At 69.7% G+C, this 56095-nt stretch carries 56 protein-coding genes and 1 pseudogene (1 of these 57 running past the window's edge); 36 read left to right on the top strand and 21 right to left on the bottom strand.

Features of this window, described 5'->3' with window-relative positions; genetic code table 11:
* The 4 genes from OCU_RS48230 to OCU_RS48215 form a co-directional block, all read left to right on the top strand.
* Window positions 1-259: the 3' portion of a VOC family protein gene (locus OCU_RS48230; protein ID WP_008261724.1), read on the top strand. The gene continues 323 nt to the left of window position 1, outside the view; the window shows 259 of its 582 coding nt (coding positions 324-582); the start codon falls outside the window, past its left edge; the stop codon is at window positions 257-259.
* A 36-nt stretch (window positions 260-295) separates the two neighbouring features.
* Window positions 296-844 (top strand): hypothetical protein, encoded by a 549-nt coding sequence (locus tag OCU_RS48225; RefSeq protein WP_003874010.1) that lies wholly within the window; start codon window positions 296-298, stop codon window positions 842-844.
* A 403-nt stretch (window positions 845-1247) separates the two neighbouring features.
* Window positions 1248-2723 carry a condensation domain-containing protein gene (locus OCU_RS48220; protein WP_009954764.1) on the top strand — a complete coding sequence of 492 codons (1476 nt, stop codon included), beginning with the start codon at window positions 1248-1250 and terminating at the stop codon, window positions 2721-2723.
* A 2-nt stretch (window positions 2724-2725) separates the two neighbouring features.
* Window positions 2726-4081: a hypothetical protein gene (locus tag OCU_RS48215; protein WP_014381376.1), complete on the top strand. Its 1356-nt coding sequence runs from the start codon at window positions 2726-2728 to the stop codon at window positions 4079-4081.
* 4 nt (window positions 4082-4085) lie between these two features.
* On the opposite strand, the gene OCU_RS48210 is transcribed toward OCU_RS48215, so the two are convergent.
* On the bottom strand, window positions 4086-4748 hold the full coding sequence (locus OCU_RS48210; protein WP_009955646.1) for a TetR/AcrR family transcriptional regulator: 663 nt from the start codon (window positions 4746-4748) through the stop codon (window positions 4086-4088).
* Window positions 4749-4829: 81 nt separating this feature from the next.
* Between OCU_RS48210 and OCU_RS48205 the strand changes: the two genes are divergently transcribed.
* The gene (locus tag OCU_RS48205; protein ID WP_014381375.1) at window positions 4830-5738 is read left to right on the top strand and encodes an oxygenase MpaB family protein; all 909 of its coding nucleotides are present in this window, start codon (window positions 4830-4832) and stop codon (window positions 5736-5738) included.
* 97 nt (window positions 5739-5835) lie between these two features.
* The gene (locus OCU_RS48200) at window positions 5836-7413 is read left to right on the top strand and encodes a PPE family protein (protein WP_014381374.1); all 1578 of its coding nucleotides are present in this window, start codon (window positions 5836-5838) and stop codon (window positions 7411-7413) included.
* Window positions 7414-7447: 34 nt separating this feature from the next.
* On the opposite strand, the gene OCU_RS48195 is transcribed toward OCU_RS48200, so the two are convergent.
* From OCU_RS48195 to rpmB, 5 genes are read right to left on the bottom strand one after another with little or no spacing between them, the layout of a single operon-like run.
* Window positions 7448-7837 (bottom strand): hypothetical protein, encoded by a 390-nt coding sequence (locus OCU_RS48195; RefSeq protein WP_041787123.1) that lies wholly within the window; start codon window positions 7835-7837, stop codon window positions 7448-7450.
* Window positions 7834-8097 (bottom strand): 30S ribosomal protein S18, encoded by a 264-nt coding sequence (rpsR, locus tag OCU_RS48190; RefSeq protein ID WP_014381371.1) that lies wholly within the window; start codon window positions 8095-8097, stop codon window positions 7834-7836. The genes OCU_RS48195 and rpsR overlap by 4 nt, the downstream gene beginning before the upstream one ends.
* Window positions 8097-8402 (bottom strand): 30S ribosomal protein S14, encoded by a 306-nt coding sequence (rpsN, locus tag OCU_RS48185; RefSeq protein ID WP_014381370.1) that lies wholly within the window; start codon window positions 8400-8402, stop codon window positions 8097-8099. Before rpsN ends, rpsR begins: the two co-directional genes overlap by 1 nt.
* 2 nt (window positions 8403-8404) lie before the next feature.
* Window positions 8405-8569 carry a 50S ribosomal protein L33 gene (gene rpmG / locus OCU_RS48180; protein WP_041787121.1) on the bottom strand — a complete coding sequence of 55 codons (165 nt, stop codon included), beginning with the start codon at window positions 8567-8569 and terminating at the stop codon, window positions 8405-8407.
* Window positions 8569-8805 carry a 50S ribosomal protein L28 gene (gene rpmB / locus OCU_RS48175; RefSeq protein WP_041787233.1) on the bottom strand — a complete coding sequence of 79 codons (237 nt, stop codon included), beginning with the start codon at window positions 8803-8805 and terminating at the stop codon, window positions 8569-8571. The genes rpmG and rpmB overlap by 1 nt, the downstream gene beginning before the upstream one ends.
* 103 nt (window positions 8806-8908) lie before the next feature.
* Between rpmB and mrf the strand changes: the two genes are divergently transcribed.
* The 14 genes from mrf (at window position 8909) to eccE (ending at window position 26642) form a co-directional block, all read left to right on the top strand.
* The gene (gene mrf / locus OCU_RS48170; protein ID WP_014381367.1) at window positions 8909-10108 is read left to right on the top strand and encodes a ribosome hibernation factor-recruiting GTPase MRF; all 1200 of its coding nucleotides are present in this window, start codon (window positions 8909-8911) and stop codon (window positions 10106-10108) included.
* Window positions 10105-10359, top strand: coding sequence for a type B 50S ribosomal protein L31 (locus OCU_RS48165; RefSeq protein ID WP_009952522.1), 255 nt, complete (start codon window positions 10105-10107; stop codon window positions 10357-10359). Before mrf ends, OCU_RS48165 begins: the two co-directional genes overlap by 4 nt.
* 81 nt (window positions 10360-10440) lie before the next feature.
* Complete coding sequence (locus OCU_RS48160) at window positions 10441-11346, top strand: class I SAM-dependent methyltransferase (protein ID WP_008261692.1); 906 nt, start codon at window positions 10441-10443, stop codon at window positions 11344-11346.
* Between the two features lie 478 nt (window positions 11347-11824).
* Window positions 11825-13678 (top strand): type VII secretion system ESX-3 AAA family ATPase EccA3, encoded by a 1854-nt coding sequence (gene eccA3 / locus OCU_RS48155; RefSeq protein WP_014381365.1) that lies wholly within the window; start codon window positions 11825-11827, stop codon window positions 13676-13678.
* Window positions 13675-15294, top strand: coding sequence for a type VII secretion protein EccB (gene eccB / locus OCU_RS48150; RefSeq protein WP_009952519.1), 1620 nt, complete (start codon window positions 13675-13677; stop codon window positions 15292-15294). The genes eccA3 and eccB overlap by 4 nt, the downstream gene beginning before the upstream one ends.
* Entirely contained in the window at window positions 15291-19280 is a 3990-nt protein-coding gene (locus OCU_RS48145) for a type VII secretion protein EccC (protein ID WP_014381364.1), read from the top strand. Before eccB ends, OCU_RS48145 begins: the two co-directional genes overlap by 4 nt.
* Window positions 19281-19282: 2 nt before the next feature.
* On the top strand, window positions 19283-19591 hold the full coding sequence (locus tag OCU_RS48140) for a PE family protein (RefSeq protein ID WP_009952515.1): 309 nt from the start codon (window positions 19283-19285) through the stop codon (window positions 19589-19591).
* Between the two features lie 2 nt (window positions 19592-19593).
* The gene (locus OCU_RS48135; RefSeq protein WP_036429551.1) at window positions 19594-21084 is read left to right on the top strand and encodes a PPE family protein; all 1491 of its coding nucleotides are present in this window, start codon (window positions 19594-19596) and stop codon (window positions 21082-21084) included.
* A 64-nt stretch (window positions 21085-21148) separates the two neighbouring features.
* On the top strand, window positions 21149-21442 hold the full coding sequence (gene esxG / locus OCU_RS48130) for a type VII secretion system protein EsxG (protein ID WP_008261664.1): 294 nt from the start codon (window positions 21149-21151) through the stop codon (window positions 21440-21442).
* 43 nt (window positions 21443-21485) lie between these two features.
* Window positions 21486-21776: a WXG100 family type VII secretion target gene (locus OCU_RS48125; protein WP_008261663.1), complete on the top strand. Its 291-nt coding sequence runs from the start codon at window positions 21486-21488 to the stop codon at window positions 21774-21776.
* Window positions 21777-21796: 20 nt separating this feature from the next.
* Window positions 21797-22699 (top strand): ESX secretion-associated protein EspG, encoded by a 903-nt coding sequence (locus tag OCU_RS48120; RefSeq protein ID WP_008261661.1) that lies wholly within the window; start codon window positions 21797-21799, stop codon window positions 22697-22699.
* Between the two features lie 78 nt (window positions 22700-22777).
* Window positions 22778-24202 carry a type VII secretion integral membrane protein EccD gene (gene eccD, locus OCU_RS48115; protein WP_085981113.1) on the top strand — a complete coding sequence of 475 codons (1425 nt, stop codon included), beginning with the start codon at window positions 22778-22780 and terminating at the stop codon, window positions 24200-24202.
* A complete protein-coding gene (gene mycP, locus OCU_RS48110; protein WP_014381361.1) occupies window positions 24199-25608 on the top strand; it encodes a type VII secretion-associated serine protease mycosin in 1410 nt (469 codons plus the stop codon). Before eccD ends, mycP begins: the two co-directional genes overlap by 4 nt.
* Window positions 25609-25610: 2 nt before the next feature.
* Window positions 25611-26642, top strand: a complete 1032-nt coding sequence (gene eccE / locus OCU_RS48105) for a type VII secretion protein EccE (protein ID WP_036459850.1) — start codon at window positions 25611-25613, stop codon at window positions 26640-26642.
* Here the strand turns inward: eccE and OCU_RS48100 are convergent.
* Window positions 26632-27819, bottom strand: a complete 1188-nt coding sequence (locus OCU_RS48100; RefSeq protein WP_085981093.1) for an alpha/beta hydrolase family protein — start codon at window positions 27817-27819, stop codon at window positions 26632-26634. The two genes, eccE and OCU_RS48100, sit on opposite strands and share 11 nt — an antisense overlap.
* Before the next feature lie 176 nt (window positions 27820-27995).
* On the opposite strand from OCU_RS48100, the gene OCU_RS48095 reads away from it, so the two are divergent.
* A complete protein-coding gene (locus OCU_RS48095) occupies window positions 27996-28775 on the top strand; it encodes a trans-aconitate 2-methyltransferase (RefSeq protein ID WP_009955670.1) in 780 nt (259 codons plus the stop codon).
* Between the two features lie 28 nt (window positions 28776-28803).
* On the opposite strand, the gene OCU_RS48090 is transcribed toward OCU_RS48095, so the two are convergent.
* Window positions 28804-30201, bottom strand: a complete 1398-nt coding sequence (locus OCU_RS48090; RefSeq protein ID WP_014381358.1) for a sulfatase family protein — start codon at window positions 30199-30201, stop codon at window positions 28804-28806.
* Window positions 30202-30270: 69 nt separating this feature from the next.
* The gene (bluB, locus tag OCU_RS48085; RefSeq protein WP_014381357.1) at window positions 30271-30939 is read right to left on the bottom strand and encodes a 5,6-dimethylbenzimidazole synthase; all 669 of its coding nucleotides are present in this window, start codon (window positions 30937-30939) and stop codon (window positions 30271-30273) included.
* 47 nt (window positions 30940-30986) lie between these two features.
* On the opposite strand from bluB, the gene OCU_RS48080 reads away from it, so the two are divergent.
* On the top strand, window positions 30987-31271 hold the full coding sequence (locus OCU_RS48080) for a hypothetical protein (RefSeq protein ID WP_014381356.1): 285 nt from the start codon (window positions 30987-30989) through the stop codon (window positions 31269-31271).
* Here the strand turns inward: OCU_RS48080 and OCU_RS48075 are convergent.
* Complete coding sequence (locus OCU_RS48075; protein WP_009955665.1) at window positions 31255-31737, bottom strand: hypothetical protein; 483 nt, start codon at window positions 31735-31737, stop codon at window positions 31255-31257. The two genes, OCU_RS48080 and OCU_RS48075, sit on opposite strands and share 17 nt — an antisense overlap.
* Before the next feature lie 80 nt (window positions 31738-31817).
* On the opposite strand from OCU_RS48075, the gene OCU_RS48070 reads away from it, so the two are divergent.
* Window positions 31818-32504: a phosphatase PAP2 family protein gene (locus tag OCU_RS48070; RefSeq protein ID WP_014381355.1), complete on the top strand. Its 687-nt coding sequence runs from the start codon at window positions 31818-31820 to the stop codon at window positions 32502-32504.
* Window positions 32505-32559: 55 nt separating this feature from the next.
* Window positions 32560-33219 (top strand): L,D-transpeptidase family protein, encoded by a 660-nt coding sequence (locus tag OCU_RS48065; protein WP_036459957.1) that lies wholly within the window; start codon window positions 32560-32562, stop codon window positions 33217-33219.
* 4 nt (window positions 33220-33223) lie between these two features.
* Here the strand turns inward: OCU_RS48065 and OCU_RS48060 are convergent, their stop codons facing one another.
* Together OCU_RS48060 and OCU_RS48055 are read right to left on the bottom strand one after the other, a co-directional pair.
* Window positions 33224-33700 (bottom strand): nuclear transport factor 2 family protein, encoded by a 477-nt coding sequence (locus tag OCU_RS48060; RefSeq protein ID WP_014383424.1) that lies wholly within the window; start codon window positions 33698-33700, stop codon window positions 33224-33226.
* Window positions 33701-33758: 58 nt separating this feature from the next.
* Complete coding sequence (locus OCU_RS48055; RefSeq protein WP_014381353.1) at window positions 33759-34391, bottom strand: TetR/AcrR family transcriptional regulator; 633 nt, start codon at window positions 34389-34391, stop codon at window positions 33759-33761.
* A gap of 38 nt (window positions 34392-34429) precedes the next feature.
* On the opposite strand from OCU_RS48055, the gene OCU_RS48050 reads away from it, so the two are divergent.
* The 4 genes and pseudogenes from OCU_RS48050 (at window position 34430) to OCU_RS48035 (ending at window position 39781) form a co-directional block, all read left to right on the top strand.
* Window positions 34430-35659, top strand: a complete 1230-nt coding sequence (locus tag OCU_RS48050; protein WP_014381352.1) for a hypothetical protein — start codon at window positions 34430-34432, stop codon at window positions 35657-35659.
* 154 nt (window positions 35660-35813) lie between these two features.
* Window positions 35814-37805 (top strand): Hsp70 family protein, encoded by a 1992-nt coding sequence (locus OCU_RS48045; protein WP_014381351.1) that lies wholly within the window; start codon window positions 35814-35816, stop codon window positions 37803-37805.
* A 132-nt stretch (window positions 37806-37937) separates the two neighbouring features.
* Entirely contained in the window at window positions 37938-39329 is a 1392-nt protein-coding gene (locus OCU_RS48040) for a DUF7159 family protein (RefSeq protein ID WP_008261628.1), read from the top strand.
* Window positions 39330-39395: 66 nt separating this feature from the next.
* Window positions 39396-39781, top strand: a pseudogene (locus OCU_RS48035) (hypothetical protein).
* Between the two features lie 14 nt (window positions 39782-39795).
* On the opposite strand, the gene OCU_RS48030 reads toward OCU_RS48035, so the two are convergent.
* Window positions 39796-40455: a DUF3060 domain-containing protein gene (locus OCU_RS48030; RefSeq protein ID WP_014381347.1), complete on the bottom strand. Its 660-nt coding sequence runs from the start codon at window positions 40453-40455 to the stop codon at window positions 39796-39798.
* 57 nt (window positions 40456-40512) lie between these two features.
* Between OCU_RS48030 and OCU_RS48025 the strand changes: the two genes are divergently transcribed.
* Together OCU_RS48025 and OCU_RS48020 are read left to right on the top strand one after the other, a co-directional pair.
* Entirely contained in the window at window positions 40513-41532 is a 1020-nt protein-coding gene (locus OCU_RS48025) for an NADP-dependent oxidoreductase (protein ID WP_026071147.1), read from the top strand.
* Between the two features lie 116 nt (window positions 41533-41648).
* Window positions 41649-42476 (top strand): glycoside hydrolase family 16 protein, encoded by an 828-nt coding sequence (locus OCU_RS48020; protein ID WP_009956078.1) that lies wholly within the window; start codon window positions 41649-41651, stop codon window positions 42474-42476.
* Window positions 42477-42479: 3 nt separating this feature from the next.
* Here the strand turns inward: OCU_RS48020 and OCU_RS48015 are convergent, their stop codons facing one another.
* A complete protein-coding gene (locus tag OCU_RS48015; RefSeq protein WP_014381345.1) occupies window positions 42480-44015 on the bottom strand; it encodes a glycosyltransferase family 39 protein in 1536 nt (511 codons plus the stop codon).
* Between the two features lie 71 nt (window positions 44016-44086).
* Between OCU_RS48015 and OCU_RS48010 the strand changes: the two genes are divergently transcribed.
* From OCU_RS48010 to OCU_RS48000, 3 genes are all read left to right on the top strand, one after another.
* Window positions 44087-44392 (top strand): hypothetical protein, encoded by a 306-nt coding sequence (locus tag OCU_RS48010; protein WP_008261617.1) that lies wholly within the window; start codon window positions 44087-44089, stop codon window positions 44390-44392.
* Window positions 44393-44422: 30 nt separating this feature from the next.
* Window positions 44423-45097 carry a GAP family protein gene (locus OCU_RS48005; protein ID WP_009956082.1) on the top strand — a complete coding sequence of 225 codons (675 nt, stop codon included), beginning with the start codon at window positions 44423-44425 and terminating at the stop codon, window positions 45095-45097.
* Between the two features lie 66 nt (window positions 45098-45163).
* The gene (locus tag OCU_RS48000) at window positions 45164-45835 is read left to right on the top strand and encodes a GAP family protein (protein ID WP_014381344.1); all 672 of its coding nucleotides are present in this window, start codon (window positions 45164-45166) and stop codon (window positions 45833-45835) included.
* Here the strand turns inward: OCU_RS48000 and OCU_RS47995 are convergent.
* The gene (locus OCU_RS47995; protein ID WP_014381343.1) at window positions 45823-46596 is read right to left on the bottom strand and encodes a hypothetical protein; all 774 of its coding nucleotides are present in this window, start codon (window positions 46594-46596) and stop codon (window positions 45823-45825) included. The genes OCU_RS48000 and OCU_RS47995 overlap by 13 nt on opposite strands.
* 41 nt (window positions 46597-46637) lie before the next feature.
* On the opposite strand from OCU_RS47995, the gene OCU_RS47990 reads away from it, so the two are divergent.
* Window positions 46638-48146, top strand: coding sequence for a bifunctional phosphatase PAP2/diacylglycerol kinase family protein (locus tag OCU_RS47990; RefSeq protein WP_041787118.1), 1509 nt, complete (start codon window positions 46638-46640; stop codon window positions 48144-48146).
* Here OCU_RS47990 and OCU_RS47985 read toward each other — a convergent pair.
* The 4 genes from OCU_RS47985 to OCU_RS47970 all read right to left on the bottom strand — a co-directional run bounded on the left by OCU_RS47985 (window position 48082) and on the right by OCU_RS47970 (window position 51802).
* The gene (locus OCU_RS47985) at window positions 48082-49521 is read right to left on the bottom strand and encodes an FGGY family carbohydrate kinase (protein WP_041787116.1); all 1440 of its coding nucleotides are present in this window, start codon (window positions 49519-49521) and stop codon (window positions 48082-48084) included. The two genes, OCU_RS47990 and OCU_RS47985, sit on opposite strands and share 65 nt — an antisense overlap.
* Entirely contained in the window at window positions 49518-50921 is a 1404-nt protein-coding gene (locus tag OCU_RS47980) for a mannitol dehydrogenase family protein (RefSeq protein ID WP_014381341.1), read from the bottom strand. Before OCU_RS47980 ends, OCU_RS47985 begins: the two co-directional genes overlap by 4 nt.
* Before the next feature lie 44 nt (window positions 50922-50965).
* Window positions 50966-51310, bottom strand: a complete 345-nt coding sequence (locus tag OCU_RS47975; RefSeq protein WP_008261604.1) for a DUF732 domain-containing protein — start codon at window positions 51308-51310, stop codon at window positions 50966-50968.
* 153 nt (window positions 51311-51463) lie between these two features.
* On the bottom strand, window positions 51464-51802 hold the full coding sequence (locus OCU_RS47970) for a DUF732 domain-containing protein (RefSeq protein ID WP_008261601.1): 339 nt from the start codon (window positions 51800-51802) through the stop codon (window positions 51464-51466).
* Between the two features lie 391 nt (window positions 51803-52193).
* Between OCU_RS47970 and OCU_RS47965 the strand changes: the two genes are divergently transcribed.
* Window positions 52194-52691, top strand: coding sequence for a hypothetical protein (locus OCU_RS47965; protein ID WP_041787231.1), 498 nt, complete (start codon window positions 52194-52196; stop codon window positions 52689-52691).
* Between the two features lie 149 nt (window positions 52692-52840).
* Here the strand turns inward: OCU_RS47965 and OCU_RS47960 are convergent, their stop codons facing one another.
* The gene (locus tag OCU_RS47960; protein WP_014943058.1) at window positions 52841-53647 is read right to left on the bottom strand and encodes a L,D-transpeptidase; all 807 of its coding nucleotides are present in this window, start codon (window positions 53645-53647) and stop codon (window positions 52841-52843) included.
* Between the two features lie 263 nt (window positions 53648-53910).
* Between OCU_RS47960 and OCU_RS47955 the strand changes: the two genes are divergently transcribed.
* Entirely contained in the window at window positions 53911-54690 is a 780-nt protein-coding gene (locus OCU_RS47955) for a hypothetical protein (RefSeq protein ID WP_014381338.1), read from the top strand.
* A gap of 113 nt (window positions 54691-54803) precedes the next feature.
* Here the strand turns inward: OCU_RS47955 and OCU_RS47950 are convergent, their stop codons facing one another.
* Window positions 54804-55940: an LLM class flavin-dependent oxidoreductase gene (locus OCU_RS47950; RefSeq protein WP_009955570.1), complete on the bottom strand. Its 1137-nt coding sequence runs from the start codon at window positions 55938-55940 to the stop codon at window positions 54804-54806.
* Between the last annotated feature and the right edge of the window lie 155 nt (window positions 55941-56095).

Genomic DNA, 56095 nt, shown 5'->3' with positions numbered 1-56095 from the left:
CGAGAAGTTCGACGCCTACCGCCAGCGACTCAAGGACAAAGGGGTGCGGGTCGGGCCGGTGCTCAACCACGACGAGAGCCCCATGCAGGTCTCGGCGACCGTGCATCCCGGCGTCTATGTGCGCTCTTTCTATTTCCAGGACCCCGACGGCATTACCCTTGAGTTCGCCTGTTGGGTGAAGGAATTCGAAAGCGGCGACGCGAAGGCCGTGCCCAAGACCGCCGCGGACCGCCGGCCCCCGGTGGGCGCCGGTCGCTGATCGCGCCGCTGCTCCGCGAGTCGGAGAATGCTAGGTATGACCGACGGCATTTTGACCGACGAACAGATCGCCGCGCTGACCCCCGGGCAGCGCCGCGACCTCATCTCCCGGCTGGAGCGGCCCCTCGGCGAGGTCATCGACCCGGACTTCCTGGACCGGGTGCGCCGCGTCCGGCTGAGTCTGATGATCGGCGGTTCCATCGCGATGGTTCCCTGGCTGGGGTACCTGGCGATGACGCTGCCCGAGAAGTACGTCGCCCACAACTGGCCGGTCACCTGGATCGGCTTCGATGTGCTGCTGGTCGCCTTCATGCTGACGACGGCCGCGCTGGGGTATCTGCGCCGCCAGCTGCTGGTGCTCGCCGCGTTCACCACCGGGGTGCTGCTGATCTGCGACGCGTGGTTCGATCTCATGACCGCGGGCCCCAAGGACGTGTGGCTGTCGGTGATCACCGCGCTGCTGATCGAGGTGCCGCTGGCGATCTTCATGATCTTCAGCGCCATGCGCATCCTGCGGCTCACCATGATGCGTTTGTGGCTGCTGCGTCCCGGCATGCGCCTCTGGGAGCTGCCGCTGTTCCCGTGAGGCGGTGCGGGTTTGGCCCGCGCACCGGCTCGAGGGCCGGACAACTGTATCCCGACTTGCGGGCGTAGCGGGCCGAATCGGCGATAAGTCGTCGCGAATCGACCCCGCCCGGCGTGGCCAGGGCCGTTGAGGGGGAAAAGATTACTGCACCGCCGGCGATCTCGCGGCGGAATTCGAGTCTTGACAAAACCGCGAAATCTTCGCCTGCGTCAGCTAGCGTCCACAGCAGCGACATAGGGGTATGAGCGGCGGGGTAGTTCACCAACACAGGCGAAAGTCCGTCGGACAATTTCAAGCGCGACACACATCGACGATCCTCGAAAAGCCAAGCGCCAACCGCACTTCCAGCACCCCCAGACCGCCCCGCAAACGTCGTCGTCTCACAGCACAAGGACTCGAGGAAATGGTCGCACTCGGAAATATCAACGAATGGCACCCGCCGCACGGCCCGGTCACCATGTGGATGGCCGCACCCGACGCACGCGAAGCGGCCCGCGCCGCACGGCGAAGCGACCTAGCGCCGAGTTACCAACAGAATCAACACCTCTGGGCCTCCTACCAAGGCAAGGCCATGAACCGCCAGCTGCCCCGTCTGATGATCGTCGCGTGGGACATCCCCGGCACCTGCGACATTGCGGCGATGACGGCGACGATCAACGCCCACGTTCGCCGCCAGGACACCTATCACAACTGGTTCGAGTACGACAACGGCACGTTCGTGCGCCGGGTGATCGACGATCCCGAAGCGATCGAGTTCGTCCCCGTGGCGCTGGGGCACAAGACCGCGGACCAAGTCCGCGCCCATGCCTTGACCACCACCCCGGACACCCTCGAGTGGGGCTGCTTCACCTACGGAATCGTCCAGCACGCCGACTATTTCACGTTCTACGCCAGCGTCGACCACCTGCACATCGACGGCTTGTCGGCCGCCCTCATCTTCCTCGACGTCCACCTCACGTATCAGGAACTCGCGCAGACAGGGCACCAGCCCGCAGGCCTACCGGAGATCCGCAGCTACCGCGACTACGTTGCGCGCCAACGCGAGAAGGCGGCGACGTTGACGCTCTCGTCGCCCGAGATCAAGGACTGGATCGAGTTCGCCCGCGACACCGACGGCGACTGGCCCAGTTTCCCGCTGCCCCTTGGTGACACGTGGTCCAGCACCAGAGGCGACCTGTTGACGGTCGAGTTGATGAATGCCGAGGACACGGAGTCTTTCGACGCCGCCTGCGTGGCGGCCGGCGCCCGGTTCATCGGGGGAGTGTTGGCCTGCACGGGCCTGGCCGAGCACGAATTGACCGGCAAGAAGACCTATCACGGGTTCACGGCCAAGGACACCCGGACACCGGGCGTCGACTCGATGACCGTGGGCTGGTTCGCCAGCCTGATTCCGATCACGGTGCCGACCGCCGGCGAGACGTTCGCCCAGGCCGCCCGGACGGCGCAGAAGTCGTTCGACGACGCTCAGCGCCTCGCCGACGTGCCGGTCGAGCGGGTGCTGGAGCTGGCCACCCCGGACGAACTGGGCATCAAGCTGCCCACGCAGCTGCCGATGATGTTGTCGTTCCTCGACTTCCGCAAGATCCCCCTCAACGGGTTGTGGGCGGAGACGAAGTTCGGCACCTACGGCGACAGCCTGTCCCACGGCGGGGTGAACATGTGGATCAACCGCCAGGCCGCGAACACCACGGTGACGATGTCCTTCCCGGACAACGCGATCGCGCGGGAGTCGGTGCTGCGCTACATCGCGACGCTGATCCAGGTGTTCGCGCGTGTCGCCAGGCCCACCGGGGACGAGCCGGTTGTGGTTGCGCCCCAGGTGAACCCGGACGACACATTCGCTCCGGCGCCGGACACGGACGATCACGAAGCGGCGTAGCGATGAGCAACGTGCTGGACCTGGCCGACCAAACACTCTTCCTGGGTGAGCGGGCGACGGGTGCCACCAGCTTGCTGCAGTGCGTCTGGGTGTACGACCGCGCCGTCGACGTCGGTGGGCTGCGTGAGTTCCACAGCCACCTCGGCCGGGGGCGGCTGTCGCGGCGAGTCGAGCGCTCCGCCTTGCCGTTTGGCCGTCATCGCTGGGTGGCGGCCGCCGAGTGCTCCCCCTTGGAGATCGTCGCGCCGCCGCGGGAGCGCGACGACATCGACGCGTGGCTTGACGAGCAGACCCACAAGCGACCGGACGCCGAGCGTGGGCCCGGATGGCACTTGGCGATGCTCCCGCTGTCCGACGGCGGCGCGGTGGTGAGTCTGGTCACCACCCACTGCCTCACCGATGGCGTCGGGCTGTGCGAGGCCCTGGCCGACGCGGCTCGCGGACGCGGCGACCGGACCCGCTGGCCCGCAGCGGGAGGCCGGCGGCGCTGCCAAGCCCTGCGCGAGGACGCGCGCCAAACCGCGCACGACGCGCTCGATGTCGGCCGCGCCGTCGGCGCCGCGGCCCGGATGCTCCGGCAGGGCCGCGACGGCACCGCGGCCGTCGCCCCGCCAAGCGGGAAGCGGCCCGCGCCGCCCGCCGCGCCCGACGACCCCATCGTCCTGCCGATGGAGACGATCTTCGTCAGCGCCGACGACTGGGACGCGCGCGCAACCGCCTTGGGCGGCACCAGCAACGCGCTGCTCGCCGGGTTGGCGGCCCACCTCGCCCAGCGGGTGGGGCGGGTGGCCCCCGACGGCTCGGTCAACATCGGCATGCCCGTCAACGAGCGCGCCCCAAGCGACACGCGCGCCAACGCGGTCACGAACGTCGACGTCACGCTGGGGGCCGCGGCGATCACCACGGACCTGCGCGAGATCCGCGCCGCCATCAAGCGGGCGCTGGTTCGCCATCACGACGAGCCCGACGAGCGGTGGGCGCTGCTGCCCCTCGTCCCGCTGATCCCGAAGCCGGTGTTTCGGCGGTTGCTCAGCGTGGTCACCGGCGGCGCGGCGACCGTGGTGTCGTCCAATCTTGGCGCGCTCGACCCGGCCGCCAACCGGCCGGACGGCACGGACGCCGACTACTTCGCCATGAAGTCGGTGTACCCGGGCGTGACCGCCGCGACGATGCACCGCACCAACGGGGCGCTGGCGTTGCTGTCGGGGCGGGTCCACGGCCGGGTCTTCATCTCGGTCCTCGCCTACGAATTGGGCCGCCACAATTCGAACGAGGGTCTGCGACAAGCGCTTTCCAAGACGCTGAGCGACTTCTCGCTGGCCGCCACAACGGGCTGGCACACGGTCTGCCCGGTGTGAGGCGCTAGGCCTCGGCCCGTGTTTCGGTGAGCCGGTAGAGGTTTGGCTCGGCAAGCTCGTCGAGCAGGGCGGCCAGGTGATCGACGAGCTCACCCGGTTCGAGCCGGACGTCACCGGCCAGCCAGGCGCTGATGGTCTGCCCGACCCCGCCGACCACGAAGTGCGCTGCGGCCTTGATGCGATCGTTTGCCGGCACCTGAAGCGCGTTGCCGACATGCTGGCCGGACAGCATCGCGAACAGGGCGCTGGACTCGGCGCGTTTGCGCACCACCACGGGGTCGGCCAGCTGCGTGCTGAACAACAGGCGGCCGACGCGGGCGTCGTCGGTGATGGTCCGCACGATGTTGGCGATGCCCGCGCGGGTCTGCTCGTCGGCGGGCACCGTGGCGACCGCGGCCTGCGTGGTGGCGGCCAGCTCGGCGACCACCCAGTCGAAGACGCAGGAGACGAATTCGTCCTTGTCGGTGAAGCTCTCGTAGAAGTACCGGGCCGCCAGCCCGGCGCGGCGGCACACTCCGCGGACGGTGACCGCCGAGATGTCCGGCCGCTGATCGCCGAGCAGGTCCAGGCCGGCGGCCAGGAGCCGGTTACGGCGGGTGGCCAGGCGTTCGGCGGCCTCCACCCCGCGATACGGCCGCGCGCTGGACGTGTCGCTCATGCGGACCATCTTGACACTTACGCCGCGGCGCGACAATATCAGGAAACAAGCGTTCGCACATTAGCGGCCGCGCTGCGGGAGGATCTGACGATGGCAATTCACCAGTCGGTGCAGGCACCGATCGGGCACGTCGAGCGCGGGGCCACCGATCCGCCGCGCCCCCAGCGGCGCAGGCGCGGGCGGGCGCTGGGCATCGACGAGGGCCTGATGGGCGTCGCCCTGCTGGCCGGTCCGGCGAACGTGATCATGCAACTCGCGCAGCCCGGCGTGGGCTACGGCGTCATGGAAAGCCGCGTCGAAAGCGGCCGGGTCGACCTGCACCCGTTCAAGCGGGCCCGCACCACGTTCACCTACCTGGCCGTGGCGACCAACGGCAGCGACGCCCAGAAGGCCGCCTTCCGCCGGGCCGTGAACAAGGCCCACGCGCAGGTTTACTCGACGCCGGAAAGCCCGGTGTCCTACAACGCCTTTGATCCCGCGCTGCAGCTCTGGGTGGGGGCCTGCCTGTACAAGGGCGGCCTCGACATCTACCGGATGTTCATCGGTGAGCTCGACGGCGAGGACGCCGAGCGCCACTACCGCGAGGGCATGGCGTTGGCCACGACGTTGCAGGTGCCGCCGAAGATGTGGCCGGCCGACCGGGCGGCGTTCGACCGTTACTGGGAAGAGTCGCTGGCCAAGGTGCACATCGACGACGCGGTGCGGGAATACCTGTACCCGATCGCCGCCAACCGCATCCGGGGCGTGAAGCTGCCCGGCCCCATCCAGCGGCTCTCCGAGGGCTTCGCGCTGATGATCACGACGGGCTTCCTGCCGCAGCGGTTCCGCGACGAGATGCGGCTGCCCTGGGACGCGACCAAGCAGCGGCGCTTCGACAGGCTGATCGCCGTGCTGGCCACGGTGAACCGGTATCTGCCGCGGTTCATCCGGCAGTTCCCGTTCAACGTCTTGCTGCACGACCTGGACCGCCGGATCAAGAAGGGGCGGCCGCTGGTGTAGCGGCCCGCGGCGGGGCGGCGCCCGCCAAGTTGATAACGACAATCATATTCATTAAGCTCTCCTCAGTCTGGTAAGCCCTCCAGCCCGAGGAGTACCTATGACGGCGCCGATCTTCATGGCCTCGCCGCCCGAAGTGCATTCCGCTTTGCTCAGCAGCGGCCCCGGCCCCGGGCCGCTGCTGGCGGCCGCCGGCGCGTGGTCCGAGCTGAGCGCCGAATACGCTTCCGCCGCAGAACAATTGAGCACCTTGCTGGCGGGGGTGCAGGCGGGGGCATGGGAGGGACCCAGCGCGGAGTCCTACGTGGCCGCGCACGCCCCCTACCTGGCGTGGCTGACAAAATCCAGCGCCGACAGCGCCGCCGCCGCCACCCAGCACGAGACCGCCGCGGCCGCCTACACCGCCGCGCTGACCGCCATGCCGACGCTGCCCGAACTCGCCACCAACCACGTCGTCCACGGGGCCCTGGTGGCAACGAATTTCTTCGGCGTCAACACGGTTCCGATCGCGGTCAACGAGGCCGACTACGCACGGATGTGGACCCAGGCGGCGACCACGATGTCGACCTACCAGGCGGTGTCCACCGCCGCCGTCGCCGCGACACCGCAAACCGATCCGGCGCCGCCGATCGTGAAATCCGATGCGTCAAGCGATGATTCGGGTGACGAGGATCACGACCCCAAGATCGACAATCCGTTCAACGACTTCATCGCCAACATCCTGAAGAACTTGGGCATCAACTGGGACCCGTCCGAGGGCACGGTCAACGGCCTGCCCTACGACGCCTACACGAATGCCGGGCAGCCCATCTTCTGGGTGGTGCGCGCCCTGGAACTGCTCGAGGATTTCGAGCAGTTCGGCTATTACCTGGTGCACAATCCGGCGTTGGCCTTTCAGTACCTGGTGCAACTCATCCTGTTCGACTGGCCGACGCACATCCTCGAGATTTTCATCAGCCAGCCGGAGTTGTTGGCGCCCGCGCTCCTCCTCGCGGCGGCGCCCCTCGGCGCCGTCGGCGGATTCGCCGGGCTGGCCGGCCTCGCCGCCATCCCCCAGCCCGCGGCCCTCCCGGTGGTGGCCGCGCCGCCGCCGCCGACGCCCAGCATCCCGCCCGCCATCGCCATGGCCCCCACCGCCCCCGTCGCGCCGGTGGCGGCGCCGGCCTCCGCCCCGGCACCGGCGCCCGCCCCCACGGCGACCACCGTGACCGCCGCTCCCGCCGCACCCGCTGCGGCGCCGGCCGCGGCGGGCTTCTTTCCTCCGTACGTCGTCGGTCCGCCCGGAATGGGAACGGGCTCGGGGATGGGGGCGAGCGCCAGCTCCAGCGCGAAAAGGAAAGCGCCGGAACCGGATAGCGCCGCCGCCGCGGCGGCCGCGGCCGCGCGCACGCGCAAAGCGGCCCGGGCGCGGCGGCGCCGGGGCGCGACGGACCGCGGGTACGGCGACGAGTTCATGGACATGAATGTCGATGTCGACCCCGATTGGGCCGCGTCGCTGGCGTCCGATCGGGGTGCCGGCACGCTGGGATTCGCCGGCACCGCCGAGCGTGAGGCGGTCGGCGCGGCGGCCGGGCTGACCCGGCTGGCCGGGGACGAATTCAACGGTGGCCCAACGGCACCGATGATGCCGGGCACCTGGGGCGACGACGGTGCCGACGAGGCGGGCCGCGACGGCTAGCGCCCCGGCACCCCATCGCCGGGTTCGTCAGGCGTCAGTTGCGTCGATGCGAGTCGCGTGTCCAGCGCTGATGCCGATCGAGTTGCCTTGGGACGGGGATGTTTTCCCATTGACCGAGCACCAGCCAGTCGCGCAGCGCCGCGGCTGAATCGCTGTCGGCGATGGGTCCTATCCACCGCGCCGGGCCGCTGGCCACCCGATCGTTCGTGCAGGGCTGGACCAGGGCCATCATGCCCCCGCCGGTCGGCCGAGAGGCGCAGGTGAGTGGTCCGAGCATGCAGGCGACCGAGACCAACATGGAATGCGGGCAGCGCCGGATGGCGGGGCGCAATTCGTCGATGACCGACAGTCGATCGTCGACGGCGCATGCGGCACAGACGATTACGGTGAACGGGCGATCGGTGCCGCGGCGTGGGGACGTCAAGGCGCCGTGTGCCGTCCGGGGTAGGGCAGGAGCGCCATTTCGCGGGCGTTCTTGATGGCGGTCGCGACCTGTCGTTGTTGTTGGACGGACAGGCCGGTCACCTGGCGGGAACGGATCTTGCCGCGTTCGGAGATGAACACCCGCAGCGTCGCCGTGTCTTTGTAGTCCACCGTGCGCAACCCGAGGCTGTCGAGCAGATTCCTCTTGGGCGAGCGGCCGGCCGGCGCGATGGCCCGGCGACGCGCGACTTTTCTGGCCATCACCAGCTCGCCTTCCGCACGCCGGGGAGCTGGCCGGCGTGGGCCAGTTCGCGGACCCGGACCCTCGACAGCCCGAACTTGCGGAGGTGGCCGCGGGGTCGGCCGTCGACGGCGTCGCGGTTGCGCACCCGCACCGCGCTGGCGTCGCGGGGCTGGCGCGCCAACTCGTCCCGTGCCGCCGCCCGTCGCTTGGGGGTGCTCGCCGGTGAGCGGATGATTTTTTTGAGTTCGGCGCGGCGTTGGGCGTAGCGGGCCACGATCGCGCGGCGGCGCTCGTTCTTGACGATCTTGGATTTCTTGGCCATGGTCAGCGCTCCTCGCGGAAGTCGACGTGGCGGCGGATGACGGGGTCGTATTTGCGCAGGACCAATCGGTCGGGGTCGTTGCGCCGGTTCTTGCGGGTGATGTAGGTGTAGCCGGTGCCCGCGGTGGACCGAAGTTTCACCAGGGGACGGATCTCGTTGCGCGCCATCACATTCGCTGCCCTTCGCGGCGCAACCGCGCGACGACCGCCTCGATGCCGTCGCGGTCGACGACCTTGATGCCCTTGGCGCTGACCCGTAGCCGGATCCGGCGGTCCTCCGAGGGCAGGTAGTACGTCTTGAGTTGGATGTTCGGCGACCAGCGCCGACGGGTCCTGCGATGGGAATGCGACACCGCGTTACCGAAACCCGGCCGCCGGCCGGTCACCTGGCAGTGGGCGGACACCTGCACCTCCACATCTCTTATTGAAAATCATTTTCGACAAGGTCCCCCACGGACGGTACCGTAGGAACGGCTTAGATGAAAATGATTATCAGTAAGGAGGACGATGCGGACGCCCGTCATCCTGGTCGCCGGCCAGCGGGACACCGACGCCGTTGTGGGCGCGATGCTGCGGACGCCGGGAACGCTGGTCGTCGAGCACCGATTCGACGGTCACGTGGTGCGCCGCACGACGGCGTCGCTGTCCGACGGCGTGTTGACCAGCACCGAGAACGGACTGGAACTCGCGCACGGCTGTGTCTCGTGCACCATCCGCAACGACCTGTTGGTGCTGTTGCGCCAGCTGCACCGCCGCGACGACGTGGACCGGATCGTGGTGCACCTGGCGCCCTGGTTGGAACCTGAACCAATCTGCTTGGCCATCAAGCACGTTCGGGTGCGGGTGGCGCCGGGGTACATCGACGGGCCCGCGGCCCTGGACGTGGCGATCGCCGCCGTGGTGACCTGCGTCGATTCGGCGGCCTGGCTGGACCAGGCGTTGGGGGAGGAGGAACTCGACGACGGCCGCACCCACGCCCAGGTGGTGATCGGACAGGCCGAGTTCGCCGACGTCGTCGTGCTCGACCGCGCCAACCCGTTCGTGGCGGCCGTGCTGCGTCGCCTGTCGCCGCGCGCCCGCGTCCGCGTGGGGGCCGGCGGCATCGAGGACGCACTGAACAACCTGTACCGCGACGCGCGCCGCGGCCGAAGCGACGACCCGCACGGCCCGCTGCTGGCTGGGCAGCCGCCGCTGGAGTCCCGCGGTCCGATCAGCCTGGTGGAATTCAACGCCCGTCGCCCCTTTCATCCGCAGCGCCTGCACGCCGCCCTGGATCTGTTGCTCGACGGCGTGATCAGGACCCGGGGACGGCTGTGGCTGGCCAGCAATCCCGACCGCGCGATGTGGCTGGAATCGGCCGGCCCCGGGCTGCGGGTGAGCTCGGCCGGCAAATGGCTGACGGCGATGAGCGGGCCGGAGCGCGACGGCGTCGACGCCGAGCGACGCGCGCTGGCCGCGCTCGGCTGGGACGACCGGCACGGCGATCGGCATACCGCGATGGCCATCCTGGTGTGCGGCGCCCGGACCGACGAGGTCCTCGACGCCCTGCGCGGCGCGCTGCTCACCGAGGAGGAGATGCGGAACCCGCGCGCCTGGATCGCCTACGACGACCCGTTCGGCGATTGGCACGAGGATCCGTGCGCGGAATTGACCGAGGCCGCCGACAACGTGGCCGGCCACACCCAGCAAGGCAAGGACCCTTCATGAAGCCCGGCGTGCATCCCGACTACCACCCCGTCGTCTTCCAGGACGCCACCACCGGCGCCATGTTCTTGACGCGGTCGACCCGCACCAGCCCGCGGATGGTCGAGTGGCAGACGGCGCGGGGAACCCGGACCTATCCGCTCGTCGTCGTCGACGTCACCGCCGACTCCCACCCGTTCTGGACCGGCAGCCGCCGCATCGTCGACAGCGCGGGACAAGTGGAGAAGTTCCACCGCCGCTACGGTCGCCGGTAGCCCGTACCGCGCCGACGCGCTCCACTACCGTTGCGCGCCAGCCGAAAAGGGGCCGAGTCGCGGCGGCGTACTGTGGGCGGGGTGCGAAGCGAAGGCGATACCTGGGACATCACCACGAGCGTGGGCTCGACCGCGTTGTTCGTCGCGACCGCGCGGGCGCTGGAGGCGCAAAAGCCCGACCCGCTGGCCGTGGATCCGTACGCGGAGATCTTCTGCCGCGCCGTCGGCGGTGCCGCCGCCGACGTCCTCGACGGCAAGGACCCCGACCACCAGCTGAAGACCGCCGACTTCGGCGAAAACTTCGTCAACTTCCAGGGCGCCCGCACCAAGTACTTCGACGACTACTTCCGGCGCGCCGCCGACGCGGGCGTGCGACAGGTGGTGGTCTTGGCGGCGGGCCTGGACTCGCGCGCCTACCGCCTGGACTGGCCGGCCGCGACCACGATCTTCGAGCTCGACCAGCCGCAGGTGCTCGACTTCAAGCGGGAGGTGCTCGCCGGCGTCGGCGCCGAGCCGCGCGCCGAGCGCCGCGAGATCGCCATCGATTTGCGCGAGGACTGGCCGCAAGCCCTGCGCGACAGCGGCTTCGACCCGGCCAAACCCTCGGCGTGGATCGCCGAGGGCCTGCTGATCTATCTCCCGGCGAGCGCCCAGGAGCAGCTGTTCACCGGTATCGACGGGCTGGCCGGTCACGGCAGCCACGTCGCCGTCGAGGACGGCGCCCCGATGAACCCCGAGGACTTCGAGACCGCCGTCGCCGAAGAACGCGCGGCCACCGCGCAGGGCGACCAGCGCGTGTTCTTCCAGCTGGTCTACAACGAGCAGTGCGCGCCGGCCACCGAGTGGTTCGGCAACCGCGGCTGGACCGCGGTCGGCACCCCGTTGGCCGACTACCTGCGCGAGGTCGGCCGCCCGGTGCCGGGGCCGGAGACCGAAGCCGGCCCGATGATCGCGCGCAACACGTTGGTGAGCGCCGTCCGCACCTGAGCCCTCGGGCGGATTTCACGGGAGGCCGGGCGAGTTCGCTCGGGCAGCGACCAACGCCGGAACTTTTTCGGTCCGCCAGCCGACTAGTGGCTGCGTGATCGTTCCACCGGCCTGCGGGTCGGGGCGATCGTCGAGCACAACCCGATCGTCGAGGAGTCCTTGCCATGACCGCGCCGGTGCGGACGATGTCGTGCCTGATCCGCTCGGCCGAGCCGGTGGGCGCCGAGGTGGCGTGCCGGGATTGAAAATGAAAATGATTTTCAGTAAGGTGAGGCCTTGCTGTGAGGCCGCACGGCGTGCGGCTGTGAGTATGCCGAAAATGCGGCTAAACCCTCTCCAGAACGTCCTCATCGGCGGTAGAAGAAGGGCAGTGCAGTGGTGAGTCGGACAGGCCCAAACGCCTCGACAGTTAGCTTATGCAATGCTAACTTCAGGCGGGTCAGGTTAGGGGAGACTACATACATGAAAAGACGCGGCCGTGGAACACGGTGACACCGGCATGCTCACAGTTCAGCCGGCCAATTCGCGCGTGGACACGCGCGTTGACGGCGACGTCGTCAGCCGGTTCGCCACCTGCTGTCGCGCGCTGGGCATCGTCGTCTACCAACGCCAGCGGCCGGCCGACCTGGCCGCCGCGCGTTCGGGTTTCGCCGCGCTGACCCGCATCGCCCACGACCAATGCGACGCGTGGACGGGGCTGGCGGCCGCCGGAGACACGTCCCTGCGAGTGCTCGAGGCGGTGTCGCGCACCGCGGCCTCCGCGGGCGTGCTGCAGCGCCAGGTCGACCTGGCACCCAACTCGCTGGGCTTCCGCTACGACACCGGACTGTATCTACAGTTCCGCGCGACCACTCCCGACGACTTCCACCTTGCCTACGCGGCCGCGCTCGCGACGGCGGGACGGTTTGCTGACGCCGACGCGATCGTCGCCGGCCTGACGGCCGAGCGACCGAACTGGCGTGAGGCCCGCTGGGTGTCCGTCGTCATCAACTACCGCGCCGAGCGCTGGTCGGACGTCGTCAAACTGCTGACCCCGATCGTCAACGACACGGACCTGGACGAGGCGTTCTCGCACGCGGCCAAGATCGCGCTCGGCACCGCGCTGGCCCGGCTGGGCATGTTCGCCCCGGCGCTGTCCTACCTGGAGGAGCCCGAGGGGCCGGTCGCGGTGGCGGCCGTCGACGGCGCGCTGGCCAAAGCGCTGGTGCTGCGCGCCCACGTCGACGAGGACGCGGCGAGCGAAGTGCTGCAGGACCTGTACGCGGCCCACCCCGAGAACGAACAGGTCGAACAGGCCCTGACCGACACCAGTTTCGGCATCGTGACCACCACGGCGGCGCGCATCGAAGCCCGCACCGATCCGTGGGATCCCGAAACCGAGCCCAGCGCCGAGGATTTCGTCGACCCCGCCGCCCACGAACGCAAGGCCGTGCTGCTGCACGAGGCCGAACGCCAGCTCGCCGAGTTCATCGGCCTCGAAGAGGTCAAGAACCAGGTGTCGCGGCTGAAGAGCTCGGTCGCCATGGAGCTGGTCCGCAAGCAGCGTGGGCTCGCGGTCGCGCAGCGCGCCCACCACCTGGTCTTCGCCGGCCCGCCCGGAACCGGTAAGACCACCATCGCCCGCGTGGTCGCCAAGATCTATTGCGGCCTGGGGCTTTTGAAGCGGGAGAACATCCGCGAGGTGCACCGCGCCGACCTCATCGGCCAGCACATCGGCGAGACCGAGGCCAAGACCAACGCGATCATCGACAGCGCGCTCGACGGCGTGCTGTTCCTCGACGAGGCCTACGCACTGGTCGCCACCGGCGCCAAGAACGACTTCGGGCTGGTGGCCATCGACACGCTGCTGGCGCGGATGGAGAACGACCGCGACCGCCTGGTGGTCATCATCGCCGGGTACCGGGCCGACCTGGACAAGTTCCTGGACACCAACGAGGGCTTGCGTTCCCGATTCACCCGCAACATCGACTTCCCTTCCTACGCACCGTCGGAACTGGTCGAGATCGCGAACAAGATGGCCGAGCAGCGCGACAGCATCTTCGAAAAGGCCGCGCTCGACCACATGGAGGAGTTGTTCACGAAGTTGGCGACCGAGTCGACACCCGATGCCAACGGAATTTCGCGACGCAACCTGGACATCGCCGGTAACGGTCGATTCGTCCGAAACATCGTCGAACGCTCCGAAGAAGAACGAGAGTTCCGGCTCGACCATTCGGAACACGCCGGAACCGGCGAATTCAGTGACGAGGAGCTGATGACGATCACCGACGACGACGTCGCAAGGTCGGTTGAGCCGCTGCTGCGCGGCCTCGGGCTGTCGGTGCCGGCATGACGTCCAATCAGCAACCCGACGAACGCCGTTCGTTCTCGTCTCGCACCCCGGTCAACGACAATCCCGACCAGGTCGAGTACCGCCGCGGCTTCGTCACCCGGCACCAGGTGAGCGGCTGGCGTTTCGTGATGCGCCGGATCGCCTCCGGTATCGCGTTGCACGACACCAGGATGCTCGTCGACCCGCTGCGCACGCAGTCGCGCGCGGTGGCGATGGGCGCCGTCCTGCTGGTCACCGGTTTAGCCGGCTGCTTCGTGTTCTCGCTGATCCGTCCGAACGGGACGGCCGGCACCAACGCCGTGCTCGCCGACCGGTCCACCGCCGCGCTGTATGTCCGTGTCGGTGAGGATCTGCATCCGGTGCTCAACCTGACCTCGGCCCGACTGATCACGGGTCGGCCGGTGGACCCGACCATGGTGAAAAGCAGTGAGCTGGACCGGTTTCCGCGCGGCAACCTGATCGGCATCCCCGGTGCGCCGGAACGGATGGTGCAAAACCCCTCGACCGATGCGAACTGGACGGTGTGCGACGCGGTCAGCGAGCCCGGGGGGCACGCCGCACACAGCACCGGTGTCACGGTGATCGCCGGCCGGCCGGACAGCAGCGGCGCCCGCGCCGCCACGCTCCCGCCGCGGCAGGCGATGCTCGCCGACCGTGACGGCACCACGTGGCTGTTGTGGGACGGCAAGCGCAGTCAGATCAACCTCACCGACCACGCGATCACGAACGCACTTGGCTTGGGGCAGGGCAACTCCGAGATCCCCGCGCCCCGCCCGATCGCCCTGGGCCTGTTCAACGCGATTCCCGAAGCCCCGCCGCTGACCGCGCCCGGCATCCCGAACGCCGGTGCGCCGGCGCCCTTTACCGTGCCGGCACCGATCGGTGGGGTCGTGGTGTCCTACACCCTGGACCAGAGCTCCTCCGGGGCGCCGCGCTACTACGCGGTGTTGCCGGACGGCCTGCAGCAGATCTCGCCGGTGCTCGCCGCGATCCTGCGGAACACGAATTCCTATGGGCTGGACCAACCGCCGCGGCTGGGCGCCGACGCGGTGGCCAAGCTGCCGGTGTCGCGGATGCTGGACACCGCGCGGTACCCCGACCAGCAGGTCGGGGTGGTGGATGCGGCCAAATCGCCCGTCATGTGCGCCTATTGGAGCAAGCCCGCCAAGGCCGCCAGCAGCTCGGTGAACCTGCTGACGGGCTCGGCCCTGCCGGTCGCCGAATCGATACGCACCGTCGATCTGGTGGGCGGCGGCTCGCCGGCCACCGCCGCCCGCGTCGCCCTGGCGCCGGGCACCGGCTACTTCACCCAGACCGTCGGCGGCGGGCCGAACTCGCCGGGCGCCGGGTCGCTGTTCTGGGTCTCTGACACCGGTGTCCGCTACGGCATCGACAACGAGGCCGAGCACTCGGCCGCCGGGCAGAACAAAACCGTTGAGGCCCTTGGCCTTACCGGGTCGCCGGTCCCGATCCCGTGGTCGGTGCTGTCGCTGTTCGCGAGCGGCCCGACATTATCGCGCGCCGACGCGCTGCTGGCACACGACGGGCTGACGCCCGACCAGAAGCCCGGCCGCGTCACTGCCGCTGCTAGGGAAGCCGAGGGAGCCCCCCGATGAGCCGACTGATCTTCGAAGCGCGCCGCCGGCTGGCGCCGCCGGTGACCCGCAAGGGCACCATCGCCATCGAGGCCCCGCCCGAGCTGCCGCGGGTGATCCCGCCGTCGTTCCTGCGCCGCGCGATGCCGTACGTGCTGGTGATCCTGATCGTCGGCATGATCGTCGCGCTGTTCGCGACCGGAATGCGGTTGATCTCCCCGCAGACGCTGTTCTTCCCGTTCGTGCTGCTGCTCGCCGCGACGGCGATGTACCGCGGCAACGACAACAAGACGCGCACCGAGGAGGTCGACGCCGAACGCGCCGACTACCTGCGCTACCTGTCGGTGGTCCGGGACAACATCCGCACCCAGGCCGCCGCGCAGCGCGCCGCCGCGCAGTGGTCCCACCCGGAGCCCGCGGCGCTGGCCGCCGTGCCCGGATCGCGCCGTCAGTGGGAGCGCGACCCGCACGATCCCGACTTCCTGGTGCTGCGGGCCGGACGCCACCACGTGCCCCTGGCGACCGCGCTGCGGGTCAACGACACCGCGGACGAAATCGACCTGGAACCGGTGTCGCACAGCGCATTACGCAGCCTGCTCGACACCCACCGCACGGTGCGTGACGTGCCGACCGGGATCGACCTGGCCAAGGTCTCGCGAATCACCGTGCTGGGCTCCGAGGACGAGGCGCGCTCGGCGATGCGGGCCTGGGTGGCCCAGGCGGTCACCTGGCACGACCCGACCGTGCTCGGGGTCGCGCTGGTCACCCCCGACCTCGAGAGCCCGGACTGGTCGTGGCTGAAGTGGTTGCCGCACATTGACATTCCCGGTGAGCTCGACGGCGTCGGGCCGGCCCGCTTCATGGCCACCAACGTCGACGAACTGGTCGCCAAGCTGGGGTCCGCGCTAGTCGACCGCCCGGCGTTCACCGGCGAACCCGCCGACGCGCTGCGGCACCTGCTGATTATCGTCGACGACCCGGACTACGACCTGAACGCCTCGACGCTGGCGATGGGCCGCGCGGGCGTCACCGTCGTGCACCGCGGCGCCACCGCCCCGCACCGCGAACAGTATTCGGACCCCGAGAAGCCGATCCTGCGCATCACCGCGGCGGACGGCGCGGGCGCCCGGACCCACTCCATCGAGCGTTGGCAGACCGGCGGCTGGCAGCCGTACATCGACGACGCCGACCAACTGGGCGCCGACGAGGCCGCCCACCTGGCGCGCCAGCTGTCGCGCTGGGACTCCAACCCGACCCACACGGGGTTGCGTTCGGCGGCCACCCGGGGCGCCACGTTCACCACGATGCTGGGCATCCCGGACGCGTCGCAACTGGATGTGCCGACGCTGTGGGCGCCGCGGCGTCGCGAGGACGAGCTGCGCGTTCCGATCGGGGTCACCGCGACCGGTGAGCCGCTGATGTTCGACCTCAAGGACGAGGCCGAGGGCGGGATGGGCCCGCACGGTCTGATGATCGGTATGACGGGATCGGGTAAGTCCCAGACCCTGATGTCGATCCTGTTGTCGCTGTTGACGACTCATTCCGCGGACCGGTTGATCGTCATCTACGCCGACTTCAAGGGTGAGGCGGGGGCCGACAGCTTCCGCCACTTCCCGCAGGTTGTCGCGGTGATCTCCAACATGGCCGAAAAGAAGTCGCTGGCCGACCGATTCGCCGACACGCTGCGCGGCGAGGTGGCCCGCCGGGAGACGCTGCTGCGCGAGGCCGGCCGCCGGGTGCAGGGCAGCGCGTTCAACTCGGTGGTCGAGTACGAGAACGCCATCGCGGCCGGGCACGACCTGGCGCCGATCCCGACGCTGTTCGTGGTGGCCGACGAGTTCACGTTGATGCTGGCCGACCACCCGGAGTACGCGGAGCTGTTCGATTACGTTGCCCGCAAAGGCCGTTCGTTCCGCATCCACATCCTGTTCGCGTCGCAGACGCTGGATGTCGGCAAGATCAAGGACATCGACAAGAACACCTCCTACCGCATCGGGTTGAAGGTGGCCAGTCCCAGCGTGTCCCGCCAGATCATCGGGGTGGAGGACGCCTACCACATCGAATCCGGCAAGGAGCACAAGGGCGTGGGCTTCTTGGTGCCCGCGCCGGGCGCGACCCCGATCAAGTTCCGCAGCACCTATGTCGACGGCATCTACGATCCGCCGCAAAAGGCCAAATCGCTTGTGGTGCCGTCTATCCCGGAGCCCAAGGTGTTCACGGCGGGGCGGGTCGAGCCCGATCAGGACACCGTGATCACCAGCCCCGACGAGGTCGAACTGACCGGGCCGCCGCGCAAGCTCATCGCCACCATCGGCGACCAGCTGGCCGGGTACGGGCCGCGCGCGCCGCAGTTGTGGCTGCCGCCGCTGGACGAGCCGATCCCGGTGAGCGCGATGCTGGCCCGGGCCGGTGTGCCGCCGCGGCAGTGGCAGTGGCCGCTGGGTGAGATCGACAAGCCGTTCGAGATGCGCCGCGACCCGCTGATCTTCGATGCCGCGTCGTCGGCCGGAAACATGGTCATCCACGGTGGCCCCAAGTCGGGGAAGTCGACTGCGCTGCAGACGTTCATGTTGTCGGCGGCCAGCCTGCACTCGCCGCGCGAGGTCACGTTCTACTGCCTGGACTACGGCGGCGGAAAGCTCCGTGCGATGGAGGGCCTGGCGCACGTCGGCAGCGTCGCCTCGGCGCTGGAGCCCGAACGGATCCGTCGCACCTTCGGCGAGCTCGAGCAGCTGCTGTTGTCGCGGCAGCGCCGGGAGGCGTTCCGGGACTCCCGCGGTGGGGTCCCCGACGACGGGTTCGGCGAGGTGTTCCTGCTCATCGACAACCTCTACGCGTTCGGCCGTGACAACACCGACCAGTTCAACACGCGAAACCCGTTGCTGGCCAAGGTCACCGAGTTGGTCAACATCGGGCTGGCGTACGGCATCCACGTCGTGGTCACCACGCCCAGCTGGCTGGAGGTGCCGCTGTCGATGCGGGACGGCCTGGGGTTGAGGCTCGAGCTCAAGCTGCACGATCCGCGGGACAGCAACGTGCGGGTGGTGGGCGCCCTGCGCCGGCCCGCCGAAGCGGTGCCGCACGACCAGCCGGGTCGCGGATTGACCATGGGCGCAGAGCATTTCCTGTTCGCCACCCCGGAGCTGGACCAGATCGCCGCGATCAACGACCGTTACCCGGGCATGGCGGCGCCCCCGGTGCGGCTGCTGCCCACAAACCTCGCCCCGGATGCCGTCGGGTCGCTGTACCGCGGGCCCGAGCAGGTGGTCATCGGCCAGCGCGAGGAGGACCTCGCGCCGGTGGTGGTCGACTTCGCCGACAACCCGCTGCTGATGGTGTTCGGTGACAGCAAGTCGGGGAAGACGACGCTGCTGCGCCACCTCATCCGCACGGTCCGCGAACACTCCACGCCGGACCAGGTGGCCTTCACGGTGCTGGATCGACGGCTGCACCTCGTCGACGAACCGTTGTTCGCCGACAACGAGTACACGGCCAACATCGACCGCATCATCCCCGCGATGCTGGGGCTGGCCAACCTGATCGAGTCGCGCCGGCCGCCGGCCGGCCTGTCGCCGGCCGAGCTGTCGCGCTGGACGTTCGCGGGCCAGACGCACTACCTGATCATCGACGACGTCGACCAGATTCCGGATTCGCCGGCGATGAGCGGGCCTTACGTCGGGCAGCGCCCGTGGTCTCCGCTGATCGGGTTGCTGTCGCAGGCAGCCGATTTGGGGATCCGGGTGATCGTCACCGCGCGGGCCACCGGTTCGGGGCACGCGTTGATGACCAACCCGCTGCTGCGCCGCTTCAACGACCTGCAGGCCACCACGTTGATGCTGGCGGGCAATCCGCAAGACAGCGGCAAGATCCGCGGCCAACGATTCGGCCGCTTGCCGGCCGGGCGGGCGATCCTGTTGGGCGACAGCGATGGTCCGACGTACGTGCAGTTGATCAACCCCTTGATCGGGGAATCCGTAATGGCAAGTGAAGCGCAACGGGAGGAGTAGAGATGACGCTGCGAGTGGTTCCCGAAGGACTGGCCGCCACCAGCGCCGCGGTGGAGGCGCTGACGGCACGGCTGGCCGCCGCACACGCGGCGGCGGCCCCGGCGATCACGGCGGTGGTCCCGCCGGCGGTCGATCCGGTGTCGCTGCAGACGGCCATGGGATTCAGCGCTCAGGGCCAGGAGCACTCGGCCATGGCGGTCCAGGGCGTCGAGGAGCTGGGCCGCGCCGGTCTCGGCGTCGGGGAAGCCGGCGCAAGCTATCTCGCGGGTGACACCGCGGCCGCTGCGACGTTCGGGATCGCGGGCGCCTGACGATGACTGCCCCCCTCGCCCCCATCTGGATGGCGTCGCCACCAGAGGTGCATTCGGCGTTGCTGAGCGCCGGTCCGGGACCGGGGCCGCTGTTGGCGGCCGCCGGTGCGTGGACCTCGCTCAGCGCCCAATACGCCACGGCGGCCGGGGAACTCAGTGCGCTGCTGGGGGAGGCGCAGGCGGGCGCGTGGGAAGGGCCGAGCGCCGAGCAGTATGTGGCGGCCCACCTGCCGTACCTGGCCTGGCTGCAGCAGGCCAGTGCCGACAGCGCGGGCGCCGCGGCGCAACAAGAGGTCGCGGCGACGGCGTACACGGCAGCGTTGGCGGCGATGCCGACACTGGGGGAGCTCGCCACCAACCACGCCGTGCACGCGGTGCTGGTGGGGACGAATTTCTTTGGCATCAACACCATTCCGATCGCGGTCAACGAAGCCGACTACGCGCGGATGTGGGTTCAGGCGGCCACCACCATGGGCACCTACCAGGCCGTCTCGGGTTCGGCGCTGGCCGCGGCGCCCCGCACCATGGCCGCGCCGACCATCGTCAATCCCGGGAGCGAGACCAACAACCTCACGTCCAACGCCGCACAGAACACCGGGGACTGGTGGCAGAACTTCATCCAGCAGTTGTCGAAGTTCCTGCAGGACTTCTTCCAGAACATCCAGCAGATGCTGCAGGACTTCTTCTCGAACCTGCCGGCGTTCCTGGCGGCCAACGGACCGCTGCTGTTCTTCATCGCCTACCAGGTGTTCTTCAACGCCGTCGGCTGGCCGACCTGGGGCGCGATCCTGACCGCACCGTTCCTGATTCCGCTGCTGCTGGGGATCGGCCTCAGCTCCCTGCTCACCACGCCCGCCGAGGCCGCGCCGGAGGCGGCGGCCCCGGCCGCGGTGGCCCCCGTGCTGGCGTCGAACAAGCCGTCCATGCTGCCGGCGGTCGCCATGGCGCCGACGGTGGCGACTCCCGCCGCCGCCCCGGCCACCACGGTCGCGGCCGGCACCGGCGCGCCGGCGGCCCCGGCGCCGGCGGCGGCGGCCGGAAACTTGGCCTACGTGGTCGCCTACGGCGCTGACCCGGACACCGGCGTCGGTCCCACCCTGACCGGGCGCGGCGGGGCCAAGGCGCCGGCGGCGACGATCCCGGCGGCCGGCGCGGCGGCACCGGCCCGCGCCGAGGCGCGGGCTCGGCGCAGGCGGCGAGCCGCGCTGCACGACCACGCCGACGAATTCGCGGACATGGAATCCGATTTCGGTGTGCCCCCGGACTACGGCGACGAGGAAGAGCTGGCGGCCGCGGTGGCTTCGGCCCAGGGGGCCGGACCGCTCGGGTTCGCCGGAACCAAGCAGAGGCAGAAGGCGTTTCAGGCGGCGGGATTGACCAAGCTGGCCGACGACGACTTCGGCGGCGGCCCACGGATGCCGATGGTGCCCGGCACGTGGGAGCAGGACGCCGTCAACGGTAGGGGCCCAGCCGAACCGGGGAAGGGGGGATAAGGCAGTCAGCCACATCCAGGTGAACTACTCCAAACCCCAACGGACGCAATAGAAAGGAATCACCATGAGTATGTTGGACGCTCATATTCCGCAGTTGGTTGCCTCGCAGTCGGCGTTCAGCGCCAAGGCCGCGTTGCTGCGCAGCACGATCAGCCAGGCCGAGCAGGAAGCGATGTCGGCGCAGGCCTTCCACCAGGGCGAGTCCTCGGCGGCGTTCCAGGCCGCGCACGCGCGGTTCGTGGAGGTCGCCGCACGGGTCAACACGCTGCTGGATATCGCCCAGGCCAACCTCGGCGACGCCGCCGGCACCTACGTGGCCGCGGACGCGGCGGCCGCCTCCGGTTACACCGCGTTCTGATCCAGCCACCCTTAGACGCCACCAAACCGCGAAAGGACTTCTGATGTCGCAGATCATGTACAACTACCCGGCGATGTTGAGCCACGCCGCCGACATGTCGGGCTACGCCGGCACGATGCAGGGGCTCGGCGCCGACATCTCCGCCGAACAGGCCACGCTGTCCAACGCCTGGCAGGGTGACACCGGTATGACCTACCAGGTGTGGCAGGCCCAGTGGAACCAGGCCATGGAAAGCCTGGTGCGCGCGTACCAGTCGATGGCCAGCACCCACGAGGCCAACACCATGTCGATGCTGGCCCGCGACCAGGCCGAAGCCGCCAAGTGGGGCGGCTAGTTCGTGGCTGAACGAGCCTGATGGAACCAGCTCCCAACGCCGTCGAGCTGACGGTCGACCACGCGTGGTTCATCGCGGAAACGATTGGGGCGGGAAGCTTCCCGTGGGTATTGGCAATCACCTGCCCCTATCGTGATGCCGCGGAACGCAACGCGTTCCTCGACCGTCAGAAGGCGGAGCTCACCCAGATGGGCCTGGTATCGGAAGGCGGGCTCATCAACCCCGCGGTTGCCGAGTGGATCAAAGTGGTGTGTTTTCCCGAGCGGTGGCTCGACCTGCGTTACGTCGGCCCCGCCAAGGACGCCGGTGCGGCCGGCGGCGCCGGCGAGCTACTGCGCGGCATCGTCGCGCAGCGCGCCGGGGCCGGCGGCCGGCCGTCGAGGACGGTGGTCGCGTTGCGCAGCGCGCAGCTGATCACGTTCACCGCCATGGACATCGACGATCCGCGCGCCCTGGTTCCGGTCCTGTGCGTCGGGCTCGCCCAGCGGCAACCGGCTCGGTTCGACGAGTTCAGCATGCCGACCCGGGTGGGCGCCCGCGCCGACGAGCGGCTGCGTTCCGGTGCTCCACTCGCCGAAGTCCTTGACTATCTTGGTATTCCGCAATCGGCGCGTCCTGTGGTGGAGTCGGTGTTCAACGGGTCGCGAAGCTACGTCGAGATCGTCGCCGGCTGCCACCGCGACGGTCGACACTCCACCACCGAGGTGGGTATGAGCATTGTCGACGCAAGCGAGGGCCGGGTCCTGGTCAGCCCGTCCCGCGCGTTCGACGGCGAGTGGGTTTCGACCTTCGCGCCCGGCACCCCGTTCGCGATCGCCGTCGCGATCGAACAATTGACCGCCCAATTGCCCGACGCCGGATGGTTCGCCGAACACCGGCTAGCACGAGACTTTTCGAATTCAACACTGTCCGTCCAACACTGAAAGAAATAGAGAAGAGAGCACGATGTTCCAGGAACGGCCGCAACATTCTTCGAGGGTCCGGTGACGTCCGGAACCGTCATGCCGATCGTCCGCGTGGCAATTCTCGCGGACAGCAGGTTGACGGAAATGGCCCTGCCCGCCGAGCTGCCGCTGCGCGAAATCCTGCCCGCGGTCCAGCGTTTGGTGGTCCCGGCCACCGCGAACGGCGACGGCGAGGACGCCTCCGGCTCGCGCGGCGCCGCCGAGGTCGGTGGCGCGACCCAACTGAGCCTGGCGCCCATCGGTGGCGCGCCGTTCAGTCTGGACGCGAGCCTGGACACGGTCGGCGTCGTCGACGGTGACCTGCTCGCGCTGCAGCCGGTGCCGGCCGGCCCGGCCGCACCCGGAATCGTCGAGGACATCGCCGACGCCGCGATGATTTTCTCCACCTCTCGGCTCAAGCCTTGGGGCACAACGCATATCCAGCGTGGCGCGCTGGCCGCGGCGATCGCCGTGGCCTTCCTGGCGACCGGCCTGTCGGTCACCTACCGCGTCGCCACCGGCGCGCTGTCCGGGCTGGTTGCGGTCAGCGCGGTGGCGGCGCTGACCGCGATCGTCGGCCTGCTCGTCACGGCGCGCTCGGCGCGCACCGGCACGGCGCTGTCGATCGCCGCGCTGGTGCCCATCGCCGCCGCGCTGGTGCTGGCGGTGCCGGGCAGGTTCGGCCCGGCGCAGGTGATGCTGGCCGCGGCCGGGGTCACCGCGTGGTCGCTGATCGCCTTGATGGTGCCTAGCGCCGAACGGGAACGTATCGCCGGATTCTTCACCGCGACGGCGGTGCTGGGCGCCGCGGTGCTGCTGGCCGCCGGAGCCGAATTGCTCTGGCACGTCAAGCTGGTCGCCATCGGCTGCGGACTGATCGTGGCCGCGCTGCTGGTCACCATCGAGGCGGCGCAAATGTCCGCGCTGTGGGCCCGTTTCCCGCTGCCGGTGATTCCGGCGCCCGGGGATCCCACGCCGTCGGCGCCCTCGCTGCAGGTGCTCGAGGACCTGCCCCGCCGGGTCCGGATCAGCGACGCCCACCAGAGCGGATTCATCGCCGCCGCGGTGTTGCTCAGCGTCCTGGGCTCGGTCACGATCGCGCTGCGCCCGGAGACGCTGAGCGGCGCGGGTTGGTACGTGGTCGGGGCGACCGCCGCGGCATCGGTGCTGCGCGCCCGGGTGTGGGATTCGGCCGCCTGCAAGGCATGGCTGCTCGCCCAGCCCTTCCTGGCCGCCGGCGTGCTGCTGGTGATCTACACGGCGACGGGACGCTACGGCGCCGCCCTCGGTGCGGCCGTGGTGCTCCTGGCGCTCGTGGCGGTGTGGATCGTGCTGGCGTTGAACCCGGGAATCGCTGAGCCGGAGAGCTATTCGCTTCCGGTGCGCCGGCTGGTGGGCTTCGCCGCGGCGGGACTCGACGCCTCGCTGATCCCCGTCATGGCGTTCGTGGTCGGGTTGTTCAGCCTGGTGCTCAATCGATGATTCGATCGGCATCAGCCTGCTTCGCGGCGGTGTTGGCCCTGTTGCCGGCCACCGCGACGTGGACGAGTCCGCCGGCTTTCGCGATCAGCCCGCCGACCGTCGATCCCGGCGTCCCCCCACCGAGCGGGGCGCCGGGGCCGGTGCAGCCGATGGAGCAGCGCGGACCGTGCGTGACGTCCGGGGTCATCCCGGGCAGCGATCCGGGCGCCCCCACGCCCAGCCAGTCGGCGCTGAATCTGCCTGCGGCATGGCAGTTCTCGCGTGGCGACGGTCAGCTGGTCGCCGTCCTCGACACCGGGGTGCGGCCGGGTCCGCGGCTGCCCAATGTCGAGCCGGGCGGCGACTTCGTCGAGGCCACCGACGGCCTGACCGACTGCGACGGACACGGCACGCTGGTCGCCGGGATCATCGCCGGCCAGCCGTCGCCGGACGACGGGTTCTCGGGCGTGGCCCCCGCGGCGCGGGTGGTGTCGATCAGGACGTCGTCGGCCAGGTTCTCCCCCCGCACGCCGGGCGGCGACCCGCTGATGGCGCGGGTGTCGACCGAGGTCACGACCCTCGCCCGGGCCATCGTGCACGCGGCCGACCTCGGCGCCCGGGTCATCGACGTCGGCTCGGCCACCTGCCTGCCCGTCGACCGCCCCGTCGACCAGGCCGCCCTCGGCGCCGCCGTGCGCTACGCGGCGGTGGACAAGGACGCGGTGATCGTGGCCGCCGCGGGCAACAGCGGACCGACCGGATCGTTCGCCGGTGGGACGTCGTGCGAATCCAACCCGCTCACCGACCTGAGCCGTCCGAACGATCCGCGCAACTGGGCCGGCGTCACCTCCGTGTCCATCCCGTCGTTGTGGCAGCCCTACGTGCTTTCGGTGGCGTCGCTGACCCCGGAGGGCCAGCCGTCGAAATTCACCGTGGCGGGCCCGTGGGTGGGTGTCGCGGCGCCGGGCGAGCGCATCGTGTCGGTGGGCAACGGTGACGGCGCGGGCCTGGCGAACGGCCTGCCCGACGACCATCAGCAACTGGTCGCCCTCAAGGGCACCAGCTACGCGGCCGGTTACGTCGCCGGCGTCGCGGCGCTGGTGCGCAGCAAGTATCCCGATCTGTCCGCCACCGCGGTGACGCATCGCATCACCGCGACCGCGCACAACGGCGCCCGCGACCCGTCCAACGTGGTCGGCGCCGGCAGCGTGGACCCGGTGGCCGCGCTGACCTGGCAGTTGCCCGCCGGCGACCAGCCGAGCGGGGCGGCGGCCAAGCAGGTCGCTCTGCCTCCGGCCCCGGCGCCCGAGAACACCACACCGCGGACCGTCGCGGTGGTCGGCACCGCCGTGCTGGCCGTGCTGGTCGCCGTGGCCGGCGCGGTCACCACCATCGCCGCACGCCGTCGAAAGGACCCCACCCCGTGAAGATGTCGATACCTACCCCCGGGAGCGGGCGAATCACGTTGGCGCTCTTGGCCATTGTGCCCGCGGTTATGGCCTACCCATGGCGATCGCCACGAGACTACTGGCTGCTCGGCATCGCGGCGGCCGTCGTGATCGTGCTGTTCGGCTGGTGGGGTGGCCTGTATTTCACCACCTTGGTGCGCCGCCGCCTGGCGATCATCGGGCGCGCCAACGCGTTCACCCCGCAGCCCCCCGCCACGGCGACCACCGCCCTGGTCCGGGTGGGCGCACCGGAGGACGACTCCGATGTGCTGCCGCTGCCGCTGATCGCCGGCTACCTGGACCGCTACGGCATCCGGGCGGACAAGATCCGGATCACCAGCCGGGACAACGCCTCCGACACATCGCGGCGCGAGACCTGGATCGGGCTCACCGTGTCGGCGCCGGAGAACCTGGCCGCGCTGCGGGCCCGCTCGCCGCGGATCCCGCTGCAGGAGACCGCCCAGGTCGCGGCGCGGCGCCTGGCCGACCACCTCCGCGAGATCGGCTGGGAAGCGACCGCCGTCGCACCCGACGACGTTCCCCGGCTGTTGACGTCCAACCCCCGCGAGCGGTGGCGCGGCGTGCAGCGCGGCGCATCGGATTACATTGCGGCATACCAGATCCGGGTGGATGAGGCCTTGCCGGAGACGTTGGACGCCATCCGGTCGCATGCGGCCCGCGAGACCTGCACCGCGCTGGAGATCGCCGGCGACAAGGCCCACCCCACCGTCGCGGTGGCGTGCGCGTTCCAGACCGACACCCCGCCGGAGCGCACGGCGCCGCTGGACGGGCTGACCCCGCAGCGCGGGAACCACCTGCCCGCACTGACGGCGCTGGACCTGTTGTCGACGGCGCGGCTGGACGGACACACGACCGCGCCCGCGGGCCTGCTCGCCCAGCTGCACTGGCCCACCCTGGTCGGCGGGGCCCATCGGGCGTCGTCGGCCGGCGGCCCGGAAACCAACTCGGCAACCACCGAGACCACCGACACCCTCGAGGCCGCTAGAACATGACCTCCTGCAGGAATGCCGTCATCCGGCGCAGGTAGTCCAACTGGCTCACGTGCAACACGTGGCTGCCCGGAAACCAGTGCAGCGCACAGTGATCCCAGTGCCGCCATAGCTTGACGGCGTGGTCCGGCGGCGCCATCCGGTCGCCGAGGCCGGTGATGATCATCCGGCGGTCCCGTCCGACCAGCGGCGGGTAACTGAGCGGGCAGTGGTACGCCATGCCGGCGCTCAACGCCTCGTGGCTGATATCGGAGAGGCGCAGGCCCATCCGCACCAGCTTGTTGGCCGGGAACCATTCGTCGAACAGCGTCGCGGGAGTGACGACCGGGCAGTTGGGGATGACGGCCTCGAGCCGATCGTCGGCGGAGGCCACCAGCGCCGAGGTGTAGCCACCCAGCGAGATGCCGGTGAGCGCGATCCGGTCGACACCGGTGTGGCGCAGGTAGTCGATGACGGAACGAAAGTCGTGCACGGCCTGGGCCATCGCCTCGGCGAAACCGCTGAGACCGCCGGCGAAATAGCCGAAACCGCTGAAGGGCGAGAACTTTTCGGCCCGCTTGCCGTGAAAGGGCAGCGTGTACATCAACACGTCGTAGCCCGCCCGGTAGTACCAGGGCAGCGAGAAGAACCGCCCGTTGGCCAGATACCACGACCCCATGAAGCCGTGGATGACGCACAGCGTGGGCCGCGGCCCGTCGTCGTGGCGCCAGTGCTGCGCGCGCACCATGTTGTTGGATCCCCACGCGCTCCAGCGCGCGCGCATCGCGGGGTTGATCGCGGTGAAGCTGCTGGGGAACGCGATGTTGTCGACCGTGCCGCGCGCGACCCACTCCGCCAGCGGGCTGGCGCGACGCGAGGTCACCCGCGGCAACTCGGTGGGCGCCGGAAAGGACCGCGCGGGATCTCCCGCCGCCCCCAGCTCGGTATAGAAGTCGAGGTTGCTCCGCTCGGTCGAGGCATCGGATTGCCGCAGGGCGCCCGCGACCACGAACGGTGTCACCGTGGTGGTGAGCAGCGAGGCCACCCAGGTGCGCAGGGCCAGATCACCGAGGGCCGATGCCTCGACTACCATTCGCTGACGGGGCGACAACGCCGAGTGGGGGGGTAATCTGCCGGCGCCGGCCGGCACATCGGCGCCGGGAACGTCTGGAACGGGGACCGGCGGGTCGATCGGGTCCATGTCGGGCGCCACGAACGCCGATGGTAGCCGGACGGGCTCGCGCTTCCAGGATGTTCGACCGGTTTCGGTCGCTACGGTCTTATCCCGGGACCACGGCGGTGATGCCGGTGCACCATAGGGGTAATACGGTTTGCTATCAGCCGGCTAGCGACGGCGCGTTGATCAGGAGGACCGACATGTGGGACCCGGACGTCTACCTGGCCTTTGCCGATCACCGCGGCCGGCCCTTCTACGATCTGCTGTCGCGGGTGGGCGCCGAGCGGGCGCGCCGCGTCGTCGATCTCGGTTGCGGGCCCGGACACCTGACGACATACCTGGGCCGGCGCTGGCCGGACGCGGTGATCGAGGCGATGGACAGCTCCCCGGAGATGGTGGCCGCCGCCAAGGAGCGCGGCATCGACGCCGTCACCGGCGACCTGCGCGACTGGAAGCCCCAGCCCGACACCGATGTGGTGGTCAGCAACGCGGCCCTGCACTGGGTGCCCGAGCATGCCGACCTGTTGCTGCGGTGGGCGGGCGAGCTGGCGCCCGGATCGTGGATCGGGGTGCAGATGCCGGGCAACTTCGAGTCCCCGTCCTACGCGGCGGTGCGGGCGCTGGCCCGCCGTGAGCCGTATGCGAAGTTGTTGCGCGACATACCGTTTCGCGTCGGTGCGGTGGTGCAGCCGCCCGCGCACTATGCCAACCTGCTGCTGGATGCGGGATGCCGGGTCGACGTCTGGGAGACCACGTATCTGCATCAGCTGACCGGCGAGCATCCGGTGCTGGAGTGGATCACCGGCACGGCGCTGGTCCCGGTGCGCGAGCGGCTCGACGACGACACCTGGCAGCAGTTCCGCGAGGAGTTGATTCCGCTGCTGTCCGACGCCTATCCGGCGCGCTCAGACGGTTCGACGATCTTCCCGTTCCGGCGGGTCTTCGTCGTCGCCGTGGTGGGCGGCGCGGGCCGCGCGTAGCGGGTCGCCACCATCGGACCAGCCGCGACTATCGCTGCGCGGGCTTGCCTTCTTCGATGCCCCGGTCGGCGGCGATGGCCGACCGCGGGGTCGGCTTGGCGCCGTGATGGATCTGCAGGTATGTCTCGGTGTACCGCGCGGCGATGCGGGTGCCGGCGAACTCCGAGGGGATGACGTCGCCGGTGCGCTGGCGCCAATCATGCAGCAGGACAGCGAGATCGGCCGCGACGTCCTCGACGTCCGCGCCGTCGTCGGCCAGCAGGTTGGTGGTTTCGGTGGGATCGGCGCGCAGATCGTAGAGCTCCCGCTCGGGCCGCGGCGCCGTGACGAGCGGGGCCACGGCCACCCCCGACGGGCTTTCCTCGATGTCCCAGGGCAGATCCAGCAGCGGCCGCGACGCGTAGTTCTCGATGTAGCTGTAGTCCTTGGTGCGGATCGCGCGAATCGGATCGAACGAGTCGTGATAGGTCTTCATCGTGTACACCTCGTCGCGCACCGGCGCGGCGGGCGGGTCCGGCTCCAGCAGGACACCCGCGTGCGACACACCGTCGACGTCGGCGGGGGCGTCGATTCCCAACAGCCCCAACAGCGTTGGCACCAGGTCGACGGCGCTGAACAGCTCGTCGTAGACGCGGGGCGTCACACCCCGGTCGGTGGGTGGCCGGATGATCATGCCGATGCCGGTTCCCGCGTCGTACAGCGTGGATTTCGCGCGGGGGAACGCCGGGCCGTGGTCGGTGAAGAACACCACCCAGGTGGTGGCGTCTAATCCCGTGTCCGCCAGCGTGTCCAGCAACCGTCCGACGGCGGCGTCTGCCGCGCTGATGGCCCCGTAGAAGGCGGCCAGGTCGCCACGCACCTCGGGGGTGTCGGGCAGGTAGTCGGGCAGCTCGACGTCGGCGCCCTCGGCCGGGGTGTATCGGTCCTCGGGGTAGGGGCGGTGCGTCTCGAAAAACCCGGCGGTCAACAAAAAGGGTTGTCCCACCAGGCCATCGGCGCTTTGCCGCAACCATTCGTCGGCCTTGTCGGCGACGTAGTCGCAGTAGGAGTTCGATACGTCGAACTCGTCGAAACCCAGCCGCTTAGGGTAGGACGTCTCGTGCTGCATGCCGAAAAGCGCTGAATACCAACCCGATTCGGACAGGATTTGGGGGAGTGTGCGGATTCCGCTGCGGTATTCCCAGCCGTGGTGCGCCAGGCCGATGAGGCCGTTGGATTGCGGATAGCGTCCGGTGAACAGCGACCCGCGCGACGGCGAGCACAGCGGCGCGGTGGCGTGCGCCCGGGTGAACAGGATGCCCTCGGCCGCAAGGCGGTCCATTCGCGGGCTCGACACGTCCGGGTGCCCGTAGACGCCGAGGTAGCGGCCCAGGTCGTGCCAGTGCACGATCAGCACGTTGTCCTTGCCCGGCGTCAATTGCGTCACCTCTCACCTTGCCCCGCGACCGGCGACGATACCGCAACGTGCTGCGGCGATCCCCGCCGCGTCGGCTCGTCAGGCGGACGGGAGGCGCCCCCACCGGTTCTCGCAGACGAACTCCGACAGCGGCCGCGCCACGGCCCAGCCGTCCAGTTCGAGGGCCGGGCGATCGGGGAATTCGGGCACCGGCCCCAGGCACAGGATGGCCACCGGCTCCGCCCCGTCCGGCATGTCGAGCAGCGAGGCCAACCGTTGCGGATCGAAGAGCGACACCCAGCCCATGCCGAGCCCTTCGGATCGCGCTGCCAGCCACAGGTTCTGGATGGCGCACGACACCGACGCCAGGTCCATCTGCGGCAGGGTGCGCCGCCCGAACACGTGCTTGTCGCGGTCGTCGCCCAGCGCCACCACCAACAGTTCGGCGCAATCGAGGATGCCCTCCACCTTGAGCGCCAGGAATTCGTCGCCCCGCTCGCCCAGCGCGGCGGCCGTGCGCGGGCGTTCCTCGTCGACGAGTGCGTGGATGCGGCGCCGCAGCGCATCGTCGGTGATCCGGATGAAGCGCCACGGCTGCATCAGCCCGACGCTGGGCGCGGCGTGCGCGGCCTGCAGCAGGCGTGCCAGCAGCTCCTCGTCCACCACCGCGCCGGGAACGAACCGGCGCATGTCACGGCGTTCGGAGATGACGCGATAGACGGCGCGCCGCTCCTGCGGGCTGAATGCCTGATCGGTCACGTCAGCCATCGTAGGAAATCCGCATTAGCGTGGACGTGTCCCGAAGGGAGTGTCCCGTGAAGCCTTCCGATGTCCTCGAGCAACTGGCCGCCGATCCCGCCGCCGGCCGCGGCTATGGCGAGCCCTACCAGACCCCCGACGGCACCACCGTCATCGTGGTCGCCAAACCGCTGGGGGTCTTCGCCATCCGCGACGGCCGGGCCACCTGGACGCCGGCCGTGGACGCGAATCGCATCGCCCTGATCGGGGTGGTCACCGGCCTGCTGGCCGGGGTGATCGGCAGCCTGGCGGTGCTGCGGCAGCCGCCGTGGCCGCGGATCACGATCAGGGACTATAGGTAACGCCAACCGCGCGGAAGACGTATTCCGGCGGCATGTCGAACGCCAGCGACCGCCGCGGCAGGGTGTCGAGCACCTCGGCCGGGATGGCGACCTTGTAGTGCAGCGACAACTCGCCGCTGAACTTTTGGTCGACCGCGGAGACATCGACGTCGACCTGCAGGCCCGTCGACGAGATCTCCACGTTCGCGGCGCCGGTCTGCGGCGCGTCCCAGCGCACGCTGACGGTCGGGCCGGCCAGCCGGGGCAGCATCGACAGCGTTGCCAGCACCCGCTCCGAGGTGAAGGCCAGCGACCCCGTGTAGCTGGCGACGCCGTGCGGCAACCGCACCCCGGGGATGGTGCCGCTGAAACGCCGGGTCACCGCGACGTAATCGGCAAGGTAGATAAGGCCTTCCGATTCGACCTGGGCGTGCAGCTCGTCGGGCAGCTTGCCGATGCCGAACAACCTGCGGACAAAGACGGCCATACCGCCAGTATGACCGCGCGGCGCGACTCCGTGGGGCGGGCGCACGGCCGCCGCCGCGGCCGTGCTGGTATCGGTGGGTGATGACCCGCCCGAGGACGCCGTTGGCCGCCGGGATCGCCGCGCTGGCCGCGGCGGTGTACGCGCTCATGTGGGTGGGCTACCGCCAGCGCTGGGCGTGGCTGTACCGCGTGGACTGGTCCCTGCTGGACGGGGCGCGGGCGCTGGCGATCAAGCACCCGTCGTGGCTGCGGTTCGCCGAATCGGTGTCGTTCGTGCTGGGACCGGGCGCGCTGGCCGTGCTGGGGATCTCCGTGACGGTGCTCGCCCTGGTGATGCGCCAACTGCGGGCCGCGCTGGTGCTGGTGCTGGCGTGCGCGCCGTGCAACGAGTTCGCGACGGCGGCGGTCAAGGCGCTGGCCGACCGCCCGCGGCCGCCGACCATGCTGGTTCCGGCGGCCGCCACCTCGTTTCCGTCCGGTCATGCGCTCGAGGCGACCGCCGGGCTGCTCGCGATGCTGTCGTTCGCGCTGCCGATGATGAACGTGGCGGCGCGGCGCATCGCGGTCGCCGCGGTGGCGGTGGCGCTGCCGGCGGTCGGCCTCTCCCGGGTGGCGCTGAACGTGCATTACCCGTCCGACGTACTGGCCGGCTGGTCGCTGGGATACCTGTATTTCCTGGTGTGCCTCTGGGTTTTTCGTCCCCCCGCCCCGACCGTCCGAGCTAAAGCCCTGCGGCGGTGGGCATTTGGTCACGGCGCGGTGACCTAACCGGGGCTAAAGCTTTACTTGACCGCGAGGATGCGCGGGTCTGACGATGGAGTGCATGCACCGACTGCTCACGTCACTGTGCGCTGCGGCGTGCGTGATTTTCGCCTCGGTGCTGCTCGCGCCGATCGGCGCCGCTGCCGGCGCTCCCTGGTTCGCGAACGCGGTCGGCAATGCGACACAGGTGGTTTCGGTGGTGAGCACCGGCGGCTCGAACGCGACCATGGAGGTCTTCCAGCGCACCGGCACCGGCTGGCAGTCGCTGCGTTCCGGCATTCCCACCCACGTCGGTTCGGCGGGAATGGCGCCGCAGGCCAAGAGCGGCGTCCCGGCCACTCCGATGGGCGTCTACACCCTGGACTCCGCCTTCGGCACCGCGCCGAATCCCGGCACCGGGCTGCCCTACACCCAGATCACCGGGGGAAACTACTGGTGGAGCGGCGACGACCACAGCGCCACCTTCAACTCGATGCAGGTGTGCCAGAAGGCCCAGTGCCCGTTCAACACCGCCGAAAGCGAGAACCTGCAGATCCCGCAGTACAAGCACGCGGTCGTGATGGGCGTCAACAAGAACAAGACCCCGGGCGGGGGCGCCGCGTTCTTCTTCCACACCACCGACGGCAAACCCACCGAGGGATGCGTGGCCGTCGACGACGCTCAGCTGGTGTCGATCATGAAATGGCTGCGGCCCGGCGCCGTCATCGCCATCACGAAGTAGCGCCTCAGTCGGTGGCGATGGCGCGACCGGGTTTGAGCGTGAAGTTCATGCCCTCCAAAGACATTGTGGCGTCATAGGTTCGGTCGTAACCGGTGCCGCTGATCTTCCACCCGGCCTCGGTGCGGCGGTAGGTGTCGCGGTAGAAGGCCGCCCCGATCAACATGAAGTTCAGGTCGGACACCATGACCCGGTCCTGCAGATACCAACTGCCCGTTGCGGTGTCGCCGGTGACGGTGATGTCCGGATGGGTCACCCGGTGCTCGGTGATGACGTTCGCGGGCAGCGACGTTCGCATGTACTCCACCAACTCGGCGCGGTTGGTGAAGTGCAGCTCGTTGCCGATCGACGGCCCGTAATCGGCCTTGATGTCCTCGGCCAGGGTGTCGGCGAAGTCATCCCAATGCTTGGTGTCCAGCGCGCGCAGATACCGGTATTTGACTTGCTTGATCGCTTCGATATCGGCGAGATCGTCGAGGGTCATCAGGTCATTGCAGCACACGCTGGTGCGCCGTCCGCGTTCGCATCGAAGAGCCGGCGGGTCACGTGTCGTGGTGGGCGAGGTAGGAGGTGACCATGTCGATCAGGGCACGCCGTTCCAGGCTCCAATCGATGGCCGTGCCCGTGACCATCTGCGCCAGCACCACACCGCGCAGCGTGGCCCAAATGACCTCGGCCACACCGGCATGCGCGGGTTCGGTGGTGATCAACCGCCCCAGCTGGCCGATCGCGGCGTTCATGTCGAGCAGGTGACGCCGCGACGACGGGTCCGGGCCGCCGCGGGTCTCGCGCAGGATTTCGAAGGCGGCCATCGACGTCGGGCTGCTGTAGCAGCCCCACGCGGTGTCGACGACGACCTCGATGCGGTCCCGCAGCGGCAGCTCGCTGACGTCGGCCGACGACAGGCTGTCCACCAGGCGGGCCACGCCGTCGTCCACGACGGCCATCAGCAGGCCGTTGCGGTCCCCGAAGTGGTACTGGATGACCCCCCAGGTCACGCCGGCGCGTTCGGCCACGTGCTTGGCGGTGGCGGCGGAAAACCCCTCCTCCACGATGCAGCGGACCGTCTCATCGATGATCTTCGCCCGGGTGTCATCGCCGCGCTTGCGGGGCGCGGTGGTACGCCGAGTGGGCCCGACGGGGCGACCGGGCGGCTGGCCGGCAACGATGGACATTGTTGACTTTATAACATAGCCGAGTCTATTTTTGGGGCGTGAGCAGCCCCTCGCGATACGCGCAACTGTCCCGTGACGAACTCGTCGTCCTGGTTCCCGAACTGCTGCTGATCGGACAGCTGATCGACCGGTCCGGGATGGCCTGGTGCATCTCCTCGTTCGGCCGCGACGAGATGGTGCAGATCGCAATCGAGGAATGGGCGGGCGCCAGCCCGATCTACACCCGGCGCATGCAGAAAGCGCTGAATTACGAGGGCGACGACGTGCCCACGATTTTCAAGGGCCTGCAGCTCGATATCGGTGCGCCACCGCAATTCATGGATTTCCGCTACACCGTCCACGACCGTTGGCACGGCGAATTCCAGCTGGACCACTGCGGCGCCCTGCTCGACGTGGAGCCGATGGGCGAACAGTACGTCTTCGGGATGTGCCACACCATCGAGGACCCGACCTTCGACGCCACCGCGATCGCGACCAACCCGCGCGCGCAGGTGCGCCCCATCCACCGCCCGCCGCGAACGCCGGCGGACCGCCATCCGCACTGCGCATGGACCGTCATCATCGACGAGTCCTACCCCGAGGCGCAGGCCATCCCGGCCCTGGAGGTCGTCAGCCAAACCCGCGCCGCGACATGGGAACTCGACCCCATCGATCGCTCGGACGAGGGGCAGGCGGACTACTCGGGCCCGTTGCTGTCCGACTTCGACTTCGCCGCCTTCTCGCATTCGGCGCTGGTCCGGATGGCCGACGAGGTGTGCCTGCAGATGCACCTGCTGTACCTGTCGTTCGCGATCGCGGTGGCCGCGCGTGCCGCCGGCGACGACGAATCCCTCGGCGTGTGCACCCGCGGCCTGATCGGCATCGCGGGCGTGGCCGCCGAACGCATTCACCGCGCGCTGAAGCTTACGGGCGGGGCCGAAGGCGTCCTGCGGGTGCTCGAGCTGCACCCGCTGCTGAACCCCGCGGGCTACGTTGTCGCCGAGACGGAGTCGAACCGGCTGCACGTCCGCCCGTCGCCGGCGCACGACGACCGTGCCTGGATCTCGTTGTGCTCCCCGGAATCCGTGCAGCCGCTGCAGGCGATCGCCACCGCGGTGGATCCGCGCATCGAGGTTCGAGTTAGCGGAACCGCCACCGACTGGACCGCGGAACTGGTTGAAACCGACTCGCCCACCGAGGAACTGCCAGAGGTTTCGGTGGTCCGGGTCAGCGGCGGATCGACCTTCCAGTTCGAGCCCAGGCGTTCGCTGCCGCTGACGGTGTTGTAACGAAAAGCTACTTGTCAAGGGGTTTTCGGTACCGCTTCGGTGACGCAAGCGCATCGAGCGGATACCAATGACATTGCGAAGCATCGGCTTTGGGCGTGTCCGAGGCTATGGTTAACGCTGGCCACCGACCCCTATAGACGAAGGTTTTCGCTCTATGTACGACCCACTTGGGTTGTCGATCGGGACCACGAACCTGGTCGCTGCGCGTAATGGAAGCCCACCGGTTAACCGCCGCTGCGTGCTCACCCTTTATCCGCACTGTGCACCGAAAATTGGTGTGCCCGAAGAGAATCCGCCGCTAGCCGAACCCGGCGTGCCGATGAGAAACTTCGTCGAGCGCATCGGGGACTCGGTCGCGCTGGTGTCGCCCGACGGTTCCGCGCATGATCCGGAGCTGCTGACGGTGGAGGCCCTGGACGCGATGGTGCTCGCCGCCGGCGCCGATGCGGCGGCTTCGGAGATCTCCATCGCCGTTCCCGCGCACTGGAAACCGAGCACGGTGCAGGCGCTGCGCGACGCCCTGCGGACGCACGTGGGGTTCGTCCGAAGCGGAATGGCGCCCCGCCTGGTCTCGGACGCGATCGCGTCGCTGACCGCGGTGAAATCCGAGCTCGGCCTGCCCGACGAGGGCATCGTCGGGCTGCTCGACTTCGGCGGCAGCGGCACGTCGGCCACCCTGGTGAACATCGCCGGTGACTTCGAACTCGTCAGCGCCACCATGCGCTACACCGCGTTGTCCGGCGACGAGATCGACCAGGAATTGCAGCTGCGCGCCTTCGAGGAGCTGGGCCACGGCAGCGGCCTGGACCCCGGCAGCACCGCCGGTGTCGGGCAGCTCGGCGAACTCAGGGAACAGTGCCGCGCGGCCAAGGAACGCCTTTCGGTCGACATGGCCACCGACATCGTCGCCGAGCTGGGCGGGCGCAGTTGCAGCCTGACGGTGACGCAGGACGACCTCGAAGAGCTGATCCAGGATCGGCTGACCGGCTTCATCTATGCCTTCGACGACATGCTGGTGCGCTACCGCAAGAGCTGGTCGGACCTCGCGGCGGTGGTCACGGTCGGTGGCGGGGCACGCATTCCGCTTGTGACCGAACGACTTTCGATGCACGGGCGCACGCCGATCCTGACGCCGTCGCAGCCGGCCTTCGCGGCGGCCTGCGGGGCGCTGATCCTGGCCTCCCGCGGGGGCGAGCTGGATCTGCGAACCCGCACGTCGATCGGGCTGCTCGCGACGGCCGACGCCGCCGGCGACGTCGTGGACTTGGGCGCCGGCGACGTGCTGGTGATCGACGACGAGGCGCTCACGGATCGCGAACTGGCGTGGTCGCAGACCGACGACCCCGGCGACCTGCGGATGCGATTCGGCGGCGAAACCTACGACGAAGACGGTCCGGCCGGCTGGTCGATGCGGCTCAACGTCATCGACCCACCCCGGGAACGGCGACCCTGGCGGCGCCTCCGGATCTCCCAGCTGATCATCGGGATGTCCGCGGTGGTCGCCATGACCGCGGTCGGCGGCGTGGCCTACACGCTGACCGGGATCGAGAACCGTCAGGCCCCGCCGGCGCCGTCGGTCGCGCCGCCGCCCGCGCCATCCGTCAAGCCCGCGGCGCCGGCTCCGGCCGCACCGCCGCCGCCCACCGCCGTGCCCCCACCCCCGCCGCCGAGCGCGCAACCCGTCCCAAGTCCTGCGCCGCCGCCGCCCGAACCGCCGCCGTCACCGCCGCCACCGCCACCGCCTCCGGTCGTGGTGACCACGGCGCCGCCGGCGCCGGTCTACACCCCGCGGCACACGGCGCCACCGACGACGACCGCGCCGCCGCAGCCGACGGTCACCACTACGGTCCCGCCGTCACCGACGGCCACGACGACGTCGCCGCCTCCGCCCACGAGTGAGGAGCCCGTCACCACCAGCACCACGACCACGGTGCCCATGACGACGGAGTGGATCCACGTCCCGCTGCTGCCGGTGCCGATACCGATCCAGGTTCCGCAGAAGCAGGCCCCGGCGACCCCCCAGTACCCGCAGTACTCGCCGCAGTACCCGTCGAACGAGTATCCGCAGTACCAGCCGTATCCGGGGAATGAGTATCCGCAGTATCCGGGGAGTTCGCAGAATCCCTACTGGGGCCCGGGTTATTAGCGTCGGTCCTGTTTAGGCGGTCCATCTGCGCGGCCATGCGCGCGCGGGTAACGTTTGTGTCACCAAGTTCGGATGGGGTTTCCCCGTCATGCCCTCGCTCGGGGGGCGTTCGAAAGACCTTGGAGGCGTTACGTGGACATCGTGCTTGGGGTGTCGATAGCTCCCGGGACGGTCCGCCTGGTAGCGATCGAAGGCCAAGACGCCGACGGTGTGACCGTCGAACAAGAAGAGTTCGAGGTGGGCGCCGCCGGCAATGCGGTCGATCGGGTGATCGACGCGATCGGCGGCACCCGCGAAGGAGTGGTCGAGGGCGGCCACCGGTTGAGCTCCACCGGGGTCACCTGGACGAACCCCGCCGACGTCGCCGCGCTGCGGGCGGCCATCAACGCCAGCGATCTCGGCGACGTGATGATGGTCGCGCCCTTGCTGGCTGCGGCCGCGCTGGCGCAGACGGTCGGCGACGCGCTGGCCTACGAGCGCATCGCGATGCTGTTCGTGGAGACCGCCAGCGCGACGCTGGCCGTGGTCGAGGTCGGCGACGGTTCCATCGTCGACCTGCACCGGCGCCGGATCACCGGCACCGCGGCGCCCGCCGAGCTGGCGACGATGGTCGCCGGTCTCGACGCGGGCGGGTCCGCGGCGGACGGCGTGTTCATCGTCGGCTGCGGCGCCGACATCGTTGCGCTGAAACCCGCGATCGAGGCGGCCACCTCGCTGCGGGTGACCGGACCCGAGGAGCCGGACATGGCGCTGGCCCGCGGGGCCGCGCTGGCCTCGGCGAACGCGCCGCTGTTCGCGTCGTCGACCGCGGCCCTGGCCTACGCCCTGGACCCGGGCACCGGGGAATTCGGCCCTTTGGCCGTCGGTCCGAGCCACCTCGACCTGTGGGGCGACGCCGGCACGGGCACCGGTTTCCGCGCGTACAGCGCCCTGGCCGACGACGCCGAGGAAGACGAAGACCAGCGGCCTCCGCGCCGGAGCCGCGCCATGCTGCTCGCCGGCAGCGCCCTGGCCGGCATCGCCGCCGTGATCGCCGGGGTCGTGCTGGTGACGCTGACGGCGGATCAGCCGACGGGTGAGGGGCACAACGCCGGCGTCAGCGTTGCCACCCCCGGCATCCAGCTGCCGGCCGCGCCGCCCAGCACCCCGCCCCAAGCGCAGCCGCCCGCTCCGAGCACGTCCCCGCCGGCGCCCGCGCCCACCGCCGAGGTGGCCGCCCCCGCGCCCGCGCCCGCCCCGATCGCGCAGCAACCCGCGCCGCAGACCACGGCCACGTCGGCGCCCCCGGCGCCCGTCCGTCGCGCCCCGACCCGCCAAACGCCGCAGTACGTGCCCCAACCGGTAGAGCAGGCGGCACCCCCGCCGGCCGCGCCTGCCCCCGCGCCCCCGCCGGTCGCACCGCCGCCGCCGCCACCGGCCGCGCCGCCGCCGCCCAGGCCCGCGCCGGTGACCATGTACCTGCACTTCCCGTTCGTCACCGTGCCGATCCCGATCACCCCGCCGGCGCCGCCGCCGGCCCCCTAGCACGTGGCACACGCGCGGAGTTGAGCGCACACTGGCAATGACGGCACGCGCTGGCGAGGAGGTCGGATGGGCGAGCACGGTGGGTTCGGATTCGACCCGGACGAATTCGATCGCATGATCCGCGAAGGCAGCGAAGGGCTGCGCGACGTGTTCGAGCGCGTCAGCAGGTTCGTCGCCGCTCCCGGTGGCAGGTCGGGCTGGTCGACGATCTTCGAGGACATGTCGCGGCGACCCCGCCCGCGCCAGAGACCGCCGGCGAGGCCGGCGAGGGCGTGTGGGCCATCTACACCGTGGACGACGGCGGCGGCGCGCGCGTCGAACAGGTCTACGCGACCGAGCTCGACGCCCTGCGCGCGAACAAGGACAACCTCGACCCGAAACGCAAGGTGCGGTTCCTGCCCTATGGCATCGCGGTCAGCGTCCTCGACGACGACTCCGAAGAGACTGCGTAGCAGTCGTTTTCGGCTCAGCCCTGGGTGACGACGTTCGAGTCGCCGGAGTTGCTGATCTTCGGCGTGCCCGAGTGGTAGGTCACCTTGTTGTTGAAGCCCGACGCGGTGATGGCGTCGGCGGCCTCGATGGTGACCGCGTTCTGCACCCCGGAGACCGAGAGGCTGGCGCAATGCCCGGTGATCGTCACCGTGTTGGACACACCGCTGACGCTGACCATGTTGTCGTTGCAGGCGATGGTCCGGCTCTCGTTGATGCCCGCGACGCTGAGCCGGGCGCCGCGCGGCGGGGCGGGTGAGGTCGACGGCGCTGCTCGCCGCGAGGCCGACGGGGCGGGACTCGTCGAAACGCTCGGCGGCGAGGTGATGAATGACTTCACGCCGGAAATCTGGTGTGCGGCAAAGGCGGCGATGCCTCCCGCGAGCGCGATCACACCGATCACGATGACGGTGCCGAGGATCCACCACACGCGGTTGCCCGAGGGGCTCGGCGGCGGCGGTCCGGTGACCGGGCCGCCGTAGGTCCACGCCGGCGGCGGTGCCGTGGCGCCCTGGGTCGGCGGCGGATGGGCCTGGCCGGCGGACGCGGAGCTGCCCTGGTCTAAGGCCCACGCCGACTCGGCGAGCGGGCGCTCGAGTTCCCGGATCCGCTCTTCCGGGTCATCGTTTGCTGCCATGCATTGAATATGCCATTCGCTTCTGCGTTTTCGGCCCGTTCGGTAGTTTTGGGGATCGTGCCCGATTTGCCGAACCGCCAGGTGTTGTTGCGTCGTCGCCCGTCGGGGCTGGTCCGGCCCGACGACACGGAAATGGTCACCGCGCCCGCGCCCGAACCCGCCGAGGGGGAGGCGCTGCTGCGCACCACCTACGTCGGCATCGACGCGGCCGCCCGCACCTGGCTCGACGACCAGCCCAGCTACCTTCCGCCGGTGCAGCTGGGTGAGGTCATCCGCGCGGCCGGCATCGGCGAGGTGGTCGCGTCGCGGTGTGACGCGTTCGCCGTCGGCGACGTCGTCACGACGCTGACCGGGTTTCAGGAATACGTGATCATCCGCGACGACCTGTTCAGCACGCCGATCCCGGGCGAGGACGACCAGCTGGCGATCATGTCGGTGTACGGGCCGACCGGCGCCACCGCCTATTTCGGGATGACCGACATCGGCCGACCGCAGCCCGGGGAGACGGTGGTGGTGTCGGCGGCCGCGGGGGCCACCGGATCGGTGGCCGGGCAAATCGCCAAGATCGCCGGCGCCCGGGTGGTGGGCATCGCGGGCGGCCCGCAGAAATGCCGGGCGGTGGTGGAGGACTTCGGGTTCGACGCGTGCATCGACTACAAGAACGACGACATCGTCGCGGCGCTCAAAAAGCATTGCCCGCAACGGGTGGACGTCTACTTCGACAACGTCGGCGGGCCCATCCTCAACGCCGTGCTGGGCCGGCTGGCCCCCCGCGCGCGGGTGGTGCTGTGCGGCGTCATCTCCAGCTACCTGACCGGCGACCACCCGGGGCCGGCGAACTACGTGAACCTGTTGTCCAAGACCGCGCTGATGCAGGGCTTCAACGCGCTGGACCAGTGGGGCCGCTTCGACGAGGCGTTCGCCGCGCTGCGCGGCTGGGAGGCGCAGGGCCGACTTCACCACCGGCAGACCATCTTTGAGGGCATCGAGTCGTGTGTCGACGCCCTCAACGGCCTGTTCACCGGCGTCAACGTCGGCAAGACGCTGGTCAAAATCAGCGAACCCGGCGCGCGCTGAGGCCGCGGGATGCGCCGCACCCCCACCGCGTGGTGTTATAACACCGTTTGCGAGAGTTGCCTGGGGAGAGCGCGCCGGGCTTGACGTGCCGGCTTTCAACGATGGGTGGTTTGTAGATGGATCGTCGCAGCATGATGTTGATCTCGGGGCTCGGCATGCTGGGGGCTGCGATGCGCTTGCCGGGTGCCTGGGCCACCCCGCCGGCGCCGCAGGCGCCGCCGGCCGCCGGCGGCGGGCCCTACATCTTCGCCGACGAGTTCGACGGGCCGGCCGGCTCGCCTCCCGATCCCGGCAAGTGGACGATTCAGACCTGGCAGGACGACGTGTTCCCGCCCGTGGAGGGGATCTACCGCGACGATCGCCAAAACGTGTTCCAGGACGGCAATTCCAACCTCGTCCTGTGCGCAACCCACGATCTGATGAGCAACACCTACTACAGCGGCAAGCTGCGCGGCAACTTCCGCAGCATGATCAACCAGACCTGGGAGGCGCGGATCAAGCTGGACTGCTTGTTCCCCGGCCTGTGGCCGTCGTTCTGGGGTGTCAACGAGGACCCGCTGCCCGACGGCGAGGTCGACATCTTCGAGTGGTACGGCAACGGCGACTGGGCCCCCGGCACCACGGTCCACGCGGCGTCCAACGGGAAGACCTGGGAGGGCAGGTCGATTCCCGGTCTGGTCGACGGCAACTGGCACACGTGGCGAATGCACTGGGGCGAAGAGGGATTCGAGTTCTTCCGGGACGGGGCGCAGTACTACAAGGTGCCCAACAAGCCCATCCACGTCGCCGGCGGCGCGCCCGACGACTTCCGGTGGCCGTTCAACAACCCCGGCTACTGGATGACCCCGATGTTCACGCTCGCCGTCGGCGGGGTGGGCGCCGGTGACCCCGCCGCGGGTGTCTTCCCGGCGTCCATGCTGGTGGACTACCTGCGCATCTGGTAGCCGTCATTTCGTGGCTTTGAGCACCTGAACCAGGTTGAACTGCCACCGCTCGACCAGCCGGAAGCCCAGGTCGTGCGGCACCGCGAACGCCGGGGTCGGCCCGTAGCGGGGGCCCGGCGGCAGCGCGGCGCCCCGCTCGTGCGCCGGCTGTGACGGGTCGGCCTGGGTGATGATCCAGACCACGCCGCAGTGGCTCAACGGCTTGGCGACGACCTCAGGGATGAGGTTGGTGTCGAAGACGTCGTTGCGGTCGGTCGCGCGCTGCCACAGCGTCAGGTCGACCAGCTTGCGATAGGCATCCGGGCGAGCCGCCAGCAACGGGCGCATGGGGGCCGGCATGAACGTCACCGTGTCGTTCACCAGCAGGCAGTCGCCCGGCGCGGCCCGCGCGGTGATCAGGTCGGCCACCTGGCTGTAGTCCATCCCGTATTTGGCGTACGGGTTGCGCTGCGCCCGAACATAATTCGGCGCCGCCGCCACGGCGAACAGGCCGACCAGCGCCGCGGTGACCCAGGGCCTGGCGGCCACCGCGCCGCCGCAGACCCCCAGGATCAGCGCCATCGCGGGCGCGGTGAACGACAGGTAGCGCGGCGTGTAGATCGAGTGCACCAGCACCGAATAGGTCAGGATCGCGGCGGTGGGAATGGCCAGCCACCCCGCCGCGAGCACCAACAGCTGCCGCTCCGATGGCGCCAGCCGCGCGGACCCGCTGAGCCACAACACAATCGCCGCACACATCAGCAGCGCCGCCAGGATGGCGAACGGGGGGCTTCGCTCGAAATACTGTTGCATCACCACGTCTTCGATGGTGCGGTGACCGATCGGGGCGACCCAGCTGATCTGGTGCGCCTGGCCGGCCACCGTCAACAGGAACGGCAACACCGCACCCACCGCCACGGCCGAGGCAATGGCGAAGCGCGCCAACACGGTTCGGCCGCGGTGGAAGACGACGACGAAGACGACGTACGCCCCCAGCAGCAGCGCGATATACGCGTCGAGCACGATCGAGAGGGCCAGCGCGACACCGTAACCCAGCCACAACCGCCGGGTGTCGCGGCGCGCGGCGTGGACGAGCAGGACGGTCAGCCACACCGCGGCCATCATCGACAGGGCATAGGGCCGCGCCTCGATGCCCGCCCACGTGGTGCGGGGCAGGATCGCGCAGAACGTGCCGGAGGCGATCGCGACTGTCCGCGACGAGAACTGCTTGCCCAGCACCACCACGCCGGCGGCCGCGCCCCCCGCCGCCAGGCCACTCGGCGCGCGCGACCAGAACTCGGTGGCCGGAAAGACCTGAAACCACCCGTGCATGAGCAGGTAGTACAGGCCGTGGACGGCATCGACATTGCCCAGCATGTGCCACATCTGGGCCAGCGAACGGCTGTAGGAGGCCGAGATGGTCGCGGCCTCGTCGTACCAGAAGGAGGGCCGGGCGGCCCCGGCCATGCTCACCGCGACGGCCAGCGCCGCGACGTGCAACGGGTCCAGCGCGGCCGCCACGGCAGGCCGGCGGCTGCCGAGCACGCCGGGGCTGAACACATCGCTATGGTGCCAGAACGGCCCGGGAGGATCGGCCGACCGGGCCCCTGATTCGAACGTATGATCGATCAATGGGACGGCTCGCATCGATCGGGTACAACGGCCAACCGGTCCGTGACCCGTTTCGCGCGGTCCGCCCGCCCATCGCCGTCCTGGTCGACCTGACGGTGCTGTTCCCGCGTGAGCCGCACCGCTCGGGGCGCTATCAGCCCAACGGGCTGCAGCTGCACAAGGTCGTCGAGGGCCGGCTGAGCTGCTGGGCCCTGTGCGAGCAGGGCGACTGGTGGGGCCTGGTGACCTATCCCGTCGCCTACGGATCCCGGCGCAAGACCGTGACGCACTGGGTGCCGGCCTGGACGCTGCGCCGCAAAGCCTGACCGCACCGCGCAATGCGATGATTGCTGCCCGTGGACGCAAGTTGGGCCTCGGTCCTGAGCAAGCTCGTCGCGCTGGCGGCCGTCATTGCGCTGTCACCGATCACGGTCATCCCCGCGGTGCTCGTGCTGCACGCGCCGCGGCCGCGCCCGGCCAGTCTCGCCTTCCTCGGCGGCTGGCTGGTGGGGCTGGTCGCCTTCACGGCGGCGTTCGTCGCCGGCTCGGAGGCGCTCAGCGGCTTCCATGCGACCCCGCCGAAATGGGCGTCCTGGGTGCGCCTGGTCTTCGGGGTGGCGCTCCTCGCGCTGGCGGCGTTCCACTGGTTCACCCGGCACCGCCACCGCAGCATGCCGCGGTGGATGCGGTCGTTTTCCACGCTCTCCCCGGCGCGCGCCGGGGTGGTGGGGGCGGTCCTGGTGCCGCTGCGGCCCGAGGTGCTCATCCTGTGCGCGGCGGCGGGTTTGGCCGTCGGCAACAGCAGCCTGAGCGCCGGCGGCGAGTTGGTCGCGGCCGCGATCTTCGTCGTCGTCGCCGCGTCGACGGTGGCGATCCCGATCCTGGCCTATGCCGGCTCGGGTGACCGCTTCGAGGGAACGCTGGAACGTCTCAAGGCCTGGATGGAGGCCAACCACGACGCGATGCTGGCCGTGATCCTGTTCCTGATCGGGTTGATCGTGCTCTACAACGGGATTCGCGCGCTGGCCTGACCCGCGTTCGGCCGACTCCGGCGCGTTTCGGCGTCACTTCGGCACGGCAATGGGAGGATGCCGCCCATGGCAGGAAGCTGGGGCACGGTGCTGACCGGGCTCGTTCCGCTCGGACTGGTCATCTCGCTGTCGCCGCTCACGGTCATCCCGGCGGTGCTGGTGCTGCAGGCGCCGCGGCCGCGGCCGAGCAGCCTGGCGTTCCTGGGCGGTTGGCTGCTCAGCCTGGCCGTGCTGACGGCGCTGGCCGTCGCGGCCTCCGGGCTGCTCGGCGGCTTGGACAAGGCGCCGCCGCGGTGGTCGTCGTGGCTGCGCGTGGTGCTGGGCGCGGCGCTGATCGCGTTCGGCGTTTACCGGTGGCTCCGCCGAAACGACCAATCCGAGTCGCCGGCGTGGATGCGCTCGTTCGCCAACATCACCCCGGCGCGCGCCGGGATCACCGGCGCGGTGCTGGCCCTCGTGCGCCCGGACGTGGCGCTCATCTGCGTCCCGGCCGGATTGGGGATCGGCACCAGCGGGCTCGGCGTCGCCGGCGACTGGGCGGCCGCCGCGTTCTTCGTCGCCATCGCGGCCTCAAGCGTCGCGATCCCGATCCTGGCCTACGTGGCCGCCGGCAGCCGCCTCGACGACACGCTGGCGCGCCTCAAGGACTGGATGGACCGCAACAACGCCGCCCTGCTCGCGGCCGTCTTGGTGGTGATCGGCGCGATGGTGCTCTACCACGGGATTCACGCCCTGTAGCCGCCGTCGGCCAGGCCGGCGTCGGCTTCGAGCCTGTTGGTCGCCCCAAAGGCCAACTCGCGGAACAACTCCCGACCGTAGCCGGTGAGCATGCCCAGATAGCCGCGGGCCGCCCATTGCTGCGCGTGCCGTTCTTCGTGGTGCAGCACCCGGTCCAGGTCCAGCCGGGTGCAGCGCGGCGCGCCGTGCCCGTCGAGGCACCAGGTGTGCCCGGAGGCGACGACCCGGCGCAGCTGCTCTGCCGGGTCGTCGAGCCGGCCCAGGTTCACCATGAAGATGTCGCCCCACGTGGTGCCGCCCCGCTGGCTGAACAGCCGCTGGATCCAGTTGCCGCCCAACCCCATCAGCATGCCGTTGGGGGTGGTGACCAGGCGCCCCCCGTTGCGGTGCACGAACGGGACGTCGCGGGTGTAGCTCCAGCCGTTTGCCCGCTGCCGCAAGCGGATTCGGGTCACCTCGGCGGCGCAGTGGGGGGTGACCGGGAAGTCGGTGGGTCGCTTGCCCGCCGCGCCGTAGTCGCTGCCGGCGTTCAGGATGTAGGTCATCAGCGCCGCCGCGCGGGCGTCGCCCCCGCCGGCGCTGGGCGGCAGCAGGAAGAAGGATTGGCCGGCCGGGTCCTTGATCTCTTGCATCCTCGCGAGGACCACGAAGCTGGCGCGCGTGATGTCGTGGCGCCGGCTGATCTCGGCGAGCGCGTGCGGGGGCACGCCGCGGCGCTCGGCGTTCTCCCGCCATCTCGTGCAATAGCCCTGTGCGTCCATGTCTTTCCGATCGATTGTCACCCATGGTTAGGGTGGAGCGAATGAACAGGCGGCCCTGGCGACGCGCGCGCGGCGTCAAACAGATCACCCGAGGACTCGGCACGCTGGATCGCGAGCTGTTCGACGCGATCGCCGAGACGGACACCCCGCTGCTGGACACGGTCATGCCGCGGCTGACGCGCGCGGCCGACCATTCGAAGCTGTGGCTGGCCATCGGCGCGGCCCTGCTGGCCACCGGCAGGCACAGCGCGCAGCGCGGCGCGACCCGCGGGCTGGTGACGCTGGCCGCCACCAGCCTGGTCACCAACCAGTTCGCCAAGCGCATCCGGCGGCGCCCGCGTCCCGGCTATGACTTGGTGCCCCTCGTCCGGCAGGTCCGCCGCCGCCCGACGTCGAATTCCCTGCCGTCGGGGCATTCGGCCAGCGCGGCCGCGTTCGCCGTCGGGGTCGGCCTGGAGAACCCGCCGCTGGGCTTCGGGCTGGCGCTGCTGGCCGGGCTGGTGGGCCTGTCGAGGGTGGCGACCGGCGCGCATTACCCGGGCGACGTCGTCGCCGGGTTCGGGATCGGGTCCGGCCTGGCCGTGCTGGGTGGCCGCCTCGTGCCGCCGATCGTCGAAACCGCCCTTCCGCGAACGGAACCGCTGCGCGTCGAGACGCCGCCGCGGCCCGACGGCGCCGGCGTGGTCCTGGTCATCAACCCGGAGTCGGGCAGCGGCACCGGGGCCCGCGTGCTCGACGAGGTGCGCGCCGAGCTGCCGAAGGTGGACATCCGCGAGCTGGGTCCCGACGACGACCCCGTCGAGGTCTTGCGTGGCGCGGCCGCCGGCGCCGAGGTGCTCGCGGTGGGCGGTGGCGACGGCACGGTGGCGGCCGCGGCCGGGGTGGCCATCGACGCCGGGCTCCCGCTGGCGGTCTTCCCCGCCGGCACGTTCAACCACTTCGCCAAGGACATCGGCTGCGACACCGTGGCCGAGACCGTCGACGCGATTCGGCGCGGCAGCGTGGCGTGCGTGGACCTGGTGTGCCTCAACGACTCTCAGATGGTGCTCAACACCGCCAGCATCGGCGCCTACCCGGCGTTCGTGCGGCGGCGCGAAAAGCTCGAGAAGCGCATCGGCAAGCCGCTGGCCGGTCTTTACGCGATGCTGCGCACGCTGCGCAAGGAAGAGCCGGTGCGCATCTGTTACGACAACAAGACCCTGCTGACTTCGCTGTTCTTCCTGGGCAATTCGCTGTACCTGCCCACCGGTTTCGCGCCGGCGCGGCGGACCCGCATGGACGACGGCCTGATCGATGTCCGCATCCTGGAGGCGGGCCGGCCGTGGGCCAGGACCCGGATCCTGACCGCGCTGGCGCTGGGCCGCCTGGAACGCAGCCCGCTCTACCACGAGTTGCAGGTGCCCGAATTCAGCTTCAGCGCCGTCGACGGCCCCACGACCGTTGCCCGCGACGGCGAGGTCGGGGACAAATACGACCAGGCCCGCTTCACCGCGAAATACCGGATCCTTCCGGTGTTTCGTCCGCTTCCCGACGCGCGGTCCCCTCGGTGAGATCGCGCACCCGCGCGTAGCGGGCGGGCACCTCGGGCGAGGGTTCGGCGGTGTATTCGTGCGTCGGCGGCGGCTCCCACGCAGGCGGCCGGGGCGAGCCGCTCAGCGCCCAGGCCGCCTGCCGCGCCGCGCCCGCCGCGACGTACTGCGCCGGGGCGGGCGCCAGCACCGGCATGCCGAACACCGCCGGCGCTATCTCGCGCAGCGCCCTGGATTGCGCGCCGCCGCCGACCAGCAGGATGCGGCGCGCGACGACACCGCTCGCGGCCAGATGCGCGACGCCGTCGGCGAGCGAGCACAGCAGTCCCTCAACCGCGGCCCTGGCCAGGTTGGCCGCGTTCGCGTTGGAGACCCGCAGGCCGTGCAATGCCCCGGTTGCGTTGGGCCGGTTGGGTGTTCGCTCACCTTCGAGGTAGGGAACCATGACCACACCTTCGCTGCCCGGGGGCGCCGACAGCGCGAGCGTCGACAGCTCGTCGTGGTCGACCCGCAGCATCGCGGCCGCGGCGTCGAGCACCCGCGCGCCGTTGAGCGTGCACACCAGCGGAAGGTAGCGCCCGGTGCCGTCGGCGAATCCGGCGACATACCCCGCGTCATCGCGGACCGGATCCGCGGTGACCGCGGCCACCACCCCCGACGTGCCGATCGAGACGATCACGTCGCCCTCTTCGGCGCCCAGGCCCAGCGCCGCGGCGGCGTTGTCGCCCAGGCCCGCACCGAATAGTGTTGTGCCACTGCTTGTCCCGTCGGATGGGCCCAGCACGGTGGGCAGCCGCGGACGTCGGCCGCGCAGCGCCAGTTCCAGCAGATCGAGGCGGTAGTCGCCGGTGGCGGCGTCGTAGTAGCCGGTGCCGCTGGCGTCGCTGCGATCGGTGGTCAGCCCCGCGATGTCGGCGTCACCGCGCAACCGCCACGTCAGCCAGTCGTGGGGCAGGCAGACCGCCGCGGTGCGGTCCGCGTGGCGCGGCTCGTGGTCGGCGAGCCAGCGCAACTTCGCCACGGTGATCGCGGCCAGCGGCACGACGCCGACGGCTTGGGCCCACGCGCGCGCCCCGCCCAGCTCGCGCACGAGGGCGTGCGCGGCGTCGGCCGAGCGCACGTCGTTCCACAGCAGCGCGGGCCGCACCACCGCGCCGGTTTCGTCCAGGCACACCATGCCGTGCTGCTGCGCGCCGACGGCCACAGCATCGACGCCATCCAGCCCGCCCGCGTTCGCAACGGCGTCTCGCGCGGCGGATTCCCAAGCGCGCGGGTCGATTTCGGTCCCGCTAGGGTGGCCGGCCTGGCCCTCGCGGACCACCGCTCCGGTCTCGGCGTCGCACACCAGCACCTTGCAGGATTGCGTCGAGGAGTCGATCCCGGCGACCAGCGTCATGACGCGTCGTCCCCGACCAGGTCCCGCAGCGTGGCGCGCGCGCCGCGGCGGTGCAGGCAGTCCAGGGCCCTCCGGTAGGCGTCGCGGAAGCGCGGGGCGTCGATGAGGTCGCCGAACACCGGGCGGTTGGCCAGAAACGCGTCCTGGTCTTCGCGTTGCGAGCGGGCGAGCGGCACCAACGTGTCGGACAGCCGGTCGATCACCTCGATCGGTTGGCCCTGTTCGTCGACGCCCTCGGCGTAGCGGGCCCAGCTCGCGACGATCGCCGCGGACAGCCGCACCGGACCGCCGGTGCGCAGATTGTCGTGCACGACCGGCAGCAGCCATTTCGGGATGCGGTCCGAGGAGTCGGCGCACAGCCGGGCGACCGTGTCGCGCACGTAGGCGTTGGCGAACCGGGGAAGTAGTTGGTTGCGGAACTCGGTCAGCCCCGGGATTCGTGTCAGCGTCGGCATGGCCTCCGAATCCAGGTAGCGGGCCAGGAATTCGGCGATCACCGGATCCTGGGCGGCCTCGTGCACCAGGCGGTATCCGACCAGGTATCCGAAGTAGCACAGGCCCTGATGGCCGGCATTGAGCAACCGCAATTTCATGGCCTCGTACGGGGCGACGTCGTCGACCAGCTGCACACCGGCCTGGTCCAGGGGTGGGCGCCCGTCGGCGAAGTCGTCCTCGATCGCCCACATGGCGAACGGCTCGGCCACCACGGGCCGGGCGTCGCGCACGCCGTATTCGGCCTCTAACCGCTCGGCCACGTCCGGCGTGGTCACGGGCGTGATCCGGTCGACCATCGAGTTGGGAAAGCGTGTCTTCTGGTTCATCCACTGTGCGAGTTCGGGATTGGTGCGCTGTGCGTAGGACGTGAATGCGCGCCGCGCCGTGCCCCCGTTGCCGACGATGTTGTCGCAGGACACGACGGTGGGGGAGGGCAGGCCGCGCGTCCGGCGCCGGTCGCACGCCTCAGTCACCAACCCGAACACCGCGCTCAGGGGCGGCTGGTAGCCGCCCTCGGTGATGGTGAGTGAGATGATCCGGGTTGCCGGGGCGGCGAGCAGTTCGATGACCGCGTCGGGATCCTCAGGCGCATAACGGAAGTCGACGATGGAGCCGATGACCCGCGGTTCCCGCGTGCCGTCGGGGTGTTCGAGGGTCAGCGTGTACAGGTGGTCCTGGTCGCGCAGCGCGTCGCGCATCTGTTGGTCGCCCGGCAGCACGCCGACACCGCAGATGCCCCAGTCCCGCGCGAGCCCGGCGTTGAGCAGCCGGTCGATGTACATAGCCTGGTGGGCGCGGTGAAAGCCGCCGACACCGAAATGCGCTATGCCGATGCCGATTTGGCTGCGGTCATAGGTCGGGACGGGGATGTCGAGACCGGTCAGGTTCCGTGCGTTCAGCTTCACTCGAGTGTCACCTTAGCGCGGAGTCCGCTGCGGCTAGCTGATTGCTAGGCGTTGGGGCATAGGTCGCGCAGGGCGAAGATCACCACGTCGGCGGCCTGGCGGCCGTTGATCCCGCCGGAGCCCTGGTCGGCATCGGAGCGCTGCAGCGCGAGCAGCTCCAGCTGCTGCGGCGAAGCGCCCCACGAAAGCTGCTGACACAGGTCCGCGCCCATCTGCAACAGCGCGTCGTCGCCGCCGTCGACGGCGTGGATCCCGGCGTTGTGCAGGTCGTTGAGGAAGGCGGCCTGGTCGGCGCGCGCCGGGCCGGCCCAGGCAATTCCCGAGATCAGAAGTGGACCCAACGTCAGCGCCGCTCCGATGAACCGGCCGTGCAGCCTGCGTGCCGCCATCCCACGTTCTCCTTGTGTCTTTGCGCGATGCGGATGATGCACCTTTACACAAAAGTGCATGGACCGCCGCGCGGGAGATCCGGAGGATGAATAGTCGGCGAAGACTGGCCGCGCGGCTGCGCGCGCGGTGTGCGAGGACTCAGCTCGGCGTGGCTAGCTTGGGCACAGATCGCGCATGGCGAAGACGACGATGTCGCCGGCCTGCTGGGGGCTGAGGCCGCCGGCTCCCTGTCGTTCGTCGGAGCGCTGCAGCGCCAGGCCCTCGAGCTGCGCGGGCGGGGCGCCCCAGGAAATTTGCTGGCAGATGTTCAGGCCCGCCTCCAGGAGTGCGGCGTCGCCGCCGGTCACGGCGTGGATCCCGTCCTTGTGCATGTCATTGAGAAAGCTGGCCGCGTCGGCCTGCGCGGGGCTGGCCCAGACGAGGCCGGCGAGAAGCGGGGCACCGAACAGCGCCGAGGCGATGAAACCGCCAGCTAGACGACGTGGTGACATATGCCCTTCCCCTCTGTCTGTCAACGGTTGCTCTCACGGTGTTCACTTCTATGTAACCTCCTGGACAGACTTTGTGCATCAAAAATTCCCTGTGAATGACCTGCGGGTAAATAAAGTCCGCGGGATTCGAAGTCGGCGGCCGACCCCGGGAGAAGCCCCAGAACGCATGCGTGTCGGCGCAGGTCAGCGATGTCCGTCGGCGGTGTTCCGATTCGTGACAGCGTTGTGACGTCACCATTTGGAAACGGCGCGGTGCGGCGTGGCTCGTGTCGCGTGTCGGCTGCTGACAATTGGCCCGGTCGTGAAGGACGGCCTCGGTACGGCTAGGCGGGCCTGCTGCACTGATTGATTGCGGAAATAGCTGAGCGTGAATGAAGGAGAGTTGGCGCTGATGGCGATCGTCGATCGGTTCAACATGAAAGTAGTTGCCGGCGCTGGGTTGTGCGGAGCAGCTATAGCGTTGAGCCCCGACGCGGCGGCCGCCCCGCTGATAACGGGCGGCCACGCGTGCATCCAGGGGCAAGCGGGCGATGCGGCGCCGGCCGCCGGAGGTCCCGTGGCCGCGGGCGCGCCGGCGGACATGTGCGCGGCGCCGCTCACTGACATGTCCGGCGTGCCCATGGCCGTGCCCGGACCGGTGCCGCTCGGTGCTCCGGTGCCGATCGTGCCGCCACTGCCGCTCGCGCCGCCCGTGCCGGTCGTGCCGCCGGTGCCGGTGGTGCCCGCCGGTGCGCCGCTGATCGCCCTGGGCGGGCCGGTGGCGGGTGCTCCCTTGGAGGCGGCCGCTCCGATCATCGACATGGCCGGGGTGAAGGACGCGCCGACCGGCCCGGCGCCCGCCGGCGGGCCGACGTCCGGTCAGCCGATTCGCCCGGGCCCCGCGAGCTGAGCCCGAACGTGTGCGGGCCCGCTGGTTCCTACCAGCGGGCCCGTTCCGTTACGTGCCCCAACACAATCGAAGCTCCGCACCCGTCTTGCATGTGGGTGCGGAGCTTCGTTTGCGAGGGCCGCTCGACGCAGCCCGGTCTGACTGAGGCGCTAGTCCTGGACGATCACCGGGTCGCCGACGTTGACGTGGTTGTAGTACCACTCGGCGTCATCGGGGCTCAGGCTGATGCAGCCGTGGCTGACGTTCTCGAGCCCCAGTGATTGGACGGCCCAGGGGGCCGAGTGCACGAACAGTCCGCGGTTGGTGATGCGGACGGCGTAGTTGACCGTGAGCAGGTAGCCGTTGGGGTCGTCGACGGGGATGCCGACGCTGCTCGAATCCATGGTCACCGCAGGCTCTTTCGAGAGCACGGTGTACGAGCCGACCGGCGTCGCGTATTCCGGCCTGCCGAGCGAGGCCGGCATCACGCCCTGCTCCCCGAAGTGCGGGCGATGATGCGGCGCCGGGAGTTGGGTCGGCGGTCCCGCCTCGGCCCCGTCGATGCTCACGGTGAACGTGTGCTGCGAGATGCTGGCCACCCCGATGACGGCGGGACCGGTTTTGATCTCCGAGGTCGCCTGGCCCACCGTCAGCGCAATTGTGCTGTGCGCCGGCCAGTATCGATCGGGCACCCACTGGACGACCTTGTTGTCGAGCCATTCGAACTTGCCCGTCATCGCGGGCGTCGACTTGACCTCAACCGCCCGCTCGGCCGCGCTCCGGTCGGTGACCGGACCACGGAACGTCACCACCACGGGATGCGCCACGCCCACGACCTCGCCGCGCGCCGGTGAAACCGACGCGATGGCAGGACCATGCGACAGGTTGGCCGACGCGAGGCCCACACCGGCCGGCGCTACGACCATTCCGGCAGCGACCCCGACGACCCCAAGAACACACCGAACACCGGTCCGCATGGCCTCAATTCCCTTTTAACTGACCTCGTTGCAATAGGGATGATAAATGGCGTCTGACCTGCGAAAGCGCAAGGGCACGTGGATATTCGGCCACGCAACGGTCACGTTTTGACAACGGGAGGTTTGGTTCGGCGGCCTGGCGACGGGACGGGCGCTCCCAGCGAAGCGACGAGCGGAGCTGTTGACGATGGATCGCGCCGGCAATATGGTCAACTGGCTGATATCAACTACTTGACACCGGCTGTCGAATCAGAGGTTGCGTCATGGAATCACCGGACCTCGCTCGTCCGTTTGCACCGCACCGTCAGCGCGCCTACGTAGGCCTGCTGACGGTCGTCGGCGTCGTCTTCGTCTTCATGACCATTGCGGAGGCCACCCGGCTGCTACCCCCGACGCTGACGGTGGATGTGGCGGCGAATTTGATCTTCGGCATCCCGGTGCTGCTGCTGCCGCTCATCCTGTTCTGGAAGGGAAGGGGAGAGCAGCGATCCCGTCTGCAGCTTGCGGCCGAGCTGACACTGATCTACATCCCTCTGACGGCGGGAAGCCAGCTGACCTATGAGTTACCGTTCTTGCTCGGTCACCCGTTCAACCTGTGGACCGCCACCACGGACCCAGGGTGGCGGTGGCTGTGGTGGCAGTACGGCCTGGCCGATACCCGCTACCGCAGCGACGATCCGTGGATCTTCGGCCTGGAATTCGGCGCAGTGCTCGTCGGCATCATGCTCACCATCGTGTGGCTTCGTTTGTTGCGCAAGGATTTACCCGACGAGTCGCGGATCAAGTGTCTTTGGCTGACGTTCTTCGGCGTCGCGGTGCTGCTCACCGGGACCCTCGTCTATTACGTCAGCGAAATCCGCACCGGGTTCAACGACATCGGCCAGGGCGCTTACGGCCTGTGGTTCAAGCTGGTCGGGGAGAACGTCCCCTACATGATCCTGCCGGTCTTCGTCCTCTACGCCATTTATCTCCAGGTCGATTACCTGACCAGGCGCGCCGGGGCGACGACACAGGCGCCCGCGCCGGTCAACGCCGGGGTGTAGTTGAAGCGTCGGGCGGCACCGCCACGGGATCGCTGAGCCGGGTAGGGCAGGCCAACGCGTCGGCACCCTTGAGGGGCGCGCAAAACCGTTGGGACAAGCCAGGTTCGGTGCTTTCACAGCCTCGCGATTCCGCGGAGGATCTTCATGAAGGGCAACGCGCTGGACAGCCCGCGACTGAGTTGGGGCTGGATGGTGCTCATGTTGAGCAGCGTCGGATACCGGACACCGTGATCGCGGTAGGTGGCGAGCTGATCGAGGACCTCGTCAGGTGTTCCGCTGAGCAGGCATCGCCGCATCAAAGCCCGCGGTACCGCATCGATGTGGGCGAGCGTCGTCGCCTCGTCGAGTAGTTGCGGCAGGATGTCCTGATATCCGGTGCATCCCTCTCCCATCGGGTGACGGGCGCCGTGCTCGGCCCATTCCACATCCGGGAGAAGGAGGGCATACGTGCGGGCGGGCACTGACTCCAAGGCGTCGTCGACCTCGGCCGTACTGCGCCCGGTCACGACGAACTGCGTGATCGCGGCGACGATGGAGTACGGATCCCGGTTGGCGTCGTCGGCGGCCGCGCGAACCTGTTCCAACCCGGTTGCGTACCGTTCCGGGCTAACGATCGCCACTGGGAACCACCCGTCGGCGTAGCGACCCGTCGCCCGCAACATCCGCGGTCCGTGCGAGGCCACCCAGATCTGCGGCCGGTTGCCTTTGACGGCAGGCAAGGTGAAAATCGCGTTGCGCAGGGGGAACCATTCCGAATCTCGATTCACCAACTGCCCGTTGGAGTTCCACAGCGCACGGATCGTCGCCAGCCCCTCCTCGAATCTGGCCACCGGCTTGGACCAGTCCACCCCATATGGCTCGTTGCCTTCGCGTTCCCCGGTTCCGATCCCGAGGACCGCGCGGCCCCGGGTCATCAGGTGCAGCGTCGCCGCGGCCTGCGCCGTCACGGCCGGATTCCGCCGGCCGGTGTCGGTCACGCAGGTGCCCAGTCGCATCCGGTTGAAACGATGCCGGCCGGCGAGGTGCCCGAGCGTCGTCCACGGCTCCAGGAATGCGTCCGCATCGGGCGCCAGTCGGGCTATCCCGCTGTACTTCGGCGTCATCACCGCTCGCGGCAAAAAGGCATTGAGATGGTCGGGCAGCCAGTACGAATCAGCACCGGTCAGCATGGCTACCCGATAACCCATTTCGGCCGCCGCCGTCGGCCCGAACCGGCTATGCAGTGGCGCTTCGACGACACCGAACTTCACTGCCTCGCCCCCCGGTTGACGCGGCGGAAGACCGCATGGTGGCCAGCGGTGAGACTTAGCAGCGGTCGTTGCCCTAGCGCCGGCATGGACAGCCGCGCCGTGGGTGCCGTATCACGCCGCCAACGTTATGTAGGGCCGAGCAAACGGGACTAGCC

It is taken from the genome of Mycobacterium intracellulare ATCC 13950, assembly GCF_000277125.1.
In the GTDB taxonomy this organism is placed as follows: Bacteria; Actinomycetota; Actinomycetes; order Mycobacteriales; family Mycobacteriaceae; genus Mycobacterium; species Mycobacterium intracellulare.
Note: the sequence above shows the minus strand (reverse complement) of the source record. Positions and strands in the feature narration are given on the sequence as shown.

Bases quoted from the DNA above. Each gene is read 5' to 3' on its own strand.
- OCU_RS48225 (WP_003874010.1), top strand. From the start codon at position 296: ATGACCGACGGCATTTTGACCGACGAACAGATCGCCGCGCTGACCCCC.
- OCU_RS48220 (WP_009954764.1), top strand. From the start codon at position 1,248: ATGGTCGCACTCGGAAATATCAACGAATGGCACCCGCCGCACGGCCCG.
- OCU_RS48215 (WP_014381376.1), top strand. From the start codon at position 2,726: ATGAGCAACGTGCTGGACCTGGCCGACCAAACACTCTTCCTGGGTGAG.
- OCU_RS48210 (WP_009955646.1), bottom strand. From the start codon at position 4,748: ATGGTCCGCATGAGCGACACGTCCAGCGCGCGGCCGTATCGCGGGGTG.
- OCU_RS48205 (WP_014381375.1), top strand. From the start codon at position 4,830: ATGGCAATTCACCAGTCGGTGCAGGCACCGATCGGGCACGTCGAGCGC.
- OCU_RS48200 (WP_014381374.1), top strand. From the start codon at position 5,836: ATGACGGCGCCGATCTTCATGGCCTCGCCGCCCGAAGTGCATTCCGCT.
- rpsR (WP_014381371.1), bottom strand. From the start codon at position 8,097: ATGGCCAGAAAAGTCGCGCGTCGCCGGGCCATCGCGCCGGCCGGCCGC.
- rpsN (WP_014381370.1), bottom strand. From the start codon at position 8,402: ATGGCCAAGAAATCCAAGATCGTCAAGAACGAGCGCCGCCGCGCGATC.
- rpmG (WP_041787121.1), bottom strand. From the start codon at position 8,569: ATGGCGCGCAACGAGATCCGTCCCCTGGTGAAACTTCGGTCCACCGCG.
- mrf (WP_014381367.1), top strand. From the start codon at position 8,909: ATGCGGACGCCCGTCATCCTGGTCGCCGGCCAGCGGGACACCGACGCC.
- OCU_RS48165 (WP_009952522.1), top strand. From the start codon at position 10,105: ATGAAGCCCGGCGTGCATCCCGACTACCACCCCGTCGTCTTCCAGGAC.
- eccB (WP_009952519.1), top strand. From the start codon at position 13,675: ATGACGTCCAATCAGCAACCCGACGAACGCCGTTCGTTCTCGTCTCGC.
- OCU_RS48145 (WP_014381364.1), top strand. From the start codon at position 15,291: ATGAGCCGACTGATCTTCGAAGCGCGCCGCCGGCTGGCGCCGCCGGTG.
- OCU_RS48140 (WP_009952515.1), top strand. From the start codon at position 19,283: ATGACGCTGCGAGTGGTTCCCGAAGGACTGGCCGCCACCAGCGCCGCG.
- OCU_RS48135 (WP_036429551.1), top strand. From the start codon at position 19,594: ATGACTGCCCCCCTCGCCCCCATCTGGATGGCGTCGCCACCAGAGGTG.
- esxG (WP_008261664.1), top strand. From the start codon at position 21,149: ATGAGTATGTTGGACGCTCATATTCCGCAGTTGGTTGCCTCGCAGTCG.
- OCU_RS48125 (WP_008261663.1), top strand. From the start codon at position 21,486: ATGTCGCAGATCATGTACAACTACCCGGCGATGTTGAGCCACGCCGCC.
- OCU_RS48120 (WP_008261661.1), top strand. From the start codon at position 21,797: ATGGAACCAGCTCCCAACGCCGTCGAGCTGACGGTCGACCACGCGTGG.
- eccD (WP_085981113.1), top strand. From the start codon at position 22,778: ATGCCGATCGTCCGCGTGGCAATTCTCGCGGACAGCAGGTTGACGGAA.
- mycP (WP_014381361.1), top strand. From the start codon at position 24,199: ATGATTCGATCGGCATCAGCCTGCTTCGCGGCGGTGTTGGCCCTGTTG.
- eccE (WP_036459850.1), top strand. From the start codon at position 25,611: ATGTCGATACCTACCCCCGGGAGCGGGCGAATCACGTTGGCGCTCTTG.
- OCU_RS48100 (WP_085981093.1), bottom strand. From the start codon at position 27,819: ATGGACCCGATCGACCCGCCGGTCCCCGTTCCAGACGTTCCCGGCGCC.
- OCU_RS48095 (WP_009955670.1), top strand. From the start codon at position 27,996: ATGTGGGACCCGGACGTCTACCTGGCCTTTGCCGATCACCGCGGCCGG.
- bluB (WP_014381357.1), bottom strand. From the start codon at position 30,939: ATGGCTGACGTGACCGATCAGGCATTCAGCCCGCAGGAGCGGCGCGCC.
- OCU_RS48075 (WP_009955665.1), bottom strand. From the start codon at position 31,737: ATGGCCGTCTTTGTCCGCAGGTTGTTCGGCATCGGCAAGCTGCCCGAC.
- OCU_RS48070 (WP_014381355.1), top strand. From the start codon at position 31,818: ATGACCCGCCCGAGGACGCCGTTGGCCGCCGGGATCGCCGCGCTGGCC.
- OCU_RS48065 (WP_036459957.1), top strand. From the start codon at position 32,560: ATGCACCGACTGCTCACGTCACTGTGCGCTGCGGCGTGCGTGATTTTC.
- OCU_RS48060 (WP_014383424.1), bottom strand. From the start codon at position 33,700: ATGACCCTCGACGATCTCGCCGATATCGAAGCGATCAAGCAAGTCAAA.
- OCU_RS48055 (WP_014381353.1), bottom strand. From the start codon at position 34,391: ATGTCCATCGTTGCCGGCCAGCCGCCCGGTCGCCCCGTCGGGCCCACT.
- OCU_RS48045 (WP_014381351.1), top strand. From the start codon at position 35,814: ATGTACGACCCACTTGGGTTGTCGATCGGGACCACGAACCTGGTCGCT.
- OCU_RS48030 (WP_014381347.1), bottom strand. From the start codon at position 40,455: ATGGCAGCAAACGATGACCCGGAAGAGCGGATCCGGGAACTCGAGCGC.
- OCU_RS48020 (WP_009956078.1), top strand. From the start codon at position 41,649: ATGGATCGTCGCAGCATGATGTTGATCTCGGGGCTCGGCATGCTGGGG.
- OCU_RS48010 (WP_008261617.1), top strand. From the start codon at position 44,087: ATGGGACGGCTCGCATCGATCGGGTACAACGGCCAACCGGTCCGTGAC.
- OCU_RS48000 (WP_014381344.1), top strand. From the start codon at position 45,164: ATGGCAGGAAGCTGGGGCACGGTGCTGACCGGGCTCGTTCCGCTCGGA.
- OCU_RS47995 (WP_014381343.1), bottom strand. From the start codon at position 46,596: ATGGACGCACAGGGCTATTGCACGAGATGGCGGGAGAACGCCGAGCGC.
- OCU_RS47990 (WP_041787118.1), top strand. From the start codon at position 46,638: ATGAACAGGCGGCCCTGGCGACGCGCGCGCGGCGTCAAACAGATCACC.
- OCU_RS47985 (WP_041787116.1), bottom strand. From the start codon at position 49,521: ATGACGCTGGTCGCCGGGATCGACTCCTCGACGCAATCCTGCAAGGTG.
- OCU_RS47975 (WP_008261604.1), bottom strand. From the start codon at position 51,310: ATGGCGGCACGCAGGCTGCACGGCCGGTTCATCGGAGCGGCGCTGACG.
- OCU_RS47970 (WP_008261601.1), bottom strand. From the start codon at position 51,802: ATGTCACCACGTCGTCTAGCTGGCGGTTTCATCGCCTCGGCGCTGTTC.
- OCU_RS47965 (WP_041787231.1), top strand. From the start codon at position 52,194: ATGGCGATCGTCGATCGGTTCAACATGAAAGTAGTTGCCGGCGCTGGG.
- OCU_RS47960 (WP_014943058.1), bottom strand. From the start codon at position 53,647: ATGCGGACCGGTGTTCGGTGTGTTCTTGGGGTCGTCGGGGTCGCTGCC.
- OCU_RS47955 (WP_014381338.1), top strand. From the start codon at position 53,911: ATGGAATCACCGGACCTCGCTCGTCCGTTTGCACCGCACCGTCAGCGC.